The sequence below is a fragment of the Staphylococcus caledonicus genome (genome assembly GCF_016238465.1).
GTDB classification, from domain to species: Bacteria; Bacillota; Bacilli; order Staphylococcales; family Staphylococcaceae; genus Staphylococcus; species Staphylococcus caledonicus.
This window is the reverse complement of the sequence record NZ_JABTXV010000005.1, coordinates 1-57,671: the sequence shown is the minus strand read 5'-3', so window position 1 is coordinate 57,671 and position 57,671 is coordinate 1. Positions and strand designations below refer to the sequence as shown.

General features: G+C 32.6%; 60 protein-coding genes, 1 rRNA gene and 3 pseudogenes (1 of these 64 running past the window's edge). 26 read left to right on the top strand and 38 right to left on the bottom strand.

The annotated features are described in order from the left end of the window. On the top strand, window positions 1-221 hold the final stretch of the coding sequence (locus HS848_RS11150) for a manganese-dependent inorganic pyrophosphatase (protein ID WP_107507709.1). The gene continues 709 nt to the left of window position 1, outside the view; the window shows 221 of its 930 coding nt (coding positions 710-930); the start codon falls outside the window, past its left edge; its stop codon occupies window positions 219-221. Between the two features lie 279 nt (window positions 222-500). Beyond that, entirely contained in the window at window positions 501-1,883 is a 1,383-nt protein-coding gene (locus tag HS848_RS11145; protein ID WP_198612382.1) for an aldehyde dehydrogenase, read from the top strand. A gap of 84 nt (window positions 1,884-1,967) precedes the next feature. On the opposite strand, the gene pglS is transcribed toward HS848_RS11145, so the two are convergent. After that, a complete protein-coding gene (gene pglS / locus HS848_RS11140) occupies window positions 1,968-3,008 on the bottom strand; it encodes a 6-phosphogluconolactonase (RefSeq protein ID WP_198612381.1) in 1,041 nt (346 codons plus the stop codon). Between the two features lie 154 nt (window positions 3,009-3,162). Beyond that, on the bottom strand, window positions 3,163-3,336 hold the full coding sequence (locus tag HS848_RS11135) for a hypothetical protein (protein WP_107507706.1): 174 nt from the start codon (window positions 3,334-3,336) through the stop codon (window positions 3,163-3,165). A gap of 335 nt (window positions 3,337-3,671) precedes the next feature. On the opposite strand from HS848_RS11135, the gene HS848_RS11130 reads away from it, so the two are divergent. Further along, a complete protein-coding gene (locus HS848_RS11130) occupies window positions 3,672-4,712 on the top strand; it encodes a C45 family autoproteolytic acyltransferase/hydolase (RefSeq protein WP_198612380.1) in 1,041 nt (346 codons plus the stop codon). A 90-nt stretch (window positions 4,713-4,802) separates the two neighbouring features. Here the strand turns inward: HS848_RS11130 and HS848_RS11125 are convergent, their stop codons facing one another. The 3 genes from HS848_RS11125 to HS848_RS11115 all read right to left on the bottom strand — a co-directional run bounded on the left by HS848_RS11125 (window position 4,803) and on the right by HS848_RS11115 (window position 6,781). Beyond that, the gene (locus HS848_RS11125) at window positions 4,803-5,645 is read right to left on the bottom strand and encodes a DUF4097 family beta strand repeat-containing protein (RefSeq protein ID WP_198612379.1); all 843 of its coding nucleotides are present in this window, start codon (window positions 5,643-5,645) and stop codon (window positions 4,803-4,805) included. Next, the gene (locus HS848_RS11120; RefSeq protein WP_198612378.1) at window positions 5,642-6,199 is read right to left on the bottom strand and encodes an HAAS signaling domain-containing protein; all 558 of its coding nucleotides are present in this window, start codon (window positions 6,197-6,199) and stop codon (window positions 5,642-5,644) included. The genes HS848_RS11125 and HS848_RS11120 overlap by 4 nt, the downstream gene beginning before the upstream one ends. A 96-nt stretch (window positions 6,200-6,295) precedes the next feature. After that, window positions 6,296-6,781: a hypothetical protein gene (locus HS848_RS11115; RefSeq protein WP_198612377.1), complete on the bottom strand. Its 486-nt coding sequence runs from the start codon at window positions 6,779-6,781 to the stop codon at window positions 6,296-6,298. Between the two features lie 214 nt (window positions 6,782-6,995). On the opposite strand from HS848_RS11115, the gene HS848_RS11110 reads away from it, so the two are divergent. Continuing rightward, window positions 6,996-7,556, top strand: a complete 561-nt coding sequence (locus tag HS848_RS11110) for a thioredoxin family protein (protein WP_198612376.1) — start codon at window positions 6,996-6,998, stop codon at window positions 7,554-7,556. A gap of 124 nt (window positions 7,557-7,680) precedes the next feature. Here the strand turns inward: HS848_RS11110 and pmtD are convergent, their stop codons facing one another. From pmtD to HS848_RS12785, 7 genes are all read right to left on the bottom strand, one after another. Further along, window positions 7,681-8,409, bottom strand: coding sequence for a phenol-soluble modulin export ABC transporter permease subunit PmtD (pmtD, locus tag HS848_RS11105; RefSeq protein ID WP_198612375.1), 729 nt, complete (start codon window positions 8,407-8,409; stop codon window positions 7,681-7,683). Beyond that, a complete protein-coding gene (gene pmtC, locus HS848_RS11100) occupies window positions 8,410-9,282 on the bottom strand; it encodes a phenol-soluble modulin export ABC transporter ATP-binding protein PmtC (protein ID WP_198612374.1) in 873 nt (290 codons plus the stop codon). It lies immediately after the preceding gene. Next, the gene (gene pmtB, locus HS848_RS11095) at window positions 9,282-9,968 is read right to left on the bottom strand and encodes a phenol-soluble modulin export ABC transporter permease subunit PmtB (protein ID WP_198612373.1); all 687 of its coding nucleotides are present in this window, start codon (window positions 9,966-9,968) and stop codon (window positions 9,282-9,284) included. The genes pmtC and pmtB overlap by 1 nt, the downstream gene beginning before the upstream one ends. Beyond that, window positions 9,965-10,864, bottom strand: coding sequence for a phenol-soluble modulin export ABC transporter ATP-binding protein PmtA (gene pmtA, locus HS848_RS11090; protein ID WP_198612372.1), 900 nt, complete (start codon window positions 10,862-10,864; stop codon window positions 9,965-9,967). Before pmtA ends, pmtB begins: the two co-directional genes overlap by 4 nt. Then, on the bottom strand, window positions 10,861-11,241 hold the full coding sequence (gene pmtR, locus HS848_RS11085; protein ID WP_107508285.1) for a PSM export ABC transporter transcriptional regulator PmtR: 381 nt from the start codon (window positions 11,239-11,241) through the stop codon (window positions 10,861-10,863). Before pmtR ends, pmtA begins: the two co-directional genes overlap by 4 nt. A 165-nt stretch (window positions 11,242-11,406) precedes the next feature. Then, window positions 11,407-11,583, bottom strand: a complete 177-nt coding sequence (locus HS848_RS11080; protein ID WP_107508284.1) for an SE1626 family protein — start codon at window positions 11,581-11,583, stop codon at window positions 11,407-11,409. 177 nt (window positions 11,584-11,760) lie between these two features. Then, complete coding sequence (locus tag HS848_RS12785) at window positions 11,761-11,856, bottom strand: Trp-rich small protein (protein WP_232806180.1); 96 nt, start codon at window positions 11,854-11,856, stop codon at window positions 11,761-11,763. A 195-nt stretch (window positions 11,857-12,051) separates the two neighbouring features. On the opposite strand from HS848_RS12785, the gene HS848_RS11075 reads away from it, so the two are divergent. After that, a complete protein-coding gene (locus HS848_RS11075; protein ID WP_198612371.1) occupies window positions 12,052-13,338 on the top strand; it encodes an aminotransferase class I/II-fold pyridoxal phosphate-dependent enzyme in 1,287 nt (428 codons plus the stop codon). 439 nt (window positions 13,339-13,777) lie between these two features. On the opposite strand, the gene groL is transcribed toward HS848_RS11075, so the two are convergent. Together groL and groES are read right to left on the bottom strand one after the other, a co-directional pair. Beyond that, on the bottom strand, window positions 13,778-15,397 hold the full coding sequence (gene groL, locus HS848_RS11070; protein ID WP_198612370.1) for a chaperonin GroEL: 1,620 nt from the start codon (window positions 15,395-15,397) through the stop codon (window positions 13,778-13,780). A 49-nt stretch (window positions 15,398-15,446) separates the two neighbouring features. After that, window positions 15,447-15,734 carry a co-chaperone GroES gene (gene groES, locus HS848_RS11065; RefSeq protein ID WP_103167085.1) on the bottom strand — a complete coding sequence of 96 codons (288 nt, stop codon included), beginning with the start codon at window positions 15,732-15,734 and terminating at the stop codon, window positions 15,447-15,449. A 176-nt stretch (window positions 15,735-15,910) separates the two neighbouring features. Here groES and mroQ point away from each other — a divergent pair, with 176 nt between their 5' ends. Continuing rightward, the gene (mroQ, locus tag HS848_RS11060) at window positions 15,911-16,651 is read left to right on the top strand and encodes an intramembrane glutamic endopeptidase MroQ (protein WP_198612369.1); all 741 of its coding nucleotides are present in this window, start codon (window positions 15,911-15,913) and stop codon (window positions 16,649-16,651) included. Window positions 16,652-16,713: 62 nt separating this feature from the next. Here the strand turns inward: mroQ and HS848_RS13135 are convergent, their stop codons facing one another. Continuing rightward, window positions 16,714-18,402 carry an SdrH family protein gene (locus tag HS848_RS13135; RefSeq protein ID WP_198612368.1) on the bottom strand — a complete coding sequence of 563 codons (1,689 nt, stop codon included), beginning with the start codon at window positions 18,400-18,402 and terminating at the stop codon, window positions 16,714-16,716. A gap of 185 nt (window positions 18,403-18,587) precedes the next feature. Between HS848_RS13135 and HS848_RS11050 the strand changes: the two are divergent. The 6 genes and pseudogenes from HS848_RS11050 (at window position 18,588) to agrA (ending at window position 23,625) form a co-directional block, all read left to right on the top strand. Next, a pseudogene (locus HS848_RS11050) lies at window positions 18,588-19,211 on the top strand (nitroreductase family protein). Between the two features lie 137 nt (window positions 19,212-19,348). Then, entirely contained in the window at window positions 19,349-20,134 is a 786-nt protein-coding gene (locus HS848_RS11045; protein ID WP_198612367.1) for a carbon-nitrogen family hydrolase, read from the top strand. Between the two features lie 736 nt (window positions 20,135-20,870). Further along, window positions 20,871-21,437 (top strand): accessory gene regulator AgrB, encoded by a 567-nt coding sequence (locus HS848_RS11040; RefSeq protein ID WP_198612366.1) that lies wholly within the window; start codon window positions 20,871-20,873, stop codon window positions 21,435-21,437. Between the two features lie 2 nt (window positions 21,438-21,439). Further along, window positions 21,440-21,580 (top strand): cyclic lactone autoinducer peptide AgrD, encoded by a 141-nt coding sequence (agrD, locus tag HS848_RS11035; protein ID WP_107508274.1) that lies wholly within the window; start codon window positions 21,440-21,442, stop codon window positions 21,578-21,580. A gap of 26 nt (window positions 21,581-21,606) precedes the next feature. After that, window positions 21,607-22,896, top strand: a complete 1,290-nt coding sequence (gene agrC / locus HS848_RS11030) for a quorum-sensing sensor histidine kinase AgrC (protein ID WP_198612365.1) — start codon at window positions 21,607-21,609, stop codon at window positions 22,894-22,896. A 12-nt stretch (window positions 22,897-22,908) separates the two neighbouring features. Beyond that, window positions 22,909-23,625, top strand: coding sequence for a quorum-sensing response regulator AgrA (gene agrA / locus HS848_RS11025; protein ID WP_107508272.1), 717 nt, complete (start codon window positions 22,909-22,911; stop codon window positions 23,623-23,625). 52 nt (window positions 23,626-23,677) lie between these two features. Here agrA and HS848_RS11020 read toward each other — a convergent pair whose 3' ends face one another. From HS848_RS11020 to HS848_RS10965, 12 genes and pseudogenes are all read right to left on the bottom strand, one after another. Further along, a complete protein-coding gene (locus HS848_RS11020) occupies window positions 23,678-24,643 on the bottom strand; it encodes a carbohydrate kinase family protein (protein ID WP_198612364.1) in 966 nt (321 codons plus the stop codon). Then, window positions 24,644-26,131, bottom strand: coding sequence for a sucrose-6-phosphate hydrolase (locus HS848_RS11015; RefSeq protein ID WP_198612363.1), 1,488 nt, complete (start codon window positions 26,129-26,131; stop codon window positions 24,644-24,646). 101 nt (window positions 26,132-26,232) lie between these two features. Further along, the gene (locus tag HS848_RS11010) at window positions 26,233-27,183 is read right to left on the bottom strand and encodes a LacI family DNA-binding transcriptional regulator (RefSeq protein ID WP_198612362.1); all 951 of its coding nucleotides are present in this window, start codon (window positions 27,181-27,183) and stop codon (window positions 26,233-26,235) included. A gap of 106 nt (window positions 27,184-27,289) precedes the next feature. Then, window positions 27,290-28,534, bottom strand: a complete 1,245-nt coding sequence (locus tag HS848_RS11005; RefSeq protein ID WP_198612361.1) for an ammonium transporter — start codon at window positions 28,532-28,534, stop codon at window positions 27,290-27,292. A gap of 144 nt (window positions 28,535-28,678) precedes the next feature. Next, window positions 28,679-29,239 (bottom strand): recombinase family protein, encoded by a 561-nt coding sequence (locus tag HS848_RS11000; RefSeq protein WP_108016836.1) that lies wholly within the window; start codon window positions 29,237-29,239, stop codon window positions 28,679-28,681. A 19-nt stretch (window positions 29,240-29,258) separates the two neighbouring features. After that, window positions 29,259-30,095, bottom strand: a pseudogene (locus HS848_RS10995) (AAA family ATPase). Further along, entirely contained in the window at window positions 30,088-31,527 is a 1,440-nt protein-coding gene (locus HS848_RS10990; protein ID WP_232806179.1) for a Mu transposase C-terminal domain-containing protein, read from the bottom strand. Before HS848_RS10990 ends, HS848_RS10995 begins: the two are co-directional and overlap by 8 nt. A gap of 69 nt (window positions 31,528-31,596) precedes the next feature. After that, entirely contained in the window at window positions 31,597-31,740 is a 144-nt protein-coding gene (locus HS848_RS10985; RefSeq protein WP_009384753.1) for a hypothetical protein, read from the bottom strand. Window positions 31,741-31,764: 24 nt separating this feature from the next. After that, a complete protein-coding gene (locus HS848_RS10980; RefSeq protein WP_198612359.1) occupies window positions 31,765-32,820 on the bottom strand; it encodes a methyltransferase domain-containing protein in 1,056 nt (351 codons plus the stop codon). Window positions 32,821-32,839: 19 nt separating this feature from the next. Further along, a complete protein-coding gene (locus tag HS848_RS10975; protein ID WP_108000248.1) occupies window positions 32,840-33,724 on the bottom strand; it encodes a permease in 885 nt (294 codons plus the stop codon). Between the two features lie 88 nt (window positions 33,725-33,812). Further along, on the bottom strand, window positions 33,813-34,133 hold the full coding sequence (locus tag HS848_RS10970) for an ArsR/SmtB family transcription factor (protein ID WP_019169165.1): 321 nt from the start codon (window positions 34,131-34,133) through the stop codon (window positions 33,813-33,815). A 32-nt stretch (window positions 34,134-34,165) separates the two neighbouring features. After that, window positions 34,166-34,366: a hypothetical protein gene (locus tag HS848_RS10965; RefSeq protein WP_019169164.1), complete on the bottom strand. Its 201-nt coding sequence runs from the start codon at window positions 34,364-34,366 to the stop codon at window positions 34,166-34,168. A 195-nt stretch (window positions 34,367-34,561) separates the two neighbouring features. On the opposite strand from HS848_RS10965, the gene HS848_RS10960 reads away from it, so the two are divergent. From HS848_RS10960 to arsC, 4 genes are read left to right on the top strand one after another with little or no spacing between them, the layout of a single operon-like run. Next, window positions 34,562-35,161, top strand: a complete 600-nt coding sequence (locus HS848_RS10960) for a recombinase family protein (protein WP_019169163.1) — start codon at window positions 34,562-34,564, stop codon at window positions 35,159-35,161. Between the two features lie 60 nt (window positions 35,162-35,221). Further along, entirely contained in the window at window positions 35,222-35,536 is a 315-nt protein-coding gene (gene arsR, locus HS848_RS10955; RefSeq protein WP_029379012.1) for an As(III)-sensing metalloregulatory transcriptional repressor ArsR, read from the top strand. Beyond that, window positions 35,536-36,825, top strand: a complete 1,290-nt coding sequence (gene arsB / locus HS848_RS10950) for an arsenite efflux transporter membrane subunit ArsB (protein WP_198612358.1) — start codon at window positions 35,536-35,538, stop codon at window positions 36,823-36,825. Before arsR ends, arsB begins: the two co-directional genes overlap by 1 nt. A 17-nt stretch (window positions 36,826-36,842) precedes the next feature. After that, complete coding sequence (gene arsC / locus HS848_RS10945; protein WP_198612357.1) at window positions 36,843-37,244, top strand: arsenate reductase (thioredoxin); 402 nt, start codon at window positions 36,843-36,845, stop codon at window positions 37,242-37,244. A 14-nt stretch (window positions 37,245-37,258) separates the two neighbouring features. Here arsC and HS848_RS10940 read toward each other — a convergent pair whose 3' ends face one another. The 5 genes from HS848_RS10940 to HS848_RS10920 form a co-directional block, all read right to left on the bottom strand. Beyond that, a complete protein-coding gene (locus tag HS848_RS10940) occupies window positions 37,259-37,606 on the bottom strand; it encodes an ArsR/SmtB family transcription factor (protein WP_019168781.1) in 348 nt (115 codons plus the stop codon). Between the two features lie 18 nt (window positions 37,607-37,624). After that, window positions 37,625-38,242 (bottom strand): CadD family cadmium resistance transporter, encoded by a 618-nt coding sequence (locus HS848_RS10935; protein ID WP_019168782.1) that lies wholly within the window; start codon window positions 38,240-38,242, stop codon window positions 37,625-37,627. Window positions 38,243-38,483: 241 nt separating this feature from the next. Then, entirely contained in the window at window positions 38,484-38,708 is a 225-nt protein-coding gene (locus tag HS848_RS10930) for a sulfurtransferase TusA family protein (RefSeq protein ID WP_107508267.1), read from the bottom strand. Between the two features lie 19 nt (window positions 38,709-38,727). Next, window positions 38,728-39,804 carry a YeeE/YedE family protein gene (locus HS848_RS10925; RefSeq protein WP_198612416.1) on the bottom strand — a complete coding sequence of 359 codons (1,077 nt, stop codon included), beginning with the start codon at window positions 39,802-39,804 and terminating at the stop codon, window positions 38,728-38,730. Between the two features lie 246 nt (window positions 39,805-40,050). Continuing rightward, a complete protein-coding gene (locus tag HS848_RS10920; protein ID WP_107508265.1) occupies window positions 40,051-40,689 on the bottom strand; it encodes a redox-sensing transcriptional repressor Rex in 639 nt (212 codons plus the stop codon). A 238-nt stretch (window positions 40,690-40,927) separates the two neighbouring features. On the opposite strand from HS848_RS10920, the gene HS848_RS10915 reads away from it, so the two are divergent. Further along, window positions 40,928-42,865, top strand: a complete 1,938-nt coding sequence (locus tag HS848_RS10915; protein WP_198612356.1) for an ABC-F family ATP-binding cassette domain-containing protein — start codon at window positions 40,928-40,930, stop codon at window positions 42,863-42,865. Window positions 42,866-43,296: 431 nt separating this feature from the next. Here the strand turns inward: HS848_RS10915 and tsaD are convergent, their stop codons facing one another. From tsaD to tsaE, 4 genes are read right to left on the bottom strand one after another with little or no spacing between them, the layout of a single operon-like run. Next, window positions 43,297-44,322: a tRNA (adenosine(37)-N6)-threonylcarbamoyltransferase complex transferase subunit TsaD gene (gene tsaD / locus HS848_RS10910; RefSeq protein ID WP_198612355.1), complete on the bottom strand. Its 1,026-nt coding sequence runs from the start codon at window positions 44,320-44,322 to the stop codon at window positions 43,297-43,299. Next, the gene (gene rimI, locus HS848_RS10905) at window positions 44,315-44,779 is read right to left on the bottom strand and encodes a ribosomal protein S18-alanine N-acetyltransferase (RefSeq protein ID WP_107508262.1); all 465 of its coding nucleotides are present in this window, start codon (window positions 44,777-44,779) and stop codon (window positions 44,315-44,317) included. The genes tsaD and rimI overlap by 8 nt, the downstream gene beginning before the upstream one ends. Then, complete coding sequence (tsaB, locus tag HS848_RS10900; protein ID WP_198612354.1) at window positions 44,752-45,417, bottom strand: tRNA (adenosine(37)-N6)-threonylcarbamoyltransferase complex dimerization subunit type 1 TsaB; 666 nt, start codon at window positions 45,415-45,417, stop codon at window positions 44,752-44,754. Before tsaB ends, rimI begins: the two co-directional genes overlap by 28 nt. Beyond that, entirely contained in the window at window positions 45,398-45,859 is a 462-nt protein-coding gene (tsaE, locus tag HS848_RS10895) for a tRNA (adenosine(37)-N6)-threonylcarbamoyltransferase complex ATPase subunit type 1 TsaE (protein WP_198612353.1), read from the bottom strand. The genes tsaB and tsaE overlap by 20 nt, the downstream gene beginning before the upstream one ends. A gap of 524 nt (window positions 45,860-46,383) precedes the next feature. Here tsaE and ilvD point away from each other — a divergent pair. Then, a pseudogene (gene ilvD / locus HS848_RS10890) lies at window positions 46,384-48,072 on the top strand (dihydroxy-acid dehydratase). Here the strand turns inward: ilvD and HS848_RS10885 are convergent. Beyond that, the gene (locus HS848_RS10885; protein WP_198612352.1) at window positions 48,065-48,256 is read right to left on the bottom strand and encodes a hypothetical protein; all 192 of its coding nucleotides are present in this window, start codon (window positions 48,254-48,256) and stop codon (window positions 48,065-48,067) included. The pseudogene ilvD and the gene HS848_RS10885 overlap by 8 nt on opposite strands. Here HS848_RS10885 and ilvB point away from each other — a divergent pair. The 8 genes from ilvB to ilvA all read left to right on the top strand — a co-directional run bounded on the left by ilvB (window position 48,198) and on the right by ilvA (window position 57,081). Then, window positions 48,198-49,871, top strand: a complete 1,674-nt coding sequence (gene ilvB, locus HS848_RS10880; RefSeq protein ID WP_198612415.1) for a biosynthetic-type acetolactate synthase large subunit — start codon at window positions 48,198-48,200, stop codon at window positions 49,869-49,871. The two genes, HS848_RS10885 and ilvB, sit on opposite strands and share 59 nt — an antisense overlap. Next, a complete protein-coding gene (locus HS848_RS10875; RefSeq protein WP_198612351.1) occupies window positions 49,868-50,116 on the top strand; it encodes an ACT domain-containing protein in 249 nt (82 codons plus the stop codon). The genes ilvB and HS848_RS10875 overlap by 4 nt, the downstream gene beginning before the upstream one ends. A 125-nt stretch (window positions 50,117-50,241) precedes the next feature. After that, on the top strand, window positions 50,242-51,246 hold the full coding sequence (gene ilvC / locus HS848_RS10870; protein WP_198612350.1) for a ketol-acid reductoisomerase: 1,005 nt from the start codon (window positions 50,242-50,244) through the stop codon (window positions 51,244-51,246). A gap of 19 nt (window positions 51,247-51,265) precedes the next feature. Further along, complete coding sequence (locus tag HS848_RS10865) at window positions 51,266-52,801, top strand: 2-isopropylmalate synthase (RefSeq protein WP_198612349.1); 1,536 nt, start codon at window positions 51,266-51,268, stop codon at window positions 52,799-52,801. After that, on the top strand, window positions 52,798-53,841 hold the full coding sequence (leuB, locus tag HS848_RS10860) for a 3-isopropylmalate dehydrogenase (RefSeq protein WP_198612348.1): 1,044 nt from the start codon (window positions 52,798-52,800) through the stop codon (window positions 53,839-53,841). Before HS848_RS10865 ends, leuB begins: the two co-directional genes overlap by 4 nt. A 15-nt stretch (window positions 53,842-53,856) precedes the next feature. Further along, a complete protein-coding gene (leuC, locus tag HS848_RS10855) occupies window positions 53,857-55,227 on the top strand; it encodes a 3-isopropylmalate dehydratase large subunit (RefSeq protein ID WP_198612347.1) in 1,371 nt (456 codons plus the stop codon). Window positions 55,228-55,229: 2 nt separating this feature from the next. Then, window positions 55,230-55,799 (top strand): 3-isopropylmalate dehydratase small subunit, encoded by a 570-nt coding sequence (leuD, locus tag HS848_RS10850; protein ID WP_198612346.1) that lies wholly within the window; start codon window positions 55,230-55,232, stop codon window positions 55,797-55,799. Between the two features lie 13 nt (window positions 55,800-55,812). After that, on the top strand, window positions 55,813-57,081 hold the full coding sequence (gene ilvA, locus HS848_RS10845; RefSeq protein ID WP_198612345.1) for a threonine ammonia-lyase IlvA: 1,269 nt from the start codon (window positions 55,813-55,815) through the stop codon (window positions 57,079-57,081). 470 nt (window positions 57,082-57,551) lie between these two features. Here the strand turns inward: ilvA and rrf are convergent. Then, window positions 57,552-57,666 (bottom strand): 5S ribosomal RNA (gene rrf, locus HS848_RS10840). Window positions 57,667-57,671: the final 5 nt, after the last annotated feature.

Sequence of the window (57,671 nt, the reverse complement as noted above, 5' to 3'; positions counted from 1 at the left end):
CTATGTTAGAAACAAGTACAAATCAAAAATATGATTTATTCGTACTAGTTGTTACTGATATCATTAATAGTGATTCTAAAATCTTAGTTGTAGGTGCTGAAAAAGATAAAGTTGGAGAAGCATTTAAAGTCCAATTAGATGATGGTATGGCCTTCTTATCAGGCGTAGTATCTCGTAAAAAACAAGTAGTACCTCAAATTACTGAAGCATTAACTAAATAATTTGATATACAATTCAATTTAACAAACAGTCTAAAACAATGTGTTTTAGGCTGTTTTTATATAAGCAAGCATAATACAGAAATTACGGTGCCCCCACCTTTCATTTATAATTAACATAGTGAACTATTAAGACACAATCTTAGAATAATCGTGTGTTTTATCCCCACTTCTCATTAATAAAGTAATAATTCGGGTATAAGTATAATAAATTAAATGATTAATTTTTATTCAAATTATCTATAAACGATATTAGTTTAATATATTTAGGAGGTAGATCAATTGTCATCAATAGCACAACAATTTGAAGAAAGTAAGAACTTTTTCAAAACACATAAAACTAAAGACATTAAATTTAGAAAGCAACAATTAAAGTTATTAAGTAAAAGTATTAAAAGTCATGAAAATGAATTACTCGAAGCGTTAAAGCATGATTTAGGAAAAAGCGCTGTGGAAGCCTATGCGACTGAAATAGGTATTACGCTTAAAAGTATCAAGATGGCGCGTAAAGAACTTAAAAATTGGTCAAAAACTAAGCAGGTAGATACGCCTATATTTATGTTCCCTTCTAAAAGCTATATTAAGCCTGAACCATATGGTACTGTCTTAATTATTGGACCATTTAATTACCCAGTACAACTATTATTCGAACCATTAATTGGTGCAATCGCCGCAGGAAATACTGCTATCATTAAACCTTCTGAGCTAACTCCTAATGTAGCAAATGTGATTCGCCAAATCATTGAAGATGTTTTCTCTGCAGATTTCGTTGCCGTCGTCGAAGGTGGTATTGAAGAAACACAAACATTAATCCATCTTCCATTTGATTATATGTTCTTTACTGGCAGTGAAAAAGTAGGTCAAATTGTTTACGAAGCAGCAAGTAAAAACTTAGTTCCAGTGACACTTGAATTAGGTGGTAAATCACCTGTAATTGTTGACGATACTGCTAACATTAAAGTTTCAAGCGACCGCATAAGTTTCGGTAAGTTTACGAATGCAGGACAAACTTGTGTGGCACCTGATTACATTTTAGTTAATAAGAAAGTTAAAAATGAGCTTATTGAAGCCCTTAAACAAAGTATCCAAGAATTTTACGGTGCTAATGTTGAAAAGAGTCCTGATTTTGGTCGTATAGTTAATGATAAACATTTTAATAGACTGAATGATTTATTAAAGGTGCATGAAAATAATATTGTTTCTGGTGGGCACACTAATGCTGGGGAACGTTATATTGAGCCAACTATATTGGATGGTATTACCCCTGCTTCAAAAATTATGCAAGAAGAAATCTTTGGTCCATTATTACCTATCATTACTTATGATGATTTAAATGAAGCATTTGATATTGTTCAAAGTAAAGCGAAACCACTTAGTCTTTATCTATTTAGCGAAGATGAAAATACAACGCACCGTGTGCTTAATGAACTGTCATTCGGCGGTGGCGCAATAAATGACACCCTTATGCATCTTGCTAATCCTAATTTACCGTTTGGCGGTGTAGGGGCATCAGGTATTGGACAATACCATGGTAAATATACATTTGAGACATTTAGTCATAAAAAATCTTATATTTTCAAATCTACACGTTTAGATTCAAGTATTATCTATCCACCCTATAAAGGGAAATTGAAATATATTAGAACCTTCTTTAAAAATTTATAAATGCTAAGATTAAGAAACGCGAAGAGGTTGGGAAACCGATAAACGGTGTTCCAACCTCTTCGCGGTTATATTTTATTGAAGTTTTTATTTATCTAAGAAGCCGACGAATACGCCTTCAGGGGCTATGTGTTTATTATCTTTTGCCGTTAATTTACCGCTATTAGTATCACGGCTAAATACAGTTACTTTATAATCTCCTTCTTGGTGCGCACACACTAAGTATTCATCAGATTCAGTAATATTGAAATCTCTTGGGAACTCTCCACCACTTTTAACAATTTCAACTGGGTTAAGCGCAGCGCCATCTTCAGCTACAGTAAATACTGCAATACTATCATGGCCACGGTTACTTACATACAAGCTTTGTTGGTCATGTGATAAGCGTACGGCAGCTAATTTAGTATCGCCCTCAAAGTCTTCAGGAATAGTTAAATGACGCTCAAGTTCTTCAAATTGACCATCGTTATATTGCATGACACTCACATAATTAGATAATTCATGCACTACGTAGGCATATTTTCCATTTCTATGAAAAGCAATATGTCGTGGGCCATCTTGATCTTTGAATTTTGTAATTTCATGCTCTTTGAAACCTTCATCACCAAATGTATAAGCGACTACTCTATCAGTTCCTAAGTCTGTAGCTACTACATATTTTCCATCAGGTGTTTCATTAATATAATGTACATGAGCATTGTCTTGTCGTTCATGACTACCAGTAGTATAGTCATGTGCTAGTTCTTCAATTAATTTAACTACTTCACCTGTTTCTTTATTTAATTGATAAATACGTGCAAGTCCTGCTCCGTATACCGCTTCAAATAAGAATTTACGATTTCTTGATACAGAAATATAACATCCTGTGCCTTGAGTTGACTCTAAACATTTATTAATTAAAGTTAACTGTCCTTCATCATCTTTTTTAAAAGCGGCTACACCGCAGTCATCGCCTTCTTTAGTAATCGCATATAAGAAATCTTCTGTTTGAGCCAAATATGTTGAAGCTTGAATGTCATAACCTGTTTCAACTGTTTCAATTTGTCCTGAATCTTCATTTAATTCAAAACGATAAATGCCCTTGCCTTCTTTTTTCGTATATGAACCAATATATCCTCTCGTTGACATATAAATACCTCCATTAAGTTAATATCTTCATTTTATAAAACGACAGACACTTATGCCAATGATTCTTACTTTATACGTATTGTTATGTTAAATATGTTGATAAAATAAAAAACCAATAACCTCAATGAATGAAGTTACTGGCTTTTATCACTTATTATGCGTTATTGCTCTCGATATCAGATACAATTTCTTTTGTTTTTCTTTCGATATCTTCAAAGTCTTTTTTGAAGATGTAAGCAAATGCAACTACACCTACACCAACTACTAATGAAGTAATAGCTACAAAGCTTAATACGAATTTGCATAAACCTTTAATTAAATCCCACATTTACGTTTCACCTCTGAAATAGAAATAAGTATGTTTACAATATTATATATTATCATACTTACTGTTATGGTTAAATAGATACCTTTTTCATCTTTTTTATAAACATAAGTACATTTCTTATAAATTCACTATTTTAAACGATTTGCATGGTTAATATTTCAAGCCACCCACCAAGATTTAAACGTATTCAATACTTTTCTATAAGTACCACTAAACACAGTATCCCCTCCTTGTGTTTTTGGTTAATCTTGCTATCATGTTTAGTATAGTTATATATTTAATTGAATTCAATTAACCTTATATTACAAATTATTAAATTTTCAGGAGGCCTTCTCATGCAACAAGTTAAATCAGATATTATGACTTTTCGAGGGTCACATTTCGATTTAGGAGTTAAAACTGCGCAATGGTTGAAACAAACTCCTTTATTAGAAAATCGTGAGCGAGAATGGAAAAAACGTATGCCTCGTTTTGATATAGATGTCGCAGAAACACACGCAATCTTCCAAACGTATGCACCAGAAATTTGGGAAGAATTAATGGGGATGCAAGAAGTCCTTAATTTACCTACCAAGCAAATGATATTAAACTTTGGACATTATCGCTTTACAGACCTAAAAGAAAGCGGATGTACTGTTTTTCAAGGTCAAAACTTTATGGTGCGTAATTATGACTATCATCCTGCGACTTATGATGGAAGATATTTATTGTTTCAACCTAATGACGGAGGGCTTGCTCAAATAGGACCTACTTCACGTGTAACTGGACGAATGGATGGTATGAATGAAGCTGGATTATCAATGGGTTATAATTTTATGCATCGTAAACATCCTGCTAATGGCTTCGTTTGTTATATGATTGGTCGTTTAGTTTTAGAATATTGTAAAGACGTTGATGAAGCCATCCGCTTTTTAAAAGAAATACCTCATAGAAGTTCATTTAGCTATATCTTAATGGATAAACATTTAAACCATGCTATCGTAGAAGTTACCCCACGTTCTTTTGATGTGAGACATGATCATGTGTGTACCAATCACTTTGAATTATTAACGCATGAAAATCGTAACTATACTAAAGAATCTAAAGAGCGTCTCGAACGTGCAGTTAATCAAACTTCACAAGATTTAGATCAGTTCACAGCCTTTAAATTATTTAATGACCCGCAATATGAAATATATAGTAAATTATTTAGAAGTTGGTCAGGAACAATACACACTTCTATGTATGAACCTCAAAAATTAATTGCTTGGATGACTTTAGGTGAGAATCAAACCCCTACTTCAATTGACTTTAACGCGTGGCTTCAAGGAAAAGAACTTGAACTCACACAGTTCACAGGTCAACTAGATACTGATTTAACATTCGCAAATTATTAAAAAAGGAGCAGAACGACGCAATCTAATATAATCTCGAAGATTTCATCGTTCTGCCCCATCCTCTATTTTTCAAAATGAGTCGTGACTTACTTATTTAATCGTTATATCATCTTTAATAGTGTAAAACTCTATCACATTATCACTTTGACCTACTTTACCTTTTTCGAAATATTTATTATTAACTTTGGCTTTACCAGCGCCAGGATGTAATTTTAATAACGTATTTTCAGGTTTGGTTTTATAGCTAAGATGAATATTTCCTTGTTTGATAGATGCTTTAATATCACTTTCTGAAGCCATTTGTTTAAAATCAATAAAGCCTTTATCGACTATAAAGAGTGAATCTTTCACATTACTTTCATTCACTCGCATTTCAGAAACATTTCCTTTAAAACGACTATTTTTTATAATGCTATTATTTATATTTAAATTTGCCGTTTCATTATTAAAATTCACATTTTGTACTTTAGCATTTGAAATATTTAATGGTCCACTATCTTTCCTTATATCAGCGTGTTTAAGCTTAATATCATTAATATTCAACCTACCCACACCAGAGTTTATATTTAAATTTTTAATTTTATCCTCAGGAATAGTAATACGAATATAATTTTTACTTTGATTAAATGGGTTAAGATTGAAGCTATATCCCCTCTTAGAGGATCTTCTTTCAACAATTGACAATTTATCATTTTTAGCTTTAACTTTTAAGTCATTGTTTCCATAAAATCTTACACGATAATCCTTACCTTTTGTAATCTCAATTTTCGAACTGAAACTATTAACATCGAGTTGGGTGATTCTTTCATTATCAAATTTTTTATTAAATTTAAACTTTTTATACACATCTTTCTCATGTACAAACCATACTAACGTGGCTGCTAAAAAGAAACCTATAAAAATGACTAATCCAACAATTATTATTTTCTTCATTGACGAATTCTTCCTTTAACTGTTTGGATATACCAAGACAAATATTTTAAAACTAATCTATATATATTCTGAGTCGTCTTTATAATCAGGACTAGCAATATAATACCGATGCCTGCATAAGAAATACTAAAAAGAATGTTACTAAATGAATTAGGAATGCCTCTCACTATACTTGATATTATAAGTAGCAATGGAAGACAGAGTAGAGATAGTGAAAATAGAAAAACAAAAAACAATATAAATAAGAACATTAAAATTGGTATGATAATAAAGAAAAAAGAAATGGCGCCTAAACTTAAAGAAGCCATAATGGCTCTAATAATGTTACGTAAATTAGGCGTCACTTTTGCGTATGAAATTGCTTTTTTAGCTTTTGCTTCTTTACCAATAATGTGCGGTTCTTTTAGGTTAGATAATATCTCTTGTTCCGATTTACCTCTATTCTCTTGTTCGTAAAAATAATTTTCATAGTCATTCATTAATGTATCTTTTTCATCACGAGGCAATTGATCTAGTTCTAACTCGAGTTCATTTAAGAATGTAATCTTGTCCATTTTATTTCACGTACTTTCATCTTTGGTTTGTCGAAAAGAAACGATTCTATCTATATCAGTTATGTCTTTGCTTACTACCACTATGCGTAAAATAATTTAACGACTAAAGAATTCAATTCTTTTAATAATATTATCTTTATACAATATTGATAATTTCATATGGTGCTCTTTATCGATGTAGACAAGCGCATCATATCCTTTACCAACTTTGTCTTTACGATATTCATTACCTAAATAATTGATAGCCTTATTGATATGATCTCCAATTTTAACATCAAAGTTTGTATTAATATCACTATCTTTCACTAGGATAATACCTTTTACTGTATTATGTTTATTCTTTACTTTTACAGTTAGATTTTTATGATTTTCATCATTATAAAATTTATATCTATCTAACTTAATATGTTTATTAATTATGTATCCTTCGTTATTAAAGTCCTCATCTAGCTGTACATCATTTATTTTAATATCTGTGAGATCGACTGTTTTTTCATTTTTATAAATTGTTAAACTCATAACCACAATAAAAGAGATAATAGTAAAAATTGTAAATATTATCCATCTATTTTGAATGCGCAAACTTACCACCACTTTTGTCTTAATAAATTTAATATATCATATCCTATATCATTGCTTCATCAATATTGTAATTTATAAATCTTACATATTTGTTATATATGAAGTAAATATGTTTTTAAACCTTTTGTATTCGCTTTTAATAAAAGTATTATAAATATCTATAACTTTGAAAACTTGTTATACTGATTAAAGTTAACTTAAGGAGGTTTTACTAATGATTAACCTAAAAACATACTTTAATCATAGTCAACCAATCGATGACTATATTGCTAATATGACTGTAAATAAAGATAATGTCTTACACATTTATGGAGCTTTTAATATGCCTTCAAATGATAAAAGAATTAAGGATTTAAAGGATGCTTCATTTTCAAAAGTCTTAGTAATTAGCGAAGACTGGTGTGGCGATGCAATGATGAATCTACCCATACTAAGACACATTAGCGAATATTTAAATCTTGAAGTACGAGTTTTCCATAGAGATGAAGATACGCAACTTATTGATCAATATTTAACAAATGGAACTGCTCGTTCAATTCCTATCTTTATCTTTTTAAATGATAATTATGAAGAAGTTAAAGTATGGGGGCCTAGAGCAGATGAAGCTCAAAAATTTGTTTCTGAATTAAGAGCACAACATCTTCCAGATAAAGATGCTCCAGATTATGAAACTAAGGAAAAAGAAGTTCATCATGAAATAGCCTCAAAATATAAAACAGATTCTGAATTATGGCGTCATGTGTATGACTCTATTATTAATAAATTATCAAATTAATAGATAGTAAGAAGGAGCGAGACTGAAATCGTATGTAATTTCAAAAATCTCATCGTTCCACTTTGGTAAAGTCATCTAAATTAAAACTGGGACATTTTTTATTAATGTCCCAGTCTTTTTAGGCTTAAATATCTCTTTTAGCAGCGTATAACAGATTAGCAATAAATAATACTACAATTGAAGCAATTGAGATGAACCATTGCCAATTTGTAAATTTAATATTGTCTGTTGATGATTTCTCAGTTAAATAACTGAATGGGATATACTTAAGTGATTTTTGAATATCGTCTCCCCATTCTGGAATTAAACCGATAAATGGTTGTATGAATGGCACAATGAATACTAAGAATATACCTAATGTGAAAATAACTGCTGGTTTTTGAACAATTAATGTAATTAAAAATAACAATAATCCAAAGAACAGTAAAAAGATTAGGTAGAACCAAATATTAGTTAAAAACTTATCCCCATCTATGTTTTTACCATCAGTAAATGATTGAATAATTATCATAGTGATATAAGTAATGAACGTAAAAATAAATGAAATTAAAATAATTGAAATTGTTTTAGCTATCACATAGCCTATTCTACTTTTCAATTTGTTCATATACAGTTGGATTGTACCTTGAGAATAGTCACGAGTAATAGTTTTAATAACTACGAGTAATCCAAAGAATAGAAACATCCAATTGGCCATTGGTAAAATCATTGAATAATCTACTTTATCACTATTACGCACAAATAAAACTGTCATGCCAGCGAGTAAACCCCAGATAATAATCAAAGCAATATATGTTAAGTAACTTTTAAAGAGACTAATAATATCATATTTTACTAATTGTAAATTCCTCATTTATTTGTCACCTCTTTGATTAATATTAAAGTAAGTATCACGAAGCGAACTTTTACGTGTTTCAAGATATTTAGGATAGATATCTTTTTGCGCAAGTGCCTTGATTAACGCTTGATAATCCTGTTGTGCTTTAATCATTATTTCGCCACTATTTTTGTGAGATTGAAGTACATTAAAGTGCTCTGTTAAGTATTCAAGTGCTACATTAAAGTCTTCTGTATCTACTTTAACTGACGTATAATCTTGTGCACCGCCGTCTTTCATATTCACATCTTGCACAAAGTTGCCATCTCTTAAGAACACAGCTCTGTCGCAAATCAATTCAATGTCCTCAAGTTTATGACTGGAAATTAAGATTTTCATGCCTAATTCATTTACTAATGATTGAATAGTTTCTAATACGTCAATTGAACCGTCTGGGTCCATTCCATTTGTTGGTTCATCTAAAATTAAGTACTTAGGTTTATTCATTAGTGAAACCGCAATTGCTAACTTTTGTTTCATACCCATTGAATATTTTTTAACCTTTTTCTTAATATATGGTCTCATGCCAAATGCATCTATAATTTTATCTGCATATTGTTTATCAAAACCATCGCCTAATACTTGTGCAAATAATCTTAAATTATATAGGCCTGTTTTATTATCATATAACTTTGGATGTTCAATTAAATAACCTACATTTTCATTGTCGTTAAGTTGAACTTTTCCTTTAAAATTAATAATATTTCCATTCATTACTTTCATTAAAGTTGTTTTACCAACCCCATTTTTTCCTATTAAACCTACGATTTGGCTTTTTCCAAAATCGAAATTGATATTATCTAAAACATTGTTAGTGCCATATGTTTTAGTGATGTTTTCTAATTTCATCAAAACCCTCCTTCAGTGTTATGAGTATGTTTTTTAATACGTTTTAATTGAATCAAATAATTGATAGCCATCCAACCGGCGCTAAGGATAAGCACTCCATAATTTAAATACACCATGAATAGGTTATTATTAAATTCATTTTTAAAGACTAATGAATTGATGGCTGAAAAGATAATCATTACTGCAAATGGGATAACTAACATCATTAATATGATGTAAGCTGTATAAGATATATATTCACGCTTTTTCTCAGTATTTTTATTAAAAGCGATTGGAATACTTAGAAAGTTAACTGCTATAAACGAAATCATCGTTGAATAACGTAAGGAATTAACTTCCACATTTGCCGCTTGGAAATTGTATAAACCGATGATAATTGCACCGATTAATGTAAGTACAATACATGAGATATAATTTACGTTTAACATATCTTTTTTTGAGACGGGTAAACTTTCATAGAATAGATATGAAGTTTTGCCACCGAGTCTTCTGTTTATTCTAAATAAATGACCTGAGTCGAGTATGCTAATTAACATTAATGTAATAGCTATCGGCGTATAAAAAAGAAATTTTAATTCAAGCTTAGATAACACCATGACATATAATGGATATATTACAAGTAAAATAAGGTACAAAGCGATTGTCCAACTACGTAATTTAAGATTTCTAATTAACAGTTGTTTCATTGTTTCAACTCACTTTGATGCCTGTCTTTATTGATGTTACTATTATCTGATTTCTCTAGAAAAATCATTAATTCTTCAATACTTGGGTGTTTTATATCCACTTGCGATCCAAATAATTCTTTAAAGACCTGTGCATGTTGCGTAAAGCCTAAATATCCAGTTGTCTTTTCTTCTTTATATAGCAATAAATCGTTTAGTTCCTCGTCTAGATCTTTAGAATCACCACGAATAATAAAATGTTCTTCTTGCAATTGGTTACGATATCCTTGTAATTTAACTTCACCATCTTTTAAATAGACTAGATAATCAGCAATTTTTTCTAAATCTGAAATAATATGTGTCGAAATAAATACTGTTTTATTTTCATCGATTAGTTCTGCTTGAAGAATCTCTAGCACTTCATTTCTTACTATTGGATCTAACCCTGCAGTAGGTTCATCAAAGATAAACAATTCTGCATGATGACTTAGCGCTAATGCTAACGATAACTTCATCTTCATTCCCGTAGAAAAGTGTTTTATTTTAGTTTTATACGGTAAATTAAATTTATTTAAATAATGTTGAAATAATGAAGCATCCCAATCGCTATAAAAAGGTGATATTATATTTTCAAGTTTTTTTATCGTCCATTGCTGGTTAAAATAAATTTCGGAATAAACAAAACCTATTTTGTTCTTAATTAGTTGGGGAACTTGAGACATTTTATTCCCTAAAACTGTTATTTCACCGCTGTCACTTGCTAATAAATCCATGATTAAGCGTATAACTGTTGTTTTACCTGCCCCATTTCCACCAATAAAGCCTGTCACAAAACCTTGAGGGACACTGAAAGACACATCTTTTAATGTAAATGTCTTATTATGATAATTAACATTTTTTAATTCGATGGCGTTCATTCTTCTTCCTCCTCATAAATTAAAGTAAGTATTTCCTTTAATTCTTTAAGAGGCATCCCTATAGTTTTAGCTTCTTTAGTAATAGACCGAGCTAAATTCTCAATGACGAAGAATTGTTTTTCTTTTAAGATTGAACTATCTTGCTCTTTAACAAATGTTCCTTTACCGCGAATCGTTGTAACGAAGCCTTCCTTCTCTAAATCTTCGTAAGCACGTTTAGTAGTAATTAAACTTACTCGCAAATCTTTAGCTAATTCCCTCATTGAAGGTAAATGACTTCCCGCTTCAACATAACCTTTTAAAATATTCTCTTTAATTTGTTGTTTAATCTGTTCATATATAGGTCGTTCGCTGCTGTTTTTCAAGATTATCTTCATCGCTGTCCCCCTTCATCAACTGTATATAAACAATATATACACTATATACAGATTTGTAAAGTATTATTACTAAAAATTATGTATATCATAGTTATCATTCCATTTTCTCTATAAGAAAAGACTCTTTAAAAGTGTTCACACTTAAAAAGAGTCTATGTAAAATAATCATTTTTTATTTTTTCTTCTATCGTTACTTCTATTTATAAATGCACATATCATAAACATAATCGCAGCTAATAATAATTTTACACCTTGATTCTCATGTCCGGTAGCTTGTAAATAATAACCCACTACAAATAAAATAATTGCTAACCCAACAAAGATCTTTGTTAAATGCTTCATCAATTTCAGTCACCTCAATATCATTATTATAACAAATGAACTATCTTGTATGTATACTTCATCTATTTATTAGAAATTGAAATTTATTGTGCTTATGTTAAAATTGAGATATCCACAGATTACATTACACAACCCCTAACTTGCAGCACCAAGTTAGGGGTTTTAGTGTAAGGTCATCTATTTATCTTTCCACTTTGTTTCTAACCAAATTCGAAAAATAACTAGTATGCCTCCAGTAATTAGTGTCATCATACCATCCAAAACCCACGACATTACACTACACCTCCACAAAGTAAAGTGTCATATCTCTCGATGACCTGTTTCAATTTTAACATAAAAAGCGAACAAATGTTCGATTTTAAAAGAAAATAATCTTCTCATCCAGACATCTCATACAAGAACGCTTTATCTTTAGTTCAAATCAAGATATTATAATATTGTATATTAAATTAAAGTGAGGTTATCAATATGAATCCTTTAGCACAAAACTTAAATGATCAACTCGTAGACGCGCGTCCTGAAATCTTAAGTATGCTATCAAGCTTAGGACAAGCAATGTATTATCCTAAAGGCATCTTATCTCAATCAGCTGAAGCCAAATCGACAAAATATAACGCTACAATCGGTATGGCTACATATAAAGACAAAAAAATGTATGCTGATGCTTTATATGGTGTTTATAATCACCTTTCTCCAGATGAAGTCTTTCCATATGCCCCACCTCAAGGCATAGAAGGCTTAAGAGATTTATGGCAAGAAAAAATGTTAAAAGAAAATCCTGACTTATCTAAAGAATCAATTAGTCGTCCAATTGTTACTAATGCCTTAACTCATGGCCTTTCATTAGTGGCTGATTTATTCATTGAAAATGGAGATACTCTGTTATTACCATCACACAATTGGGGTAACTATAAATTAATTTTTAATACTCGCCATTCTGCAAATATTGAAACATACTCAATCTTTGATCATGAAGGTCATTACACTACAAATTCTTTAGTTTCTACATTGAAAAATTATAATCAAGATAAAGTTACTTTAATTTTAAATTATCCTAATAATCCAACAGGCTATACACCTACTAGTGAAGAAGTTGCTACAATTGTGTCAGCCATTGAGGAATTAGCTAATAAAGGTACTAAAGTTATCACAGTAGTAGACGATGCTTACTATGGTTTATTCTATGAAGATGTCTATAAACAATCTATTTTCACAGCAATTAATAATCTTAATAATAACAACATCTTACCTATCCGTTTAGACGGTGCGACAAAAGAATTCTTTGCTTGGGGATTACGTGTTGGATTTATTACATTTGGTGTAAATAATGAAACTGCTAAAGACGTATTGGAAGCTAAAGTTAAAGGGCTTATCAGAAGTAATATTTCAAGCGGTCCTATGCCTTCTCAAAGCGCAGTTAAATATGTTCTTGAAAACCACGAACAATTTGATAAAGAAATTCAACATAATATTGATACATTGCACGAACGCTACAAAGTCACTAAAGACGTAGTTTATGATGATAAATACAAAGACCACTGGCAAGCTTACGACTTCAACTCAGGCTATTTCATGGCTATTAAAATAAATGGTGTGAACCCTGAAGAGTTACGTGAACACTTAATTAATAAATATTCAATTGGTGTGATTGCGTTAAACGATACAGATATTCGTATTGCATTTAGTTGTGTTGAAAAAGATGACATTCCACATGTATTCGATTCAATCGCACAAGCCATCGATGATTTAAAATAACATTATATAATATATAAATATGCATCCGAAAAGTGAGACGAAAGTCCACCTTTCGGATGCTTTTTATTGTTTAAAATTAATTATTTATTTTCACTAAAAAATTCAGTATTAACCATATTAATTGAATCAAAAATGGTACGCTAAATAATCCAATTAATAGTCATATAAATGCCATAGATTCCCTGTGTGTAGCAGTAATTAAACCATTATTTAAAGAATAAATATTATAGCTAAAAGTAATATAAGCCAAAATACAGTTATCCCCCACCAAAGTACCCATGATAACTTCGATAACTTCATTTAACCATCTCCTTTTATTACTACCATATCATTTATACAAGAATCATGACCGCATAAAAAAGATTCCCATGAGTTTAATTTACTCATGAGAAACGTCTTATAAGAATGATTTTAAAGGTTTTAGGTCAATGAACCTATATTACATCATACCTGGCATGCCACCCATACCTGGGTTATCATTGCTATCAGGTTCTGGGATATTAGCAACTACTGCTTCAGTTGTTAAGAACATTGCTGCTACACTTGCCGCATGTTGTAATGCTGAGCGTGTTACTTTAGTTGGATCTACTATACCTTCTTCAAGCATATTGACCCATTCATTTGTTGCTGCGTTGAAACCTACGCCTGCATCTGCATTTTTAAGTCTTTCAACAATAACGGAACCTTCAAGTCCAGCATTTTCAGCAATTTGTCGAACTGGTGCAGATAACGCTTTAAGCACGATATTTACGCCAGTAGCAACATCGCCTTCTGCATCAATGTCATTCACTTTATTATAGATATTAACTAGTGCTGTACCACCACCTGCTACAATACCTTCTTCTACTGCAGCACGTGTTGAGTTTAATGCGTCTTCAATACGTAATTTACGTTCTTTCAATTCTGTTTCTGATGCTGCGCCAACTTTAATTACCGCTACACCGCCAGCTAATTTAGCTAAACGTTCTTGTAATTTTTCTCTATCGAAGTCTGAATCAGTTTCTTCAATTTGAGATTTGATTTGGCTTACACGAGCATCGATGCTGTTATCATCGCCGTCACCATCAACTACAGTAGTGTTGTCTTTAGTAACTTCAACTTTATTTGCGCTACCAAGCATTTCAAGAGACGCATCTTTTAATTCTAATCCTAAGTCATTCGTAATTACAGTTGCACCTGTTAAGATAGCTAAATCTTCTAACATTGCTTTACGACGGTCACCAAAGCCAGGAGCTTTAACTGCAACTGCTGTAAATGTGCCACGCATACGGTTTAAGACGATATTAGTTAACGCATCGCCTTCAACTTCATCTGCCACAATTAAGATTGGACGACTAGATTGAACGACTTGTTCTAATAAAGGTAAGATATCTTGGAATGAAGAAATTTTCTTATCAGTCACTAAGATATAAGGTCTTTCTAATTCAGCAATCATTTTATCTGAATCAGTGACCATGTATGGAGATTGGTAACCTCTATCAAATTGCATACCTTCTACAACTTCTAATTCAGTATCTAAACCATTAGATTCTTCAATAGTAATAACACCGTCATTACCAACTTTATCCATTGCTTCTGAAATGTATTTACCAATTTCTTCATCCGCTGCAGAAATAGCACCTACTTGCGCAATTTCATTTTTATTTTCAACTTTTTGAGAAATATCATTTAATGCTTCAACAGCTACTCTTACTGCTTTGTCGATACCTTGACGTAAACCTACAGGGTTCGCACCACTTGTTACGTTTTTTAGACCTTCTTGAATCATAGCTTGAGCTAATACAGTAGCTGTAGTTGTACCGTCACCGGCAATTTCATTTGTTTTATTAGCCACTTCTTGAACTAATTTTGCGCCCATATTTTCATATGGATCTTCTAATTCAATTTCTTTAGCGATTGTTACACCGTCATTAGTAATTAAAGGCGCTACGTATTCTTTGTCTAAGACAACATTACGTCCTTTAGGCCCAATTGTTACTTTCACAGCATTCGCTAATTTGTCTACCCCGCGTAACATTGCTTGACGCGCATCTTCTGAAAATTTAAGATCTTTAGCCATTCATTTTACCTCCATTATTGCTTAAAATTTTTCAATATCGTTTTATATTTTATTTTTCAATGATTGCTAGTAAATCATCTGCGTTTAGAATTAAATGTGTTTCATCGCCACGTTTTACTTCAGTACCAGCATATTCTTGGAATACAACTGTGTCGCCTTCTTTAACCTCTGGAGCAACTTTTTCACCATTATCTAAAAGGCGTCCTGAACCTACAGCCACGACTACACCTTCATTTGACTTTTCTTTTGCGCTATCAGTTAATACGATTCCACTTTTAGTTGTTTGTTCTTGTTCTTTTCTTTCGATAATCACACGATTTCCTAATGGTTTAAGCATGATTGTTCCTCCTTAACGGGTCATTTTTAGCACTTAAATATCACAAGTGCTAATCTATCATTTATATTAATCAAAGTTGGTCAATATTTCAAGCGATATGGTTCTATTATATTTTGTATATAACTTAAATTTACGATAAACTAATTGAAGTTGAAATTCTAATTTGGAGGTTACAAATGGCACGTATTTGGGTAGCAAGTTTAACATTAGTTATATACGCATTAGCACAATTTTTACCCCTGATGTTACAACAAACCCCGCTTTTTAGTGATTTATCAGGAATGGCGTTAGCCAAAGCTAATATATATACACAAGTCATACTCTTTATCATAGCTGCAATTTTAATTATTTGGTTAAATTTAATTATTAAGAACCCAACTTCTCTTGAAAAGGGATTCAAAGAACCTAAACGCTATATCCTACCTTGGGCGTTGTTAGGGTTTGTGATAGTGATGGTCTATCAGATTATGGCCGGTGTCATTAACATGTGGATTTTCGGACAACCACAACAAAGTCCAAATACTCAAAAAATCATGGCTATCGCAAGACAACTACCTATTTTTATACTTCTTATTTCTTGTGTAGGTCCAATACTTGAAGAATATGTCTTCAGAAAAGTTTTATTTGGTGAAATATATAATAAAATCAAAGGCAATAGAATTGTTGCTTTCTTAATAGCTTCTATTATAAGTTCACTACTTTTTGCACTAGCACATGATGATATGAAATTTATCCTTATCTACTTTGGAATGGGAATGTTGTTTTCACTAGCATATGTATTAACAAAACGTATCGCAGTACCTATCCTCATACATATGTTCCAAAATGGCCTTGTAGTTATCATGCAGTATTTCTTTGGAGATACATTAAAAAATTTACAAGAACAAACTAATTTTATTTTTCATCTTCTATTTTAAGTCACATAAAAACGCATCTTATCTGCCCTATCCTTTAACAGCAGATTGAGATGCGTTATTTATTATGTTGATTTTTTGAAACGTTTATAAAGATAAGCTCCTGTGACACCAGCAAAGATAATTATAATAGAAGTAATCAATGCGATATTAATATTCTTATATTTATCATTATTATTATTATTATTTGCCGACTCTTTATCATCCTCATTTGAATCAATGATTTTATCTTGGTCATGGCTATGAATATCCGCTTCTTCATCGGATTTTTTATCGCTCGGTTTTTTCAAGTCTGGCATAGAACCTATTTCACCAGTAATCAGTGCTAACACCTGTTCATCTAAATTTTTATAATAGTTCTTAGCATTTAAAGGATTAAAGTATTCAAATCTAAAATAGTTAGAATCTCTTTGTAACGAATTTAAATATTCATTATTGAAAGACTGCTTTCTAAACAATCTATAGAAGTCTTGATCAGTTACATATTCCTCATTATTACCTAAACGATTAATTTGATTAATAATAAATGGATTATATTTATATGAACCTGTGGCTAAACTTTGAAATCTATTCAACAATGTAGCGGTAGAATTATCATTTCTGCCTCTGTAATTAACGTTACCATTATCATCATAGTCATTATTGTTAGCATGTGAATATCCATTAGATAAATCATCACCGTAATGCCATTGATGACGATTTGAGCTATTCATTGAAAAATCATTCTTGTCATTGTGTTGATTAGTATTATTTTGACTGCCATTGTGATAATGAGGATAAACATGATGAATAACTGAGTCAGTCACATTATTGTGTTGTTCGTTGTAGCCATTCTGAACATTCTTATGTGATTGCTTAGTTCCGGATGTTTGTGAATGATTAACGTTTGAGTGATTTCCTTGAGAACCATTATTCGTATTTGAGTTATTATTATTTGAAGTATGAGAACCATTGTGATTATCAGAAGGATGTTTAGTATTCCCATTCGACGTATGTGAGCCATCATTCTTACCTGATGAATTGCCATTATGCTTAGGTGGTTGATGAGAATTATTAGAATTTGAATGGTTATCGTCTTTGCTTGGTTCTTCTTTGCTCGGTTCTTCTTTACTTGGCTCTTCCTTGCTTGGCTCTTCTTTAGTTGGTTCCTCTTTGCTTGGCTCTTCTTTAGTTGGTTCCTCTTTAGTTGGTTCCTCTTTAGTTGGTTCCTCTTTAGTTGGTTCCTCTTTAGTTGGTTCTTCTTTACTTGGCTCTTCTTTGCTTGGCTCTTCTTTACTTGGTTCTTCTTTACTTGGTTCTTCTTTACTTGATGCCTCTTCACTAGAGGTATTGTCTTCTGTACTACTATTATCAGTGTTTCCTTGAGGCTTCTTATCTTTGCCTACATTAGTAGTTGTGTCTGGATTATTATCTTGAGTACTATCTTCTTTTTGATTAATTGTACCCGCTTGTTGAGAGCTAGCTTCTTCATTACCATTTGTATCGCCTTTTGGTTGAGAAGAACTGTCTGTAGAGGGTTGACTCTCGTTATCAACAGAATTACTTGGTTCATTAGTATTTTGAGCATTTTTAGATTCATTCATTGAATCATCATTAGACGCTTTAGAAGTATCAGATTGATTACTTTGATTAGCTTCTTGGTCTTTAACATGCGTGTTTGCCTTGTCAGTAGATTCTTCTGCATAACCTTGGTGACCAATCAAAGTTGTCCCAATCGCTAAAGCGATACTAGTATGCGCTATTTTCTTTTTCATCAATCTTCACCTCCTCATGTCTCTTATCACTTCTAGTATAAAGAATAAAATTAAAGAATGCATTCATATACACTGAATGAAAAAGAATATTAATATTTTTGACATTTTTTGTTATATAATATTTTACTTATTTCGGTATAATATTTATACTTAGAGTGTATCTTAAAACAAAGGAGACAGATATTATGGGTTTATTTAACAAAGAAAATACAAAACCTTTTTTAAAAGAAGTAGAAAACAGACGTACGATTTATAATACTGAAACAACAATTTCTATTAAGGATTAAGAACTAGAGGAAATTATTGAACAAGTAGTAAAATTCACACCTTCAGCATTTAACTCACAATCAACACGTATTGTTTTACTATTAAATGATCAACACAATAAATTCTGGGATAACACTAAAGTTGCATTAAAAAATAAAATGGGAGCAGATCGTGATTTTGCGCCTACAGAACAACGTATTGATGGATTTAAACATTCTTACGGTACAATTCTTTATTTCGAAGATAAAGATGTTATTAAATCATTAGAAGAAAAAATGCCAAACTATGTAGATTACTTTGAATCATGGTCAGTTCAAGCGAATGCAATGCACCAATTCGCAATTTGGACGGCATTAAGTTCAAAAGGTATTGGCGCTTCATTACAACATTATAATCCATTAGTTGATGAAGTTACTGCAAGAGAATTTGATATTCCATCTTCATGGAAATTAATCGCTCAAATGCCATTTGGTGATATTCGCGAACAAGCTGGCGAAAAAGAAATACAACCTACTGAAGATCGTATTATTATTAGAAAATAATCGTTTCTTCTCTAATAACAGTCTGGGACATGTCATTGTCCTGGACTGTTTTATTATGTAAAAAACTATCTCAATTTTTGATTTTCAAAGCTTCCTTTAGTAAATTAGAATTAATCTAGCAATGAGGGGCGATAATGATGAAGATTCAAGTATTTCAGTTTTGTGTGGAATATGGTGATGTAGAAAAAAATGAACAAAAAATAAAAAATTGGTTCGATAAAGAACTAAATCCTGAAACTGAAGTTGTGGTTTTACCAGAAATGTGGAATAACGGTTATGCATTAGATCAACTAACTGAGAAAGCAGATAAAGAATTAAGCCGTAGCTTCCCTTTTATTCAAGAATTAGCTCAAAAGCATAACGTAGATATTGTAGCTGGGTCAGTATCAAATAGTCGAAACGGTAAAATTTATAATACTGCTTTTACTGTATCGAATGAAGGTCATCGAATCAGTAAATACGATAAAGTTCATCTCGTGCCTATGTTAAATGAACCGACATATTTAGAAGATGGCAAAGCAGTGCCAGAACCTTTTACATTGTCTTCAGGCGTTTCAGTAACACAAATTATTTGTTATGATTTACGTTTTCCAGAGTTATTAAGATATCCTGCTAGAAAAGGCGCACAAATTGGGTTTTATGTAGCACAATGGCCTACTGCACGTTTAAATCATTGGAGAGCGTTGTTACAAGCTAGAGCTATTGAAAATGATATGTTTATTGTAGCTTGTAATGGTACAGGTAATGACGGAAACACTGACTATGCTGGACATTCAATGATTATTAATCCTAATGGAGAAATCTTGGCAGAACTAGGACAGGAAGAAGATAGCATTTATGTCGAACTTGACTTAAATGAAGTAGATACTCAAAGAAAGAATATTCCAGTCTTTGAAAATTTAAAACTAGAGATGTATAAATAAGAATCGGTCAACTTAAAAAGTCGTGAGTTTGGGAGAGACTCACGACTTCAACTTGTTATTAAGGGAATGTTTTTACAGTTAATTATAACTTTTGGGGATGTTATTAATTATGAAAATTGTTCATTTCAGTAAATACTTAAATTTACGATAGCTCACACTTTGAAAATAACTAACTTCTATATCTAATAATAGCTAAGTTAATTATCTTCCACTGAGTTTAAAACTTCAGCGAACGTTTACACATATTCATTAATAAGTTGGGAGGGCTTATTAATGAATGTAATCTACTACACGAAGAAAACAAAGTTAAATGAATACTTTACAATGAAATTTACAATATCGACAATGCGCATTAAAACATTATCGATAACGAAGCATTAACTAAAGTTCATCAACACTCCTTCCAACTACAAGCAAAGGTTAGCATGATTTTGCAACTACAAACAAAACCACTTAAAACCCTTACCAAAAACAAAAAATAATAATTTTAAAGACTAAGATTATTAAGTTTTTATCACATCTATGTGATATAAGTTTATTAAATCATATGTTTCATTTTATTTTTTAATTATTTCTCAACTTACAATTTTTCCTACTAAATTGTAAGTTTTTATATGTTAAAATATTACATATAAATTATTTTCGACAGTTAAGTATTTATTTCAAACAGTTACGCATTAGTCCCCAGACTGGTTGCACTAAATTGTATAATAGCTACAAGGAGAGTGGCACGATATTGAAAGCAATTGATAAAAAGATTGAGCAATTTGCAAATTACTTACAAAAGAGAAACAACCTTGATCACATTCAATTTTTAAAGGTGCGTCTAGGGTTACAAGTCGCGGTAAGTAATATTGCAAAAACAATTGTAACTTATGGTGCTGCGCTCATATTCCACACATTTCTATACACTCTTATAACACATGTTTGTTACTTTTTAGTTAGACACTATGCACATGGGGCTCATGCGAAATCATCGCTGCTATGTCATATTCAAAATTTAATTTTGTTTGTTGCATTACCAGCAATGGTTGCCTTTTTTCAAGTAAATGTGGGTATAATGTATACGGTTGCATTACTAGGGTTGGTACTTATAGTGATATTGGCGCCAAGCGCTACTAAAAAACAACCGATACCTCCCCCTTTAGTAAAACGAAAAAAGGTTTTAGCAATCATTCTTACAGTCATTTTGATAATTATTTCTTTTGTAGTATCAGAGCCATTTAAACAATTAATTTTATTAGGAGTAACTCTCGAAAGTGTTACTCTACTACCAATCTTTTTTCCTGAGGAGGATAAATAATTATGATGTTTTTTGCTGATTTATTTTTTAAATTTTTCACTGCTATTTTAGAAACTCTTGGTAATGTTGCTGCTTATAAAGTATGCGTTGTTTATTTTGATGAACCTGAAGTGCCAGAAGAATTAACTAACTTACAAAGATAATATTTGTTAGAGAGTGTGGGAGAAACATGGATTTAGTACCAAGTGTGCCATTAGCTTTTTTTCAAGGATTTCTCTTATTTTTAACTGCTAAAATTATTCTAGATATAAAATATACTACGAGGGATTATTTAGCCATAGCAGTGGTTATAATCCCTCCTGCTCTTTTATACCAATATTTAGGGAGTATCTTAGTTTTTTACTTACTGATAGGTTGTGGATGCATTTTATATACTAAAGTAAAACTTTATTCAGTAATAGCAGTATTTAGTAGTGCTATTTTAATGTTCACTAGTAATTTCATAGCATTTATACTTGTGGTTGTTGTAGAGAAAGACGCAAACAATACTATAATTGGCTTTATATCATTTATCATTGCTTTTTCTATCATTTCAGTTGTAATAGCTTATTCATTTAGATATTTATTGAAAAAATTAAAGCAATCCTACCTATCTATTAACAGTACATATCTAACGGTTATTTCTGCAGTTTTAATCTTATCTTTTATAATTTTGTATGCTTATTCTCATATCACGAATGTAAGTGCAAATTCGATTAAATTATACGGCCTTATTTTCATTGGAATTATTTTTTCATTCACTATCATAATCACCTTCATTTCTCATTATACGTTACGTGAACTTCGTTATAAACGTAATGTTCAAGAGATTGAAACGTATTATGAATATACATTACAGATTGAAGCAATTAATAATGAAATGCGGAAATTCAGACATGATTACGTGAATATTTTAACCACTATGTCGGAGTATATTAGAGAAAATGATATGAATGGCTTAAAAGAATACTTTGAAGACAATATCGTGCCGATGAAAGATAATCTACAAATGAATTCGATTAAAATTAACGGTACTGAGAATTTAAAAGTACGAGCAATTAAAGGTCTCGTGACTACTAAAATTCTACAAGCTCAAGAAAAGAACATTCCTATTAGTATCGAGGTGCCAGAGTTAGTTGAACATATTGAAATGAATACGATTGATTTAAGTCGAGTGATTGGCATTATTATAGACAATGCTATAGAAGCGTCGGAAGATCTTGATGATGCCCTAATTAGAATTGCCTTTATCAATACTGAAGCCTCTGTGATGTTTATTGTGATGAATAAATGTAAAGAGGATATGCCACGTATTCACGAGTTGTTCCAAGAGCGCTTTTCAACTAAAGGAGAAAACCGTGGCTTAGGTTTAAGTACTTTGAAAGAAATTACAGATTCTACGGAAAATGTGTTATTAGACACTACCATCGAGAATGAATATTTCGTTCAAAAAGTAGAAATTATAAATAATATGTCATAAGGACGTGATATCTTGAAAATATTCATTTGTGAAGATGATGTTAAACAACGTGAAAATATGGTTTCAATTATTAATAATTACATAATGATTGAAGAGAAACCTATGGAAATCGCATTAGCTACAGATGATCCTTATGAAATTATCGAAAAGTCTAAAGAAACGAACGATGTAGGCTGTTACTTTTTAGATATTCAATTAGAAGCAGATATGAATGGAATCAAATTAGGGAGCGAGATACGTAAGTATGACCCTATTGGAAACATTATATTTGTGACTAGTCATAGTGAATTAACATATTTAACGTTTATTTATAAAGTATCGGCGATGGACTTCATTTTTAAAGATGATCCTGATCAATTAAAATCAAGAATTATTGATTGTTTAGAAACCGCACATACACGTTTAAAATTACTATCTAAAGAAAGTACGATTGAAACTATTGAATTAAAACGTGGTAGTAATTCAATTTATGTACAATACGATGATGTGATGTTTTTCGAATCATCATCTAAATCTCATCGTCTCATTGCGCATCTTGATAATCGTCAAATCGAATTTTACGGTAACCTGAAAGAATTAGCGCAATTAGATGACCGCTTCTTTAGATGTCATAATAGTTTTGTAGTTAACCGTCACAATATAGAGTCGATTGATTCTAAAGAACGAGTGGTTAATTTTAAGAATGGCGAACACTGTTATGCTTCAGTTCGTAATGTTAAAAAAATATAATACATTAAAGCCAGCTGTTATCTTAATTATCAGCTGGCTTTATATTTATATATTATTGTCTAAGTTCTTTCTCAACTTCTTCAAGTGTAGGAATACTTTCAATTGCGCCATATTGTGTTGCTACTTTAGCAGCTACTAAGTTACTGAATTCGAGGATGTTTTGTCCTTCATTTTCAAAAAGATCAGAAATAGTTGTGGTAGTACTGTTCAATATTCTACTTATTGCTGCGCCTATAAAGGCATCTCCAGCACCGGTTGTATCAATCGCTTTGACTTTGAAACCGTCATGATGAATGCTTGTGCCATCTTTAAGAATGATGCTTGCGCCTTTTGCACCTTGAGTGTAAATAACAGCTTCCACACTTCCTTGGAACAACGACTGTATCGCTCGTTGTTCATCTTGTTCTCCAGTTATAAATTCAATTTCTTCGTCAGAGACTTTTATAATATTAGCTTTAGGGATAAATTCTTGGATGGCTTGTTTACATGCTTCAGCGCTATCCCATAAAGGTAAGCGTACATTAGGGTCAAAGACGATTGTCCCCTCTGCTGCTTTAAATTTCTCAATCATCGTTCTATGTGCTTCTTTCATCTCACTTTCAACTAAATCGACTGAACAGAAGTGCATGATATCATTTTGATTAATTGTTATTTCATCTAAATATGCTGGCTTATACAGCATATCTGCTGAAGGTTTACGATAGAATGAGAAGTCCCGTTGTCCATCTTCTTTTAAACTCACAAATGCAAGAGCAGTATTAGCTATATCTGTGCGTTTAATATATTGTGTCCCTACACCAATTTTATTGAGCGTCTCTACTATAATGTCACCAAACGCGTCATCTCCAAGTTGAGTAACCATTTCAGCGTGTCCACCTAGTTTCTGTACCACACAGGCTACATTCGCTGGTGCACCTCCTACTTGGCGACTAAATTGTTCAACATCTTTTAATTCAGAATTTGTCACATTTGGAATAAAATCGATTAATGCTTCACCTAATGCATATAATGTTCTCATTTAATCCTCACCTTTAAGTTCATATTTTGTAAATTCTAAGTAGACTTGTCCTGATTCAGTTGATGTCTTGATGCCTGTTGAAATGTCATCAAGAAAAATTCTTGAAGTAAGCACGCGTTCTCCATCATTACAAAATATTTCGATACTTGAGGTATCTACAAAAATTTGTAGTTGCTTTAACGGATTATCTAAGGTAGTACGTCTTGTTACATCTTCTACATTATCTGGTAATAAACCACTTTCAGAGCGATCTAACGTGATAGTTTGTTGCTTACTATTGTACGTAATTAAAGTCGAATTTAATTTAGAAGTACGTAATTCAAAATAAAGTTCTGATGCTTCATTTTCCAATATATCAATGATGAGTTCATATTGTTTACCCTCATAAGGTCTTAGTGTAGTTGGAAATTTATTAGCATAGCCTAGTGCTGTTTCTTTATTTCGTCGTAATTTCTCTAGTGCTTTAAGCGGGCGTTGACGTAATTTGCCATCTTCAATAGTTAGTTCTCTTGGTATTGTTAAACAATGTGCCCATCCTTCACTATCAGTAGGATAATTGATTTCAGGTAAGCCCATCCAACCAATTAAAATACGTTTCCCATGTTCATCAGTAAACGTTTGAGGAGCATAGAAATCGAAACCATTATCAAGTTCTACAAATTCACCATGATTGAACTGAAGTGTTTCTAAGTCTAAATTTCCAATTAAATATCCGGATTGATAAATATTTCTAAATTGATCACCTTGCGCGTCAATACCTTGAGGACTAAATAAGATAACGTCTTTATTATCTAATTCGAAGTAATCTGGACATTCCCACATAAAACCAAAATCTTCTAGCTCAGTCTTCAACTCTCCTACTAATGTCCATTCCTCAAGTTGATTGTTCTCGGCTTTATATAGTAAAATTCGACCCAGTTTTTCATTATTCTGTACACCTATAATCGCATAATACTGACCGTCTTTTTGAAATACTTTTGGATCTCGAAAATGACTAGTGTAACCCTCAGGTTGATGATCAATGACTGGCTTGTCCAGTTTTTTAACAGTTCCATCTTCTTCTACTTTCGCTAGCATTTGACTCGCTACTCGATTCCAAGATTCATCTCGATGATTACCGGTATACATATAATATAGTTGTCCTTCATATTCAAAAGCGCTACCACTATAGACGCCATGACTATCATATAGCGTATCTGGCTTTAAGATAGCACCTTGAGGCTCAAAGGTTACTAAATCTTCACTAGTGTAATTAAACCAGTATTTTAAACCGTGAACAGCTCCTAAAGGAAACCACTGATGTGATACATAATATTTGCCCTTAAAATAGATTAATCCGTTTGGATCGTTAAGTAAGCCTGTTTCAGGTTGAATGTGAAATGTCTGACGATACATTGACGTTTCGACTTGTTGCTTTAAAGTATCTAGTTGTGATTGATCTACGTCTTCCAAACGACGATAGCGTTCTTCTCTTGACCACTCAGTCATATTAATCCTCCATTTATAGACAAATTGATATCTTCTTTATCTCTATTTTAGCATTGCGTATGGTATCGGTTCCATATATTTTAAGTAAATACTTCTATTCTTTATATTTCAATCGATAATACCGTTTCTTGAACTACATTTTTTGAGAAAATTAATTCATGTAATTGTTTCATTGCTTGTTTACCAGCTTCAAAGTAATTAAATTTAACTGTTTTAATCGTTGGAGATACCAGTTGTGTCATCGGGTCTCCTCCAAAGCCATATATTTGTGGCATATCAGAACTATCGCCACTTTCAGAACAATACTTATGAATAGCTAACGCAATAGAATCTGTAGCCCCTATAAGAACATCCATTTTAGGTAAATCTTTTAATACTTCGGCTACGTCACGCATCGCCTCTTCATATTGGAACGACGTTTTAAAGAGCCGTGGTTTAATCTTATATGCGTGTAGCCCATCGATAATTCCTTGTTTCCGCTTCACACCTACTGCGATATCGTCTTCACTCACTCCAAAGAAACACGCTTCACGTAGTTGTTGTTGACCAATACGAGTGCCTACGAGTTGACCTGCTTGGTAGTCGTCATGAATGACGCTATGTAATTTATCATGAGCTTGACCTACCAATATAACCGGCACATCTATCTTATCAATAACCTCTAAATGTCGAGCCGTTAAGGTAGTAGCCATTAGCACAATACCGTCTACTTTACTTCTTGAAAATGTTTCAAGTGCCATAATCTCAGCTTGAACATCTAAGCCAGTATAGTTTAATAGCAATTGATATTGATGTTCCTGACATACATCTACAATACCTTTTATCGTTTCATCAACAGCATGTGAATTCATTCTCGGTATGATGGCTCCGATTAAATTCGTATGTTTGGCTCTTAAACTTTGGGCAAATTGATTGGGTTGATAATTATGTTCAGCAATAATACGACTTAATTTTTCTTTAGTATGTGGACTGACTGATCCATCATTTAAGAAGCGGGAGACCGTACTCTTAGACACTCCCGCTAGCTTTGCGATATCTGATATATTTTTCATTAGTTTAATCACCTAAATTAGTAACAATTTAAGATATATTTTATCACATATATAATCACTCAAAGTAAAATTTTGTTATAGTTTTTGAATTTTAAATGAAAAATAATTAATATCTTTTATTTAATTTATTAAGTTCACCGTAGAAGTAAGCTTTTTCTCCATGAACAAGTTGATCTAAACCTCTCTCGTTTTCTTCTTTAGTTATCGCTAATGGTGTACATTTTTGTAATACTTTTCCAATTATCCAAGTTAAAACAATAGTATATAAGACAACCACTACCACTGCACTTAATTGAATTAATACTGTATGTAAATGGCCGTTGTAAACGAAACCATTGATAACATCAGGGTTAACTTCTTTCGATTGAAATACGCCGGTTAAGACTGCTCCTACTACGCCACCAGCTCCATGGATACCAAACGCATCTAATGTATCATTATATTTAAATTTTTCTTTAATCACATTAATTACAATGTAGCAAACGACGCCACCAATCATAGAAATAATATAAGCATTAAAATAATTAACATAACCAGCAGCCGGTGTAATCGCTACTAAACCAGCAAGCACACCTGATAACAATCCAAGTAAACTCAATTTTCTAGTCAAAATATATTCGAGCACTAACCAACTAAAAGCGCCACCACTCGCTGTAATGACAGTATTCACAAATGAAACAAGCGCGATATTGTTGAATGCGTAGGCACTGCCAGTATTAAATCCATACCATCCTATCCATACTAAAATACCACCAATTAAAGTAATTAATAAATTATGCGGTTGGATTTTTTCAGTGTCTTTATTTTTGCCGAGCATTATAGCAAGAATAAGTCCTGATACACCTGAGGTAATATGTACAACTGTTCCTCCGGCATAATCAAGTGCATCTAGTTGTTGAATCCAACCACCACCCCACACCCAATGCGCCACTGGTGAATAAATCAATACCACCCAAACTAAAATAAAAATAATAAATGGGATAAATTTCATACGTTCTGCAATAGAGCCTGAGAGTATTGAAATAGCGATCGTGCAGAACATCATTTGGAATAACATAAACAAAGCGAATGGGATATGCGGGCTTAATTGTTCATTAATACTAAATCCTACATGTTGTAACCCTAAAAATTCAAAATCTCCTATCACTAGATTCCCTGTTCCAAAACTTAATGAGAATCCAACCGTAATCCATACGAAAGTAACGATAATCATTGCTGCCATACTTTGCATTACTGTATTAAGAACGTTCTTCGATTGGACAAGCCCTCCATAAAAAAGACTTAACCCTGGTGTCATAAGCCATACGAGTAAAGTACAAAGAAATAAAAAAATTGTGTCATCCATCTTCATTATTACCACTTCCTTTGAAAATATCATAATGATACATTTCGAAGTTGGCAAAAATACGTATGTCAGTTTTGGAGTTATATGGCATAAATTTTGTTCTTTAAATGGCACAAAGCAGGTAGACAATAAATGTTTACCTGCTTTGTTTTATAACATTTCTCTAATTATTCTATAAATTGAAGTCCTACTTAATCCCGTCATTTGAGCAATTTCTTCACCTGTATATTTATCACTATCATATAGTTGTTTAATATATTGCTTTTGGCTTTTTTTAATTTTTTGAGGTCGTCCTCCTTTCCTACCTTTTTCTCGAGCAGCATTTAAACCATTTGATGTCCTCTCTTGCACTAGAACTTTTTCGGATTCTAGTAGCATTTTGAATACTCTAATAAAGTATTGCCCATATTCATTTTGAGTATTTATATTCAGGTTAAGTACTTCTAAATGGAAGTTTTTCGATATTATTTCGTGGTCTAGGAAGTTTATAAACTGTTTAGGCGTTAAACCTAAAGCTTTCAAATCAGTTATAACTAAAATGTCATTTTCTTTTAATTCTTCTAAGCAACTTTTAAGTTCTATTTGTTCTTTACTATAAACATTTACTTTTTCAGAAAAAACTAAATCACATCCATTGATTAATAAATGAGTTATCTCGTTATCTAAATTTTGATCAGTATAAGGTACACGTGCATATCCTATTTTTCTCATATACTACAGCCCTTTCAAATTACTCATTTTCTCCTATTAGTAAAACATCTCGAGCAGTTTCTATCACTTCAACATTTATTTTATTCAATTCGTTAATTTCCATAATTCGTATAATTTGAGAAAATAACCTTTGTACTAATCTGAAATTACCATTGGTAATTTTTACTACTGTATTAATGGATTCATAATCTTCAAAATCCTCATAACTTAAAGGTAATGAAAGTTCATTCCATCTATATTCTAAAACGTGTTTTAATTCGTCGTTACTTAATTTTTCAAATTGATGACTGAAACCAATGCGAGAATATAATTGAGGATACCTTTATAATCGTTTCTCTATGCCCGGCATACCGATTAATACAACACCAATATCAAGTTGATCATAAATATCTCTAATAATTTCCAATGTTTTATAATTTAACCTATCAACTTCATCAATGATAATTAAATCAATTTCATAATTCCTTGGTTGCAATTTAACAAGTTCTTCTAATCCATTAAACTCCTCTTGCTTTTTCAATGAACGATACCCAATTTTTCCTAATGTTAATTCACTAGCTAGGTTCAATAGTTCTTTATAAATTCTTGAAGGTCTAACTGGAGGTGCTGTGTAAAAAATCGTTTTACAATTTAAAAATTGATCATCGTGTACATTACTTCCTTTATCATCAGCTTTTTGAAATTCAGTAATGATTGGGTTTACATAGTCCCAATTTGCATAATATTGTGCAGAAAATGTTTTACCTACACCAGGATTTCCGTAACAAACTCCCATGTATTTATATTTAGCGCAATTATCGCAAAATTCTTCAAATCGACGATACTGTTTCGTTTCAACAAAAATTTTATTAGTCATTTTTATACCTCTTTAGTTTTGACTTTTTAACTTGTTTAACGTTATTACTTAATTCTTCATTTGATGGTTTAGTGTGATTGAGGTTTTGAACGAGGTGACGTGTCCGAGTAATACTTTTTCCTAATTCTCTTTTCTTATTTGCTCTTAGCCTTTCTATTTCTTTTATACTTATACTTTGGTTTTCTAAGTCACTGCAATATGCAATACTTAAAAATTGATTATTTAAATAAACTCGAATTTCTGAAATATCTTGAGGATCATATCTTATAAAAACTTCTTCTGTTATATAAGCGATGAGATTAGTGGAGAAATATCTTAATCCTTTAAAATAAATACCATCTTTGTGTATTTTTCTAGGTTTAGTTGTAGTTAATAGTAGTAAATCTAATAATTCTCTCGATTCAGGTAATTGGGGGAGAAAGTCTGGTTGATTCCATTTTTGTATTGGTTTTTCTTTTGTTGTTCCATGTTGACGATGATGATACTCATTTAATATAAAGTGTTCAAACTTATTATTAAGGTCTTCCAAAGTAAGATGTTTTCTTGATTTTTTATTTTTGGTATAACCAGGGAGTAATTCAAGAAACATTAAATTAACTGTTTGAAAAAAGCGTTCTATTTTTCCTCTGCCTTTTGGTATACCTATTTTGGAATATATCAGTTCTATTTTGAGATTAGCTGACACTTGTTGCATATGTTCTGAGGTATAGTCTTTGCCGTGGTCAGTATAGAATTTTTCTGGTATCCCACAAATTGGCCAATTTGAATTCCCCTTTTTCCATATTGCTTGTCTTAGAACAAGTGCTGTTCTCTCGGTATCTGGTGTTCCAAACTCTATTCTAAAACCTGCAATTGCTCTGCTATAATCATCTAAAACGATTGTTAGCCAAGGTCTTTCAATTTCATTCTTTTCATTTAATACTTCTATGTCTAACATGGTATGGTCGGCTTGCCAAATTTCATTAGGGCGTTCGCACTCACGTGTGTATATACCATCGTATTTTTCAGCATATTTTTTTGAATTCATATTTGAATAAGCTTTTAAATTTTCAGGTATTCGCTTAATGATATTATAAACTTGATAATAGCTAGGTTCAGAGAGTGCCTTATTGTTACACCACTGTTTTGTTTTACGGTGTATAGAAGCTATAGAAATTCCTCTGTTACTAAAATACTCATTCTGAACAAAGCTGATAGTATCTTCATCTATCTTTATACGATTTCTGTCTTTTCTCGTTTTATCTATAAGACCTGCTAATCCATCATTTTTGTATCTACTAATCCAATTATAAAGTGTGCGATTCGGTACTTTTGCTGATTCACTAACTGCTCTTACTGATTTTAATTTTTTAAAATAAGGTTCAATTATATAATACCTTTCCATAGCTTTTTGACGTTCTTCTTCGGTAAAGTCAGCTAAATTTTTAATCATTTCAGCACCTCCTTTAAAAAAAGGAAGCATACTTTTATGCTCCCTAATTTAATTGTTAATGATACGGCATTAACAACACCCTTTATTATTCTGTTGATCTTTATTTGTATTCTCTTTTTTGCTCTCTTTATTTTCTTCAATCTCCACGGAACAACAAGCTTGTTCTTTAGGTTTTAATTTAGAAATAGCTTTTTTAAATGCGTTTTTTTCCATTTTAACACCTCCTTTAATTGTTATTTAGCAACCACATGATGTATCGCAACATTCTTCTAAATCAATTGCTTCTTCATTTTCATTGATAAATTCAAAGACATCTTTATATGGATTTTTCTGTAATATATTAAATGTTTTTTCACATACAAAGGCTCTTTCTCCACGCTCAAAAATATGATTATCATCATCTTCAATGTGTTTAAATGGTCCTTTGTATATAACAGATTGTCCTTTATCAATACAAGGACCTTCTTTGCCTTTATGAGCTATAACGGTCATACTTCTAAAGTTAATATCTTCTATAGTAGTCCATGTATTTTCGCGTTTATCTATTTCCACACCATAAAATCCTACCTTTTCGAAAGCTTCAACAAAAGATTTTTCTTCAATAGCGCCTGAATAGCAACCACTCCATAATTCTTCGTCTTGTCTCAATTGTTCTGGAACTTCTACGTTAGAAACAATATCTGAGATAACAGCTTTTCCACCATCTTTTAAAACACGATAAATTTCTTTGAAAAGTGCCTCTTTTTCTTCAGTTGAAACTAAGTTTAGAACACAGTTAGATATAACCACGTCTATGCTATTATCTTTTATCATAGTCATTTCGTTTTCTAAGTAATTAATATATTGATTGATAGATTGATAAGTATTTAAATCGCTAGCAGGATGTTCTTGTAAATATTTATCCAATACTTCTAAATCTAATTTTAAATTTTGAATCTTCCCTTTATAAAAACTTACATTGTCATAACCAATTTTTTCAATCATTTGATTCTGATATTTTTTAGCAAGATTTAACATATCATCATTCATATCTACGCCAATAACTTTACCTGTTTCACCAACAATCTGAGAAACTATATAAGGAACTTTACCTCCGCCAGAACCTAAATCCAAAACGGTATCTCCTTCTTTAATCTTACCTAAAGGATCGCCACAACCATAATCTTTTTCTATGATTTCATCAGGTATTATTTTTAAGTATTTCGTATCATACTCTACTGGACAACATAAATTTTCTTCATGATTTTTTGCAGCATTTCCATATCTACTGATTACTGATGCTTCTTGATTCATTAATTTGTCCCCCTTAAATTTAAACAATCATATTAACAATTAATCCGGTAGCAATAGCTACAACTAAAATTGCGATAACAAATGATATTACAAATTTTTTCTTGAATAACTTAGATAGTAATACAACTTCTGGAATACTTGCGCCAGCGCCACCAATGATCAACGCCACAACTGTTCCTAGTGACATACCTTTTGATACTAATGCTTCCGCTATAGGCAACATTGTTTCTGGTCTGATGTACATAGGAATACCGATAACAGAAGCAATCAAGACCGATACAAAACCATCGCCACTTGCATACTTAGCTATAAATTCTTCTGGTATGAATCCATATATGAAGGCGCCAATAAACACACCAATAAATAGATAAGGTAACATTGGGTATAAAAACGCCCACGCATCGTTTAATGCTTGTTTAAAACGAGACCCTGTTTTATTAGCAAAAAATCCGTCTCCTTTAACATTAACTCCTTTATAACTGTCAGCTAAATTCATTTTTGAAAATACTAAACCTGTTAAAATACTAAAAATTGCTAGTACTACAAAATAAACAACAGCAACTTTCCAACCTAATAAAGCCCATAGCATAAACAGCATTAATGGATTCATTAATGGTGAAGCAATCAAGAAACTCATTGCTGGACCAAAAGGTACTTTAGAATTTAATAAACCTGCGAGTATTGGGATCGTCGAACAAGAGCAAAAAGGTGTAATAGCACCAAATACCATTCCCAATATGTAATTAATAGCTTGATTTGGTTTACTCAAAAGTCTTTTAATTTTTTCTTCTGAAACAACTTGTTGAATTAGACTTACAATAAAGCTCACGATTATGAATAGTACTAACAATTCAAAAAACAACATTAAAAATGTTTTTATGAATTCTATAATTGAATCTAACATCAGTATAACGCCTCCGAATTTATTTAATCAACTTTTTTTGATATATTAATCAAAAAAAGTTGATTAATATTATATTAAAAGAAGATACTTATAGTATCTTACAACAAGTATCTTCATTTAAAACTACCTGTATTTGTTGCTCATTAATTTTATAATAGTTCCATGTACCATGCTTTTCAGCAATAAGAATATTTGCATCTACTAATTTTTTCAGATGATAAGAAAGTTTAGATTGTTTTAATTCTAATAATTCTTCCAAATCACATACACACAAAGATTTTGTATCACTTTGACGTATTGAATGCAAAATTTTAAGCCTAATTTTATCAGCAAGTGCATTAAACATCTGTTCATAAAAATCTAATTGTTCTTCCTCAGTTCTGTTAGGATTGGATTTAATAACTTCCATTGAAAGATCACCTCTCTTATATTTAAATATCTCTATTTTTGTTTAAGTTTTTGTATTGCTAGATTAAAATGAGTTTCTGTTATTTTACCATACATATCAGTCTCTCCTTTAAAAAACTCTTTCTTCATATATATTATAGCTTCTTTTAAAGTGACTTCTCTTGATATCATAATTAAATTTAAATAACTAACAAAATAATCAACGGATAGTGTACTTGCATGATTTACTCTCATAAAATAGAACTCCTTTATAAAATACTAAAACAATACATCAACTTTTTTTGATGTATTAACTATAAATTATTATTTTAACTTTTGCAAGATAATGATTTGTGTAATTTAGGGTGTACCCTAACCGGACAATAAAAACCCCTTGTAAAATGCTGTTTCTGTTTGTATGATTAGGGTGTATGAGAAAGGGTGTTAAAAATGATAGTTGGATATGCAAGAGTTTCGACCATTGATCAAAATTTAGATAGGCAAATTGAAAATTTGTACTCTTTTGGTTCTGAGAAAATTTTTACAGAAAAACAATCAGGTAAATCTATAAAAAACAGACCTGTTTTTCAAGAAGTATTAAATTTTTTAAGAATGGGAGATCGTTTGATTGTCGAATCTATTGATAGACTAGGAAGAAATTATGATGAAATAATTCAAACAGTTAATTATTTAAAAGATAAAGAAGTTCAATTAATGATAACGAGTTTACCTATGATGAATGAAGTGATTGGAAATCCACTGCTTGATAAGTTTATGAAAGATTTAATAATTCAAATTTTAGCAATGATTTCAGAACAAGAAAGAAATGAAAGTAAACGTAGACAAGCTCAAGGTATTAAAGTAGCCAAAGAAAAAGGGATATATAAAGGGAGACCTGTTTTGTATTCTCCCAATGCTAAAGACCCACAAAAGCGTTTGGTTTATTACCGAGTTGTTGAATTACTTGAACAAGGTAAATCTATAAGTACTATAGCTAAAGAAGTAGGTATTACACGCCAAACTATATATAGAATTAAAAACAGTAGATAAAAGTATATAGACATAAAGCTATATAGATGGTAATCTATTAAATGTCTAGGAGGTATATTAATGTCTTATAAAGAACTATCAACAATATTAAAAGTTTTATCAGATCCAAGTAGGTTGGAAATACTGGATTTACTATCTTGTGGTGAGTTATGTGCTTGTGATTTGCTAGAGCATTTTCAATTTTCACAACCTACATTAAGCCATCATATGAAGTCACTAGTAGATAACGAGTTAGTTACTACACGAAAAAATGGCAATAAACATATGTATCAACTTAATCATGAATTTTTAGATTATATTAATCAAAACTTAGATATCATTAATACATCTGACCAACGCTGTGCATGTAAAAATATGAAGTCAGGTGAGTGTTAATGACAACTTTAGCAATTGTGATTTTTCTTTTAACTTTAATCTTTGTGATATGGCAACCGAAAGGTTTAGATATTGGTATTACAGCTTTAATTGGAGCTGTAATTGCTATTATTACAGGGGTCGTAAGTTTTTCTGATGTATTAGAAGTAACCGGTATTGTTTGGAATGCAACTTTAACTTTTGTAGCTGTTATTCTTATTTCATTAATATTAGATGAAATTGGTTTTTTTGAATGGTCTGCGATACATATGGTCAAGGCCTCAAACGGTAATGGCTTAAAAATGTTTGTTTTTATCATGCTACTTGGGGCAATTGTAGCAGCATTTTTCGCAAATGATGGTGCAGCTTTAATCTTAACGCCCATTGTATTAGCGATGGTAAGGAATCTAGGGTTTAATAAAAAAGTGATTTTTCCCTTTATTATTGCCAGTGGTTTTATTGCAGATACTACATCACTTCCCTTAATTGTAAGTAATCTAGTTAATATTGTATCTGCAGATTACTTTGATATTGGATTTATTGAGTATTTTAGTCGCATGATTATTCCTAATATATTCTCTCTGATTGCTAGTATCCTCGTTTTATGGTTATATTTCAGAAAATCTATACCTAAAACATTCAATACAGACAATCTTATGGCGCCTAAAGATGTAATTAAAGATCCCAAATTATTTAAGATTTCATGGATTGTATTAGCAATATTACTTGTGGGTTATCTTGTTAGTGAGTTTATTCAAATACCTGTATCAATCATTGCTGGTATTATTGCTTTTATCTTTGTACTATTAGCTCGTAAATCTAAAGCAGTTCATACAAAGCAAGTGATTAAAGGCGCACCGTGGAATATCGTTCTATTTTCTATTGGTATGTACTTAGTTGTATTTGGATTAAAAAATGTAGGTATCACAACAATTTTAGGCGATGTATTATCCAATATTTCAAGTCATGGGTTATTTAGCAGTATCATGGGTATGGGCTTCATATCAGCCTTTTTATCATCAATTATGAATAATATGCCTACAGTTTTAATAGATGCTATTGCTATTGGACAATCTAATGTAGTAGGAACTATTAAAGAAGGTATGGTTTATGCGAACGTCATCGGTTCAGATTTAGGACCGAAAATTACGCCGATTGGTTCTTTAGCAACATTGTTATGGCTACATGTTTTAACGCAAAAAGGCGTAAAGATCTCATGGGGAACATATTTTAAAACTGGAATCATTATTACTATACCAGTACTATTTGTAACACTCTTAGGTTTATACCTTACACTAATCATATTTTAAGAAAAGAGGAATTAATTATGGATAAAAAAACAATTTATTTTATATGTACAGGAAACTCTTGTCGTAGCCAAATGGCTGAAGGGTGGGGAAAGGAAATATTAGGTGAAGATTGGCATGTCTATTCTGCTGGTATTGAAACACATGGTGTTAATCCTAAAGCAATAGAAGCTATGAAAGAAGTAGATATTGATATATCAAACCATACATCAGACTTGATTAATAGTGATATCTTAAAACAATCAGATTTGGTCGTAACGTTATGTAGTGATGCAGACGATAATTGTCCTATCTTACCACCAAACGTCAAAAAAGAGCACTGGGGTTTTGATGATCCAGCAGGTAAAGAGTGGTCAGAATTCCAACGTGTTAGAGATGAAATTGGGAAAAAAATAGTGGAATTCAAAGAAACGCTCGCTTAATGCGAGCGTTTCATTTAAATACAGTCTATGCATTTCATTAATAATGATTTCATTTCTGTATCTTTAATATAATAATATGCCATTTTCCCATCTTTATAAAAATTAAGTACATCGCTTTTGTATAAACTTCGCAAATGATGTGATGTTGAAGCTACACTCATATTTAATGTTATAGATAAATCACATACACAGAGTTCATCTTCTTTAAGCAGAGAAAGTATGATTTTTAATTTATTCTCATCACTTATTTTTAATAAAGTATTAATAAGTTTTTGTGATTTTTCTTCTTTTAAAAAACTTAACGCATTATTAACTTTAGACTCGTGCACACAGAGCACATCACAAGTATTTTCATAACTCATATAAAACCACACCTTATATTAAAATATAAATCCTAAAATTGTTTGAATAGTGTCATTTTCAATAATAATAAATAATCCTAAAGCTATATAAATAATAGCCATAATCCAACGACTAAACTTCTCAATAATTTCTCCGATTCTTGGGATATTAGCTAGTTTTTGTGCAGTAAATACCAAGAAGAAAATTAAAATTAAAAAGACAAACAAAGTGATTAATAAATTAGTAAGACTTAGTGTCACAAAATACGGAACAAATAAACCAATATTATCAGCACCACAACTTGCTATCGTAACGATTGCAACCGTACCAACTAATTTAGATAATCCTTTTTCACTCAGTTCTTTTTTAGCTCTTTTTTCTCCTTCACAATCATCATAAATAGCCACCTTAACCCCAAGATAAATTGGTATTAAACCTAATAAACCTAATATCCACTTTTCTGGAACATAATTTAACACAAAAGCTAAAAACAAACTAACTAATATTAAAATAATAGACCCTAAATACTGACCAATATAAATATCTCTAGATTCTTTTCTAGTCTTTGCTCTAGCAAAAAATATTAATAAAATCACTAATAAATCAACTGCCGTAGCAATATAAAGAATAGTAGCAGTTACAATAGTTTGAATCATAATACACCTCATTCAAATATATATTTGAATGAATTTTAACATAAGATATATAAATTTTGAATACGGCATAATGCCAAATAGAAAAAAATAACTGCCATATAACTCCAAAATTGACAAATACGTAAGATAAAATGACACAATTTGTAACTAAATATAACATCATCATATTGAGACTTGCTAATCTTTTCAATTCTTAAAAATTGATTACTAGCGTCCCAACTGAATTAAATTTATCACATCATTATGCTTTTTGAACTGTAATCGTCCATGAAGCGTCGTCAAGTTGTTCATAGTTTGTAACAGGATAACCTTGTTCAGCTGCCCAGTTAGGAATCGCTTCAGTGGCTTGTGTGCAGTCGAAATCAATTTTTAATTCATCGCCATTATCTAATGACTGCATTTTCTTTTGTGCTTCGATTAATGGGAATGGACATACCATACCTACTGTACCTAATTCATATAACATCTTTATTCCTCCTTAAAATTTAAGTCGTTTGAGGTTGTTGTGATACAGATTGAGTAGATTGTTTTTGTAACTTTTTCATAGGTCTTACAAAAATGAAATAACTCATAAACCAAGTACCTAAAATCATAGATACTAAACCAATCCAACCTTGCCAGCTTAACGCTGCTGTTTCAACTAGACCATTACCAATTGAACAACCACCTGCTACTGAAGCACCGAATCCCATACAGATGCCTCCGATAGCACTGTTACGGATTGTAATTTTGTCTGGTAAACGCCATTTAAATTCTTTAGCACCTCTAGCCGCTATATATGAACCAGCAAATATTCCTAGGATTAAAAATACACCCCAGTCTATAAATTTTAAATCTCCAGTTATTAAAAATTGAATTAAATTCGCAGATGGTGTTGTAATACCTAGACCGCCTTCACGACCTGTTGAATAGCTCATCGGCCAAGCGATTAATGCAATGATTCCCACTGCAATACCAGCTAAAAATGGATGATATCGCTTTTCAAACAAATAGTGTCTTATGCCAGTATATTTCTGTTTAAGTTTAGGCACAGCTACTTTTGGTTTAGGTTTGCGCAATGTACGCACAACTAATGTAATTGTAATAATTAATAAAACTAAGACTAAAATCCACGCTGGAATACCAGTCGTTTGTGACATACTTGCGTTAACATTTGTCGGTGTATTTACCTTTTCCATTAATGGAAGTAAAATACCCGTCTTCGTAACTGCAGCGGATAAAGCATATAAAATTAAGGCTACCCAGCTACCAATAAGGCCTTCGCCAGCTCGGTACCAAGTTCCTGTTGCACATCCTCCAGCTAAAACAATACCGATACCAAAAATAAATGAACCGATAATTGTTCCAATTACTGGAAACGTTTCATGAGCTATTGTTATGACTCCGAAACTCGTTAAAGCTAATAAGCCGATACTTTGAACGGTAATGGCTACTAATAAAGCGTAAAACATTTTATTATTCTTTTGCACATACATATCTCTAAAGCCACCTGTTAAGCAAAAACGTGTACGTTGCATAACAAAGCCTAGTAGTATTCCTACGATAAGTCCGCTAATAATCATCCATGTCAAAAGCAATTCATCCTTTCCCGATTAATTTACTAAGATATTATAATAGAAAGTTACACTTTTGGCAATACAAGACGGTTATTTACGTTAGTGAACATCATTTATTGGTTTGCAAGATCACAAATTATTAATGTATTAGTCTTTTATTTTTATAAAATTATAGTTAGACATAAATAAAGCTCTTTAATCTATGGATGCGATTAAAGAGCCTTACTTATTTCTCTGTCATTTTTGTCGTATTTAATTTGAATAATTTTTCATAAAGAATAGTAGTGATTGAAGTTCAATACCTAAATCGATATGATGAACTTGTACGCTACTTGGCGTTTCAACTCTAGCTGGTGTAAAATTTAAGATACCTTTCACATTTGCTTCTACTAAGTTATCAACTACTTGTTGAGCTACATTTTCAGGAGTAGTGAGGATAACCACACTAATTCCTTTCGATTCGAGAACTTCTTTTAAATTATCCATATCGTGAATCGTTACATCGCCTATTTGAGTTCCAATGATGTTTGAATCAATGTCAAAGGCTTCAGTAATTGTCATTTCATCGTGTATAGAAAAGTTATACGTTAGAAGTGCACGTCCTAAGTTACCAACACCTACGATGCCAATGTAAATATTATCACTGTCACTAAGTTCTGATTTGAAGAATTCTAGTAAGCTATCAATATTATAGCCATAACCTTTTTTACCTAATTCTCCAAAATAAGAAAAGTCTCTTCTAATAGTGGCTGACTCTATATTGAGTGCTTCGCTAATCGTTTTAGAGTTCACTCGATCGATTCCTTTAGACTTCAAAGTATTAACGAATCTATAATATAACGGTAGTCGTTTCAAGGTTGCACGAGGAATCTTAGCATGATTTTGAGCCATTTTTTATGTCCCCCTTTTGTTTGAATTTTTAATCTATGTATCCAAACTAATTAGAGTGCAATTAGTCATTACTGTGAAATCTATATTATGCCCTATAATGAATACTGGAATATTATACCTTAACACTTTTTAAAAATAAATATCTTAGTTTCATGAAAATATGTTATACGGTAAAATATAGAGTAATATACAACGGAAAGTTTAAAATAAAATAATAAATATAGAAAGGTGAAACTTAATGATACTCTTGCAATTAAACGATATTTCGAAATCGTTCGACGGTGAAGATATATTCACACGTGTTAATTTCGAAGTTAAGACCGGAGAACGAATTGGCGTCGTTGGTCGAAATGGTGCCGGCAAGTCTACATTAATGAAAATTATTGCAGGTGTTGAAGATTACGATAGTGGACATATTTCTAAAATTAAAAATCTTAGTATCGGCTATTTAACTCAACAAATGACTTTAAATTCATCAGCTTCAGTTTTTGAAGAAATGTCGAAGCCATTTGAACATATTAAAAAGATGGAAGCTTTAATTAAAGAAGAAACGGATTGGTTAGCAATACATGCTAACGACTATGAAACAGCTGAATATCAACAACACATGGAGCGTTATGAATCTTTATCTAATCAATTTGAACAATTAGATGGTTATCAATACGAAAGTAAGATTAAATCAGTATTACATGGACTTAATTTTACTGAAGAAGATTTTAATAAACCTATCAACGACTTTAGTGGTGGACAAAAAACACGCTTATCTCTTGCACAAATGTTACTAAGCGAACCCGATTTATTACTACTGGATGAACCGACAAACCATTTAGACTTAGAAACGACTCAATGGCTAGAAGATTATTTAAAGTATTTTAATGGCGCAATAGTTATTATTAGTCACGACCGTTATTTCCTAGATAAGATTGTTACTCAAGTATATGACGTCGCATTAGGTGATGTTAAACGCTATGTAGGTAATTATGAACAATTTATAACACAACGTGATAAATACTATGAAAGTCGTATGCAAGAATATGAGAAGCAACAAGAAGAAATTAAACGTCTTGAAACATTTGTTGAAAAAAATATTACACGTGCATCCACAAGTGGTATGGCTAAGAGTCGTCGCAAAACATTAGAAAAAATGGAACGCATTGATAAACCAATGTTAGATGCTAGAAGTGCTAATATTCAATTTGGTTTTGAACGTAATACGGGTAATGATGTCATGCATGTGCGTGACCTAGAAATTGGTTATAGCTCCCCTATTACTCAACCTATTAATTTTGAAGTTTCAAAAGGCGACCATATTGCAATTATCGGACCAAATGGCGTAGGAAAAACGACTTTGATTCAAACGATTGCGAATCGTCAACGTAAATTAGGTGGCGAAGTCACATTTGGGGCTAATTTACAAATTGGTTATTATGATCAAAAACAAGCTGAATTTAAATCAAGTAAGACCATCTTAGATTACGTATGGGATCAATATCCTAATATGAATGAGAAAGATGTGCGTGCGGTACTTGGTCGTTTCTTATTCGTACAAGACGATGTTAAAAAAATTATTAACGATTTATCCGGTGGGGAAAAAGCCCGCTTACAACTAGCCTTACTTATGCTACAAAGAGATAATGTGTTAATCCTTGATGAACCGACGAACCATTTAGATATCGATTCAAAAGAAATGTTAGAACAAGCCTTACAATATTTTGAAGGTACTATTTTATTCGTTTCCCATGACCGTTATTTTATAAATCAATTGTCTAATAAAGTCTTTGATCTCAACAGTGAGGGTGGGAAAATGTATCTAGGCGATTATCAGTATTATATTGAAAAAACAGAAGAAGCAACTGCGTTAAAAGCTTTCGAAGCGGAACGCAATCCAAGTGATACATCATCTTCTCAACCTGATAATGAAAAGTTAAACAATGCCTATGACACTCAAAAACAACAACGTAGAGAACAACGAAAACTAGAACGTCAAATTGAACAGTGTGAAACTAAAATTGAAGAATATGAAGAATATATTTCACAAATTGACGAACTACTCACCCAACCTGAAGTATTTAGTGATCCTGAAAAATCAGCAGAATATGCAAATCAAAAACAAGAGACCGAACAAAAATTAGAACAAATTATGGTCGAATGGGAAGAATTACAAGAAAAGTTATAATACACTTTATCAATCCAATAACTAGGAAAAGTTCACAAACTTTTTCTAGTTATTTTTATTAGATTTCACTCAGAATGTTATAAACAGTAAAAACCTTATAATAACAACTATCCACAAAGTTATCCTAGTTATACACAAGTAATATGTAACTTATTTACATTTCTTTTACACAAAATTTAAGCTATATCCACACTGTTAAACACTGTTTATCCACAACTTATACACTTTCTGTTGATAAGTACACACGTTCCCTATTGACTTAGCCATAGTATTTAGACGTCCTAATTATCTCTATTCTCAATTTTTTCTTCTTTTACCGAAGACAATCGGATTTAAAAAATACGTGGTTTAATAACTAATTTCTTTACAAATAAAGCGCTAAGCTATTATCAATTACTGATAGTTAGCTTAACGCTTTTATTAGATTCCTTTTATTCAATTGTAGCTTCTTCAATATCAATGTTGTTTTGACCATTTAAATCTAATCCTGCTGTAATATCCGCTTCATAGAAGTAATAACCCGCTGCACCAATCATCGCTGCATTATCTGTACAAAGTTTTGGGCTTGGAATAGATAGTTTAATGTCATTTTCTTCACATAACTCAGTTAGACGCTGACGTAAGCCTTTATTACTTGCGACACCACCTGCAACAATTAAGCGTTTTACATCATATTCCTGACACGCTTTAACTGCTTTAGTACTTAATACATCAACGACGCTTTGTTGAAAGCTCGTAGCCACATCTGCTTTAATAATCTCTTCATTTTTTTGACGTTGATTATGCAATTTATTAATAACTGCACTTTTCAAGCCACTAAAACTAAAATCATAGCTATCTTTTTCTAACCAAACTCTTGGAAAATGATACGTGTCATTACCAGTAGCGGCTAATTTATCAATTTCCGGTCCTCCTGGATAAGGTAAATCAATCGTGCGTGCAACTTTATCATAGGCCTCGCCTACTGCGTCATCACGCGTTTCACCAATCACTTCGAAATTCATATGTGATTTCATATAAACTAGTTCAGTATGTCCTCCTGATACAATTAATGCCATTAAAGGAAATGTTAACGGATCTTCAGTGTTATTAGCATAAATATGGCCGGCGATATGATGGACAGGAATGAGCGGTTTATCATAGGCAAAAGCTAACGCCTTCGCAGCATTAATACCGATTAATAATGCTCCAATTAGTCCTGGTCCTTGTGTAACTGCCACCGCATCAATCTCTTCCATCGTCACATTTGCAGCTTCAAGTGCCTCTTCCACAGTTGCTGTGATACCTTCCACGTGATGTCGACTCGCCACTTCTGGAACTACTCCGCCAAAGCGCTTATGACTCTCAATTTGACTTAATATAATATTGGACAGTATCGTTTTACCATTTTCTACAATACTCACACTTGTTTCGTCACAACTTGTTTCTATAGCTAAGATTAGTACGTTCTCATTCATTTAAATTCACCCACATCACTAATGCATCCTCGCCTTCTCCATAATAGTTCTTTCGTTTACCACCAAATTGAAATCCTAGATTGGTATATACATGTTGTGCCACAACGTTAGTGACTCTAACCTCTAAACTCATGACTTCGCATGTATGTCTAGCATAATCCATTACATATTTGAGTAATAATTGCCCTAAGCCATAACCTCTATAATCTTTGCGTATAGCTACCGTAGTAATCTGTGCTTGATCAATCACTATCCATACGCCTAGATAACCGATAATTTCATTTTGGAAAATGATTACAAAATATTTAGCGAAATGATTCTCGTTAAGTTCATGATAAAATGCATCGATTGTCCATGAACTATCATTAAAACTTTCTCGTTCTATATCAAAAACACTTGGCACATCGTCAACTTGCATTGCTCTAATTGTTAATTCTGATTCTGCTGGTTTAACCAATTGCGTTCCGCCTCTGATAATTTAATATAATTTGGTACAAATGAATGAATATTTTCAGGTTGAGTAATAAGCTCTTTCATTACGTGCGCTTGTGGTAGATTGTCAATGATTTGTCCATTAAGCTTATCTGCCAACTTGCTAGCATCTTGCCCAATGAAAATATAAGACTGATTGAGGTCGGCTAGTTTCACATGAAGGTCATTAAGTGACAGATATTGATCTTCTAATATAGTTGTTAATTGACCATCTAAATATTGATAAATGCCTGTGTAAACCGCTTCACGCCGTGCATCAAATATAGGGACTAATAATCTATCGTCTTTATTTTCGATAGTTGCTGCTAAGGCTTTAAGAGAAGATACACCATATAAATCTTTTTCTAAAGCATAGGCTAACGTTTTCGCCGTAGTAACACCAATTCTCACTCCGGTATACGACCCTGGCCCTTTCGCTACTACAATACCATCAATTTCTCTTTTGTTAATATTCACTTGGTCAAACAAACTTTTGATTCCTGGCATAAGTTGGCTTGAATGATCTTGTTTACTATCAGTTGTCAGTTCAGCGAGTACTTCGTCATCTGATGTCAATGCTATAGACATAGGTCGGTTAGACGTATCAATTAATAGTAATTTCATGCTCCACTGCCTCCTTTATTAAATTGTAATGCTTCCCAATAGCTTGAATTTCTATATCACGCGTAGTTTCATTAACGGTTTTTATATTAATCGTTAATTGTTCTTGAGGTAATAAATCTTGGATAAATTGACTCCATTCAATAACTGTAATTGCCTCATCTTCAAAATATTCATCAAATCCTAAATCTTCATCTGAATCTTCGAGACGATAACAGTCCATATGGTGTAGTTTTAATTTACTACCTTTATAAGATTTAATTATATTAAAGGTTGGCGAATTAATATTTCTCTTTACGCCAAGATGCTTTCCTATAAATTGAGTTAAAGTCGTTTTGCCAGCACCTAAGTCACCATTTAATAGAATGACATCTCTAGCGTATAAATGTTGAACTAGTATTTCCGCAAAATGATTCATTTCATCTAAATTTTTAATACGTATCATTAGTCCTACGCTCCTATTCATACTATTTTAAATACAAATTATAGAACTTTATAGTTACAATTAGTCATTTCAATATCAATTTCATTGAAATAGTGATTGATATTAAAATGATTTTATACGAATTTTTAACTTATTAATTGTAACAAAATTTAGTTAAAATTTCTCACCATTCATATAAAAATTAATCAAACTATAATTTTTAGAAAATTCTAAAAAGAGTATTGACTTAGAATACCTATTGTAGTAAATTAAGTTTATCAAATTTTTAAACAATTCTAATTATTTAAATAACTACCATTCAAGGAAGGAGTATAATAAAATGACTCAACTTACATATCTACCACATAATGTAACTGACAATTTAATTATTATTTTATTATACTCGCAAGGGCTGGAACTTTAGTGTAGAAACATACTAAACGTTTAAGTCCTATTTCTCATTGAATGGGACTTACAGACGTCCCAATTATTTATTGGGGCGTCTTTTTATTTTGATAATAAAAGATTTTACGGGGGAATTATTAATGAGAAGTGACATGATAAAAAAAGGTGATCATCAAGCACCAGCTAGAAGTCTTTTACACGCTACAGGCGCACTTAAAAATCCAACTGATATGAACAAACCATTTGTAGCTATTTGTAATTCGTATATTGATATTGTGCCAGGTCACGTTCATTTGCGTGAATTAGCAGATATTGCTAAGGAGGCAATCCGTGAGGCAGGCGCCATTCCATTCGAATTTAACACAATCGGTGTCGATGATGGTATCGCTATGGGACACATTGGCATGCGTTACTCCCTTCCATCTCGTGAAATCATTGCAGATGCTGCTGAAACCGTTATAAATGCCCATTGGTTTGATGGTGTATTTTATATTCCTAACTGCGACAAGATTACGCCAGGTATGTTACTTGCTGCTGTAAGAACAAACGTGCCGGCTATCTTCTGTTCTGGTGGTCCTATGAAAGCTGGTTTATCTGCACAAGGTAAAGCACTAACATTGTCATCAATGTTTGAAGCTGTCGGAGCTTTTAAAGAAGGTTCAATTTCTAAAGAAGAATTCTTAGATATGGAACAAAATGCTTGCCCTACTTGTGGTTCTTGCGCAGGAATGTTCACAGCTAATTCAATGAACTGCCTTATGGAAGTATTAGGTTTAGCACTTCCATATAATGGCACAGCACTTGCGGTAAGTGAACAACGTCGTGAAATGATACGAGAAGCGGCATTTAAATTAGTAGAAAATATTAAGAAAGATATTAAACCACGTGATATTGTTACTCGCGAAGCAATTGATGATGCCTTTGCCTTAGATATGGCCATGGGTGGTTCTACTAATACTGTTCTTCATACCTTAGCTATCGCTAATGAAGCAGGTATTGAATATGATTTAGAACGCATTAATGAGATTGCTAAAAAAACGCCTTATTTATCTAAAATTGCACCAAGTTCTTCATACTCAATGCATGATGTTCATCAAGCTGGTGGTTGTCCGGCCATCATTAATGAACTTATGAAAAAAGAAGGTACACTTCACCCTGATCGTATTACAGTGACAGGTAAAACATTACGTGAGAATAACCAAGGTAAAGAAATCCAAAACTTTGATGTTATTCATCCACTAGATAATCCATATGACAAAGAAGGCGGACTGTCTGTCTTATTCGGTAATCTAGCACCTAAAGGGGCAGTAATTAAAGTCGGTGGTGTGGACCCATCTATCAAAACATTTACTGGTAAAGCCATTTGTTTTGATTCACATGAGGCAGCGGTTGAAGCTATCGATAATAAAACTGTGCGTGAAGGTCATGTAGTGGTAATTCGATACGAAGGCCCTAAAGGCGGACCAGGTATGCCAGAAATGTTGGCACCGACTTCTTCGATTGTAGGTAGAGGACTTGGTAAGGACGTAGCTCTTATTACTGATGGTTGATTTTCAGGGGCAACAAGAGGTATTGCCGTTGGACATATTTCACCCGAGGCAGCATCTAATGGCCCTATCGGTTTAATACGTGATGGCGACGAGATTACCATTGATTTAATCAACCGTACACTTGATGTAAATCAACCTCAAGAAGAACTTTATAAACGTAGAGAAGAATTAGAACCATTTAAAGCAAAAGTAAAAACAGGATACTTAGCAAGATATACTGCATTGGTTACAAGTGCAAATACTGGTGGCATCATGCAAGTCCCTGAAAATCTTATCTAATATAAGGAGTGTTCACTATGAATAATAAGGAAAGTAATGTACTTAATCCAGAAGCAACTGTAGACCCTGTATAATATACTGAAACGTTAGAACCACAAGCACTTGAAGAAGAAACATTAAATGCACTGCGTACAGGCTCAGAATTATTAGTAGAAGCATTATTACATGAAGATGTGGATTTCATCTTCGGTTATCCTGGTGGCGCCGTTTTACCACTATATGACACCTTTTATGACGGTAAAATCAAACATATTTTAGCACGACATGAGCAAGGCGCGACACATGCTGCCGAAGGTTATGCACGTGTCTCTGGTAAAACTGGAGTGGTCGTAGTAACTAGTGGTCCTGGAGCTACGAATGCGATTACTGGAATCACTGATGCTTATAGTGATTCTCTACCGTTAGTCGTATTTACTGGACAAGTAGCAACGCCAGGTATCGGAATAGATGCTTTCCAAGAAGCTGATTTATTATCTATGACTACGCCAATTACAAAAGCAAATTATCAAGTGAAAAATGTAGACGACATCCCTCGAATCATTCACGAAGCCTTTTACCTAGCTAACTCAGGTCGTAAAGGCCCAGTGGTAGTAGATTTCCCAAAAGATATGGGTGTACTTTCTACAACTGCACCACTTGAAGATGAAGTAAACTTACCTGCTTACCATGTTGAAGAAGAAGTTAACGAAACTGATATTAAACAATTATCAGACTATCTAGCTAAAGCTCAAAAACCACTAGTTTTAGCTGGTGCAGGTATTAATCACTCTAAATCAAATACGTTATTAACCGACTTTGTCACACAACATCAAATTCCAGTTGTAACGACATTGCTTGGATTAGGCGCAATTCCATATGAAAGTCCCCTATTCTTAGGTATGGGCGGAATGCATGGATCATACGCTAGTAACATGGCACTTACAGAATGTGATTTACTCATCAATTTTGGTAGCCGTTTTGATGACCGTCTTGCAAGTAATCCAAATGAGTTTGCGCCTAATGCGACTATTGTCCACGTTGATATCGATGAGTCAGAAATCAATAAAGTCATCGCTACAGATTTAGGTATAGTTGCAGATTGTAAAAAAGTTCTAGAAGCTTTATCACACACACATACAGCTACTGACTCTCATAAAGCATGGGTTGAGCATTGTCGTGATAATAAATCACTTCATCCATTTAAATATAATAAGGCAGACGAAACATTTTGCAGACCTCAAGAAGCCATTGAATATATCGGTAAGATTACACATGGTGATGCTATTGTTACCACTGATGTAGGTCAACATCAAAAGTGGGCTGCTCAATTCTATCCATTTAAAAATTATGGCCAGTGGGTTACAAGTGGTGGCTTAGGAACTATGGGCTTTGGTATTCCATCAGCTATTGGTGCTCAATTAGCTGCACCTGATAAAACGGTAGTTTGTTTCGTAGGCGATGGTGGATTCCAAATGACTAATCAGGAAATGGCACTACTCCCTGAATATAATTTAAATGTCAAAATTGTATTAATTAATAACGGAACATTAGGTATGGTAAAACAATGGCAAGATAAATTCTTTAATAAACGTTTTTCTCATTCAGTCTTTAATGATCAACCTGATTTCATGAAAATGGCAGAGGCATACGGCGTACAAGGTTACTTAATTGATCAACCAAATAAATTAAAAGAAACACTAGATGAAGCTTTCGCATATGAGGGCCCTGCATTAATTGAAGTGAGAATCTCACCTACTGAACCTGTAAATCCAATGATTCCAAGTGGTAAAGCAAACCATGAAATGGAGGGTCTTGAATGAAGCGAACATTGCATTTAAAAGTTACAGATCGAGTAAGCACTTTAAACCGTATTACTAGTGCATTTGTAAGACTACAATATAATATCAATGAATTAACAGTTAAACCTGCAAAAGAACAAGGATTCTCAGACATGTTTATTGTGGCAGATATCGAAGATGAAAAGATTTTAAAAGTTCTTATCGCCAAATTAAGAAAACAAGTAAGCGTATTAGAAATTAAAGATGTTACACCTGAGCAAGTTTAAATAAATCTACATTGATGCGCTAGCATGATAAATAAAAGATATTGAATGTCTATCATCAACATGCGTAGATTTTATATCTATAAAAGTTAGAATATTCAAATTATTTTAAAATTGGAGGAAGTATTATGACAAAAGTTTATTATAATGATTCAGTTAAAAAAGACGAATTACAAGGTAAAAAAATCGCAATCGTAGGTTATGGTTCTCAAGGACATGCACACGCACAAAACCTTAAAGACAATGGTTATGACGTAGTGGTTGGTATCCGCCCTGGTAAATCTTTTGACCAAGCAAAAAAAGATGGATTTGAAGTCTTTCCAGTTGGCGAAGCAGTAAAACAAGCTGACGTAGTAATGGTGTTATTACCAGACGAAATCCAAGGTAACGTTTATAAAAATGAAATTGAACCTAATTTAGAAGCTGGTAATGCCCTAGCATTTGCACATGGATTTAACATTCACTTTGGCGTTATCGAACCACCTGCCGATGTAGATGTATTTTTAGTTGCTCCTAAAGGGCCTGGCCATTTAGTTCGTCGTACATTTGTTGAAGGTACTGCTGTACCAGCATTATTTGGTGTTCAACAAGATGCTTCAGGTAATGCACGTGATATTGCCTTAAGTTACGCCAAAGGTATCGGTGCAACACGAGCTGGTGTTATTGAAACTACATTTAAAGAAGAAACTGAAACAGACTTATTCGGTGAACAAGCTGTATTATGTGGCGGTATCCACAAATTAATCCAAAGTGGTTTTGAAACTTTAGTAGAAGCTGGCTATCAAAAAGAACTAGCTTATTTCGAAGTATTACATGATATGAAATTAATCGTTGATTTAATGTATGAAGGCGGTATGGAAAATGTTCGTTATTCTATCTCAAATACTGCTGAATTCGGAGACTATGTTTCTGGACCTAGAGTTATCACTCCAGACGTAAAAGATAACATGAAAAAAGTTTTAGACGATATTCAAAATGGCAACTTTGCTAATCGTTTTGTTAAAGATAATGAAAATGGCTTTAAAGAATTTTATGAATTACGTGAACAACAACATGGTCACGAAATTGAAGCGGTTGGTCGTGACTTAAGAGAAATGATGCCGTTTATTAAATCTAAAAGTATTCAACAATAATTAGTAAGGAGTGGTTGAAATGAAGAGCCATATTCAAATTTTCGATACTACGTTGAGAGATGGTGAACAAACACCAGGTGTGAGTTTTTCATTTGATGAACGTTTAAAGATAGCTAAACAACTTGAAAAATGGGGAGTCGATGTCATTGAAGCTGGCTTCCCCGCTTCAAGCTCTGGAAGTTTCAAATCTGTTCAGGCAATATCTAAGGCTTTAACTACTACAGCAGTTTGTGGATTAGCACGTTGTAAACAATCCGATATCGATGCAGTCTATGAAGCAACTAAAGATGCTGTACACCCTCGTGTACATGTATTTATAGCAACTTCACCTATCCACTTAGAACACAAATTAAAAATGTCTCAAGATGAAGTTTTAGAAAGTATTACCAAGCATGTAAGCTACGCTAAACAATTCTTCGATGTTGTTCAATTCTCACCAGAGGATGCGTCAAGAACAGATATTGCATTTTTAATTAAATGTGTTCAAACAGCTGTTGATGCAGGTGCAAGTATTATTAATATTCCTGATACAGTGGGCTATAGCTATCCAACTGAATATGGCCTCATTTTTAAATCTTTACTAGAACATGTTAAATCAGAACACAAAGTGATTTATAGTGCACATTGCCATGATGACTTAGGTATGGCGGTAGCTAATAGCTTAGCCGCAATTGAAAATGGCGCAGAACGTATTGAAGGCACCGTTAATGGTATTGGTGAACGTGCAGGTAATACTGCCTTAGAAGAGCTAGCTTTAGCGCTTTATGTCCGTCGAGATCACTACGATATAGAAACACGGTTAAACCTGGCTGAAACTAAAAATACATCAGATATTATCTCAAGATATGCAGGTATTCGTGTACCTAAAAATAAAGCGATTGTAGGCCAAAATGCCTTTAGTCATGAATCAGGTATTCATCAAGATGGTGTCCTTAAAAATCCTGAAACCTATGAAATTATGACGCCACAATTAGTAGGTATTAGTAAAAATGAATTACCTCTAGGCAAACTATCAGGTAAACATGCCTTTAGTGAGAAGCTTAAATCTTTAGGCTATGATATCAAAGCAGAAGATCAAGTCGCATTATTTAAGCAATTTAAAGCGGTTGCTGATAAGAAAAAAGATGTGTCTGATAGAGATATTCATGCGCTTATTCAAGGTTCTGAACATGAACAAAATTCAATTTATCATCTTGAAACATTACAACTTCAATTTGTATCACACGGATTGCAAAGTGCTGTAGTTGTTATTAAAGATAAAGATGGTAATACGTATCAAGATTCAAGTATTGGTACAGGATCTATTGTTGCAATTTATAATGCAGTTGACCGCATTTTCAAAAAAGACAGTGAATTGGTTGATTATCGAATTGATTCGGTTACAGAAGGCACCGATGCGCAAGCTGAAGTGCATGTAGATCTTAAAATTGAAGGTCAACCAGTCAACGGTATTGGTATCGATCATGATATCTTACAAGCGTCTTGCAAAGCTTATGTCGAAGCACATGCAAAATATGTTTCAGAATTCATTGAGAAAGAAGGCACCCAAGTATGACATATAATATTGTAGCGTTACCAGGAGACGGCATTGGTCCTGAGATTCTTAACGGGAGCTTAGAACTACTAGAACTTATTAGTAAAAAATATGATATTTCTTATACCCTCAAGAATTTTAATATTGGAGGAGCAGCTATCGATTCACATGGCACTCCCCTTCCTGATGAAACATTAACTGCTTGTGAACAAGCTGATGCGATTTTACTCGGCGCTGTTGGCGGACCTAAGTGGACTGATCCTAACAATCGACCAGAACAAGGTCTACTTGCTTTGCGAAAAGGTCTAGGATTGTTTGCTAATATCCGACCAACCAAAGTTACTGATGGTACAAGTCATTTTTCTCCATTGAAAAAAGAACGTGTAGAAGGTACCGATTTAGTAATCGTACGTGAATTGACTAGTGGTATCTATTTCGGAGAACCTCGTCAAATTAGCGATGCTTCTGCATTAGATTCTCTTACTTATACCAAGGCAGAAATTGAAAGAATAGCTAGAGTGGCATTTGAATTAGCAAATAATCGCAAGAAAAAATTAACTTCTGTAGATAAAGAGAATGTACTAGCTTCTAGTAAATTATGGAGAAAAACAATCAATGAAGTAAGTAAAGACTATCCTGAAGTAGAACTAAATCACTTACTTGTAGATGCGTGTAGTATGCATTTAATTACAAATCCTACACAATTTGACGTCATCGTTACTGAAAATTTATTTGGTGATATCTTAAGTGACGAAGCCTCGGTTATCCCCGGGTCACTAGGTTTGTCCCCTTCTGCCAGTTTTAGTCAAGAAGGGCCAAGATTATATGAACCTATACATGGCTCGGCACCTGATATCGCTAATAAAAATATCGCTAATCCATTCGGCATGGTTCTTTCTCTTGCGATGTGTTTACGTGAAAGTTTAGAACAAGAAGATGCTGCATTAGAATTAGAACAGTCTGTCTTCAATTTAATTAGAGAAGGTATAACAACGCAAGATCTAGGTGGTACTTGTACTACTACTGAAATCTTCAATCATTTAAAAGCCAATTATCAATAAAGGGGGAATAATTTTATGGGGCAAACACTATTCGATAAAGTTTGGAATAAGCATGTTTTAACTGGAAAAGAAGGTGAACCACAACTTTTATATATAGATTTGCATTTGATTCATGAAGTTACTTCTCCTCAAGCTTTTGAAGGATTGAGACTACAGAATCGTAAATTAAGACGTCCAGATTTAACTTATGCAACATTAGATCATAATGTGCCTACAATCGATATTTTTAATATTAAAGACGAAATTGCAAATAAACAAATTACCACACTACAAAAGAATGCTAAAGATTTTGGTGTGCATATATTTGATATGGGGTCAGATGAACAAGGTATTGTACATATGGTGGGTCCTGAAACTGGTCTCACACAACCGGGCAAAACTATCGTCTGTGGTGATTCCCATACAGCGACGCATGGAGCCTTTGGTGCTATAGCTTTTGGAATAGGTACTAGTGAAGTTGAGCATGTTTTTGCTACTCAAACACTATGGCAAACTAAACCTAAAAATCTAAAAATTGATATTAACGGTAAACTTCAACCTGGCGTTTACGCTAAAGATATTATTTTATATTTGATTAATAAGTATGGTGTCGATTTCGGTACAGGCTATGCTCTGGAATTTACTGGAGAAACTATCAAATCTTTGTCGATGGAAGCTCGTATGACGATTTGTAATATGGCAATCGAAGGTGGCGCTAAATACGGTATTATGCAGCCTGATGATGTGACCTTCGACTATGTTAAAGGTCGTCCTTATGCTCACAACTATAATCATTCTCTTCCTGAATGGCGTCAATTATATTCAGATACGGATGCAGTTTTTGATAAAGTAATTGAACTAGATGTAACTGATTTAGAACCACAGGTAACTTGGGGTACTAATCCAGAAATGGGTGTAGGAGTGAATAGTCCTTTTCCAGAAATAAAAAATATTAACGATGAACGTGCATATCATTATATGGATTTACAACCTGGACAAACAGCTTCTGATATTGATTTAGGCTATGTATTCTTAGGATCATGTACAAACGCTAGACTTTCAGACTTAATTGAAGCAAGCCGTATTGTAGAGGGGAAACAAGTTCATCCTAATATTACAGCTATCGTAGTCCCTGGTTCACGTACTGTCAAAAAAGAAGCTGAAGCAATTGGATTAGATAAAATATTTAAAGATGCTGGGTTTGAGTGGAGAGAACCGGGTTGTTCAATGTGTTTAGGTATGAATCCAGACCAAGTTCCAGAGTGCGTTCATTGTGCATCAACAAGTAATCGTAACTTTGAAGGCCGACAAGGTAAAGGTGCTAGAACTCACCTAGTCTCTCCAGCTATGGCTGCTGCAGCTGCTATTCATGGCAAATTTGTTGATGTAAGAAAGGTGGTCGTATAGTTATGGATATCCAACCTATCACAACTTATACTGGAAAAATTGTACCTTTACTCAACGATAATATTGATACTGACCAAATTATTCCTAAAGCACATTTAAAGCGTATTACTAAAAGTGGCTTTGGTCCCTTTGCTTTTGATGAATGGCGCTATCTAGCTGATGGCTCTGACAATCCTGATTTTAATCCAAATAAACCGCAATATGCTGGAGCTTCAATTTTAATTACAGGAGATAATTTCGGTTGTGGCTCTAGTCGTGAACATGCTGCATGGGCATTAAAAGACTATGGTTTCAATATTGTTATTGCTGGTAGTTTCAGTGACATCTTTTACATGAACTGTACTAAGAATGGGATGTTACCAATTGTATTAGATGAGGATGCTAGAAATTATTTAGCAACTCAGGAAGAAATAACTGTAGATTTACCAAACCAAACTGTTTCTAGCAAAGATAAAACATTTAACTTTTCAATTGATGAAACTTGGAAAAATAAATTGGTAAATGGTTTAGATGATATTGCAATTACACTTCAATATGAAGAACTTATAGAAAAATATGAAAAAATGAAGTAAGGATGGATATATTATGACAGTAAAGATGACAGTGAGTGCTAAAGATATAGATGAAGCCTATTTAAGAATTAAAGATGTTGTAAAAGAAACGCCTTTACAGTATGATCACTATCTTTCACAAAAATATGACTGTAACGTATATTTAAAAAGAGAAGATTTACAATGGGTGCGCTCTTTTAAGTTACGAGGAGCTTATAATGCAATCTCAGTATTAGATGATAATGCGAAAGCGAAAGGTATTACTTGTGCAAGTGCCGGAAATCATGCTCAAGGTGTAGCCTATACAGCTAAAGCGTTAAATTTAAACGCTGTAATCTTTATGCCAGTTACTACCCCATTACAAAAAGTTAATCAGGTTAAATTTTTTGGTGCAGATAATGTTGAAATTGTTTTAACTGGAGATACATTTGATGATTGTCTTAAAGAAGCGTTACAATATACTGATAAAAATCAAATGACGTTTATCGACCCTTTTAATAATATTAATACTATTTCTGGCCAAGGAACATTAGCTAAAGAAATCTTAGAACAAGCGGAGCAAGATAATGTAACATTTGATTATCTCTTTGCTGCAATTGGTGGTGGCGGCTTAATTTCAGGGGTTAGTACTTATATGTCTCAATATAGTCCTAATACTCAAATTATTGGCGTAGAACCTGCAGGCGCAAGTAGTATGTATGAATCTGTAGTCGTTCATAATAAAATAGTTACTTTAGATCATATTGATAAATTTGTAGATGGCGCTTCTGTTGCACGTGTAGGCGATATTACATTTGATATTGCTAAAAACAATGTAAATGACTATATTCAAGTTGATGAAGGCGCAGTATGTTCTACAATTCTCGATATGTATTCAAAACAAGCTATTGTTGCGGAACCAGCTGGTGCCTTAAGTGTGTCTGCGTTAGACTTCTATCGTAAGGAAATTAAAGGTAAAACTATTGTTTGTGTTGTTAGTGGTGGAAACAATGATATTAACCGTATGAAAGAAATTGAAGAGCGTTCTCTTCTTTATGAAGAAATGAAACATTATTTCATTCTTAATTTCCCACAACGTCCTGGAGCGCTTAAGGAATTTGTAAACGATGTATTAGGCCCTCAAGATGATATCACTAAATTTGAATATTTAAAGAAATCATCGCAAAATACTGGTACTGTTATCATCGGTATTCAACTAAAAAACCATGAAGATTTAACTCAACTAAAAAATAATGTAAATCATTTTGACCCTTCAAATATCTATATTAATGAAAATAAAATGCTATATTCATTATTGATTTAACAATAAATTTAAAAGTGCTATTGATGAATAAATTACTGAGAAGCTAGATGTACATTTTAAATGTATATCTGGCTTCTTGTTTTTTATTGTTCATTACGGGAATGCTTGCTTTGTTTTTCCCATTTTTAATTTATTTGCTTAGTAATATTATATTCTACTCTAGCGGAACGTAATCTGCTACCACCGGCGCTATGGAGCTTCCTTTGCTTTGAGGCAAGCGATCGCATCTTTCTTCATTTTCGTCTCTCGTTGGCTCATTTAGCGCAACTAAATTCGCTTCTCTCTTTCCTCAATTCATCAGCTTCAATCGCTTTCTCTTCGCAAAGCTAAATAGACGCTGGCATATTCTCTCCGAAGTTTATAAATCTTATTTTCTTACTTACTTTCTTTTTGCCTTCGGCTTGAGTTTTATTTGTTTTCTTTTACTTAAAAATAGACATAAAAAAAGAGACCTTTCGGTCTCAATATTTGCCTGGCAACGTCCTACTCTAGCGGAACGTAAATCCAACTACCATCGGCGCTAAGGAGCTTAACTTCTGTGTTCGGCATGGGAACAGGTGTGACCTCCTTGCCATTGTCACCAGACAAGT

Excerpts from the sequence above, each read along its gene's own strand:
- pglS (WP_198612381.1), bottom strand. The coding sequence starts at position 3,008 with ATGTCAACGAGAGGATATATTGGTTCATATACGAAAAAAGAAGGCAAG.
- HS848_RS11135 (WP_107507706.1), bottom strand. The coding sequence starts at position 3,336 with ATGTGGGATTTAATTAAAGGTTTATGCAAATTCGTATTAAGCTTTGTA.
- HS848_RS11130 (WP_198612380.1), top strand. The coding sequence starts at position 3,672 with ATGCAACAAGTTAAATCAGATATTATGACTTTTCGAGGGTCACATTTC.
- HS848_RS11125 (WP_198612379.1), bottom strand. The coding sequence starts at position 5,645 with ATGAAGAAAATAATAATTGTTGGATTAGTCATTTTTATAGGTTTCTTT.
- HS848_RS11120 (WP_198612378.1), bottom strand. The coding sequence starts at position 6,199 with ATGGACAAGATTACATTCTTAAATGAACTCGAGTTAGAACTAGATCAA.
- HS848_RS11110 (WP_198612376.1), top strand. The coding sequence starts at position 6,996 with ATGATTAACCTAAAAACATACTTTAATCATAGTCAACCAATCGATGAC.
- pmtD (WP_198612375.1), bottom strand. The coding sequence starts at position 8,409 with ATGAGGAATTTACAATTAGTAAAATATGATATTATTAGTCTCTTTAAA.
- pmtC (WP_198612374.1), bottom strand. The coding sequence starts at position 9,282 with ATGAAATTAGAAAACATCACTAAAACATATGGCACTAACAATGTTTTA.
- pmtB (WP_198612373.1), bottom strand. The coding sequence starts at position 9,968 with ATGAAACAACTGTTAATTAGAAATCTTAAATTACGTAGTTGGACAATC.
- pmtA (WP_198612372.1), bottom strand. The coding sequence starts at position 10,864 with ATGAACGCCATCGAATTAAAAAATGTTAATTATCATAATAAGACATTT.
- pmtR (WP_107508285.1), bottom strand. The coding sequence starts at position 11,241 with ATGAAGATAATCTTGAAAAACAGCAGCGAACGACCTATATATGAACAG.
- HS848_RS11080 (WP_107508284.1), bottom strand. The coding sequence starts at position 11,583 with ATGAAGCATTTAACAAAGATCTTTGTTGGGTTAGCAATTATTTTATTT.
- HS848_RS12785 (WP_232806180.1), bottom strand. The coding sequence starts at position 11,856 with ATGTCGTGGGTTTTGGATGGTATGATGACACTAATTACTGGAGGCATA.
- HS848_RS11075 (WP_198612371.1), top strand. The coding sequence starts at position 12,052 with ATGAATCCTTTAGCACAAAACTTAAATGATCAACTCGTAGACGCGCGT.
- groL (WP_198612370.1), bottom strand. The coding sequence starts at position 15,397 with ATGGCTAAAGATCTTAAATTTTCAGAAGATGCGCGTCAAGCAATGTTA.
- groES (WP_103167085.1), bottom strand. The coding sequence starts at position 15,734 with ATGCTTAAACCATTAGGAAATCGTGTGATTATCGAAAGAAAAGAACAA.
- mroQ (WP_198612369.1), top strand. The coding sequence starts at position 15,911 with ATGGCACGTATTTGGGTAGCAAGTTTAACATTAGTTATATACGCATTA.
- HS848_RS13135 (WP_198612368.1), bottom strand. The coding sequence starts at position 18,402 with ATGAAAAAGAAAATAGCGCATACTAGTATCGCTTTAGCGATTGGGACA.
- HS848_RS11045 (WP_198612367.1), top strand. The coding sequence starts at position 19,349 with ATGAAGATTCAAGTATTTCAGTTTTGTGTGGAATATGGTGATGTAGAA.
- agrD (WP_107508274.1), top strand. The coding sequence starts at position 21,440 with ATGATGTTTTTTGCTGATTTATTTTTTAAATTTTTCACTGCTATTTTA.
- agrC (WP_198612365.1), top strand. The coding sequence starts at position 21,607 with ATGGATTTAGTACCAAGTGTGCCATTAGCTTTTTTTCAAGGATTTCTC.
- HS848_RS11020 (WP_198612364.1), bottom strand. The coding sequence starts at position 24,643 with ATGAGAACATTATATGCATTAGGTGAAGCATTAATCGATTTTATTCCA.
- HS848_RS11015 (WP_198612363.1), bottom strand. The coding sequence starts at position 26,131 with ATGACTGAGTGGTCAAGAGAAGAACGCTATCGTCGTTTGGAAGACGTA.
- HS848_RS11010 (WP_198612362.1), bottom strand. The coding sequence starts at position 27,183 with ATGAAAAATATATCAGATATCGCAAAGCTAGCGGGAGTGTCTAAGAGT.
- HS848_RS11005 (WP_198612361.1), bottom strand. The coding sequence starts at position 28,534 with ATGAAGATGGATGACACAATTTTTTTATTTCTTTGTACTTTACTCGTA.
- HS848_RS11000 (WP_108016836.1), bottom strand. The coding sequence starts at position 29,239 with ATGAGAAAAATAGGATATGCACGTGTACCTTATACTGATCAAAATTTA.
- HS848_RS10990 (WP_232806179.1), bottom strand. The coding sequence starts at position 31,527 with ATGATTAAAAATTTAGCTGACTTTACCGAAGAAGAACGTCAAAAAGCT.
- HS848_RS10985 (WP_009384753.1), bottom strand. The coding sequence starts at position 31,740 with ATGGAAAAAAACGCATTTAAAAAAGCTATTTCTAAATTAAAACCTAAA.
- HS848_RS10980 (WP_198612359.1), bottom strand. The coding sequence starts at position 32,820 with ATGAATCAAGAAGCATCAGTAATCAGTAGATATGGAAATGCTGCAAAA.
- HS848_RS10975 (WP_108000248.1), bottom strand. The coding sequence starts at position 33,724 with ATGTTAGATTCAATTATAGAATTCATAAAAACATTTTTAATGTTGTTT.
- HS848_RS10970 (WP_019169165.1), bottom strand. The coding sequence starts at position 34,133 with ATGGAAGTTATTAAATCCAATCCTAACAGAACTGAGGAAGAACAATTA.
- HS848_RS10965 (WP_019169164.1), bottom strand. The coding sequence starts at position 34,366 with ATGAGAGTAAATCATGCAAGTACACTATCCGTTGATTATTTTGTTAGT.
- HS848_RS10960 (WP_019169163.1), top strand. The coding sequence starts at position 34,562 with ATGATAGTTGGATATGCAAGAGTTTCGACCATTGATCAAAATTTAGAT.
- arsR (WP_029379012.1), top strand. The coding sequence starts at position 35,222 with ATGTCTTATAAAGAACTATCAACAATATTAAAAGTTTTATCAGATCCA.
- arsB (WP_198612358.1), top strand. The coding sequence starts at position 35,536 with ATGACAACTTTAGCAATTGTGATTTTTCTTTTAACTTTAATCTTTGTG.
- arsC (WP_198612357.1), top strand. The coding sequence starts at position 36,843 with ATGGATAAAAAAACAATTTATTTTATATGTACAGGAAACTCTTGTCGT.
- HS848_RS10940 (WP_019168781.1), bottom strand. The coding sequence starts at position 37,606 with ATGAGTTATGAAAATACTTGTGATGTGCTCTGTGTGCACGAGTCTAAA.
- HS848_RS10935 (WP_019168782.1), bottom strand. The coding sequence starts at position 38,242 with ATGATTCAAACTATTGTAACTGCTACTATTCTTTATATTGCTACGGCA.
- HS848_RS10930 (WP_107508267.1), bottom strand. The coding sequence starts at position 38,708 with ATGTTATATGAATTAGGTACAGTAGGTATGGTATGTCCATTCCCATTA.
- HS848_RS10925 (WP_198612416.1), bottom strand. The coding sequence starts at position 39,804 with ATGATTATTAGCGGACTTATCGTAGGAATACTACTAGGCTTTGTTATG.
- HS848_RS10920 (WP_107508265.1), bottom strand. The coding sequence starts at position 40,689 with ATGGCTCAAAATCATGCTAAGATTCCTCGTGCAACCTTGAAACGACTA.
- HS848_RS10915 (WP_198612356.1), top strand. The coding sequence starts at position 40,928 with ATGATACTCTTGCAATTAAACGATATTTCGAAATCGTTCGACGGTGAA.
- tsaD (WP_198612355.1), bottom strand. The coding sequence starts at position 44,322 with ATGAATGAGAACGTACTAATCTTAGCTATAGAAACAAGTTGTGACGAA.
- tsaB (WP_198612354.1), bottom strand. The coding sequence starts at position 45,417 with ATGAAATTACTATTAATTGATACGTCTAACCGACCTATGTCTATAGCA.
- tsaE (WP_198612353.1), bottom strand. The coding sequence starts at position 45,859 with ATGATACGTATTAAAAATTTAGATGAAATGAATCATTTTGCGGAAATA.
- HS848_RS10885 (WP_198612352.1), bottom strand. The coding sequence starts at position 48,256 with ATGAAATCCACATCTTCATGTAATAATGCTTCTACTAATAATTCTGAG.
- HS848_RS10875 (WP_198612351.1), top strand. The coding sequence starts at position 49,868 with ATGAAGCGAACATTGCATTTAAAAGTTACAGATCGAGTAAGCACTTTA.
- ilvC (WP_198612350.1), top strand. The coding sequence starts at position 50,242 with ATGACAAAAGTTTATTATAATGATTCAGTTAAAAAAGACGAATTACAA.
- HS848_RS10865 (WP_198612349.1), top strand. The coding sequence starts at position 51,266 with ATGAAGAGCCATATTCAAATTTTCGATACTACGTTGAGAGATGGTGAA.
- leuB (WP_198612348.1), top strand. The coding sequence starts at position 52,798 with ATGACATATAATATTGTAGCGTTACCAGGAGACGGCATTGGTCCTGAG.
- leuC (WP_198612347.1), top strand. The coding sequence starts at position 53,857 with ATGGGGCAAACACTATTCGATAAAGTTTGGAATAAGCATGTTTTAACT.
- leuD (WP_198612346.1), top strand. The coding sequence starts at position 55,230 with ATGGATATCCAACCTATCACAACTTATACTGGAAAAATTGTACCTTTA.
- ilvA (WP_198612345.1), top strand. The coding sequence starts at position 55,813 with ATGACAGTAAAGATGACAGTGAGTGCTAAAGATATAGATGAAGCCTAT.